Here is a 57,671-nt window from a genome sequence, read left to right on the forward strand (position 1 = left end):
TGAAGGAAGCCGCATAGTCATATTCTCTTTCGAAAATATAAAGGGACTCATCAAAGGCAGCTTGAACATGATCATCAAATGAACGATAGCGATTTGAATATTGCAACAACTGCTCCGTTAAAGTAGCATTTTGTACAATTCGATAAGTCGCTTCTTCCAATTCATTCATATCATTGGTCAAAATATCTAACAAACGATTGGTTGATTCGATGTTGATTTTATCCCCTTCCAACTCATCCATCAAAGCCTCTGTATTGTTGCTTGCTGTGAAGAATAATTCCAAGAATTCTTGAGGGATTCCTGGCAAGTTTCGTTTGTCCATATAGCGTTTAATGGCATGCAAACGGTTGGCATAGATATTAACTTTTTGGCGAGCATTGGCATCGTCTTTTTCAATTTTTGAAAGGGAATCACTTAAGCCAATTTGCTCATCTTCGATTTCTTTCAAGCGAGCTTCAATGGCTTCTAATTCTTCTTCTACGATAGAATAGGCCTTTTGTGTTTCAGATGAATCTTTCAAGGCATCTTCTACCACATTTTCTTGTGAAGATAGCTCAGCTTCCAACTCTTTTAACTGTTGGCTGAAAGCTTCATTCAAGACGAATGTTTTACCAAGGCGTTCCACTTCTGCTGCAAGGTTGCTATTGTTATCTTTTGCGTGTTTCAAATAGCCCGGCAGTTGTTTCACTAACTTCTTCACAACTTTTTGTGATTCAATTTCACGAGTAAAGATGTGATACAATGCATCGATTTCTTCTTGAATTTGTTCATTTTCGTAAATGGCATTGTCCAATTCAAGGGCGGATACATTTGCCATATTGTTCTTCAAGGAAGCATGCAACTGTTGGAAACGAGATTCAATATCTGTTTCAGTGAAGTGGTAGCCAGATTCCAAAAGCTTGCGGTAGCCACTTTCCAAATCCTCTAATTGGTCTGGAAGTTTTGACTGAAGAGCAGTGACAATTTCTGGCACTCGCTCAACAATTTGTTTTAAGGCCACAATATGGTTCTCAGCTGTATCAAGGATTTCAGCTGCTTCAACAGGGTCACCTGAAGAATTCAAGGTGACAAATTGTGAAAACTCAGATTGAATATTTCCAATTTGCTTTTCAATTTCAGGAAGTGCACTGCCATAACGATCTGGATCTGAAGTGACTTCTTTTTGAAGCTCTTCAAACATATCTAAGGCATGAACCACGCGTCCGCTATTTTTTTGTTCTTGCTCTTCAAGATCTGAAAGGGCTTGGCGAATCGCCTTGATATCTTCGTCGATCAATTGGATCTGACTTTCGATATTGTCAATGGCTTGTTTAGCCTTCATGAAACGGAAAGAATTATTGTAGCCTTCCGCCTCAAACAGATTGTTTTCAATATCAGCAAATGAATTTAAGGATAAATCTACCCATTTTTGATTCCATTCACGAAATGCAACTTGACTTTGACCAATCAAATGCATGTTTTTTACGGCCTCAACTTCATCGTTGACCGGAAGGTTATATAACTTTTCTTTTCGTTCTTCCAGTGCTGCCAGTAAGGCCTCGTTTCGTTTTCTCAAAATGACTGCAACCACATATCCTACAATCAAGATAAGGGCGACAATAAAGATGAGAACAATTAGTCCACTAGACATATAAAAACTCCTTCATCGTATTACTTGAACGTAATCCTAGTAATTATACCATAAAATATCCATTAATGGGAAGCGTTCGTTGAATTTTATACATCGAGTGTACTATATTCAGCGTTTTCTTCGATAAATTCCCGACGTGGTTCCACGCGGTCCCCCATCAACATATCAAATATCTTATCTGCTTCCGCAGCATCGTCTACTGATACCCGTGCCATCAAGCGGTGTTCGGGGTTCATAGTTGTTTCCCATAATTGGTGATCATCCATTTCCCCAAGACCTTTGTAGCGTTGGATGGTTGGTTTTGAGCGACCTTCTGAATAGCGTTCCAAAGCTGCAGCTAATTCTGCTTCTTGGTTCGCACCAGGTTGGATATATTCTTTGATCTCACTACCGACTTTGACCCCATAGATTGGTGGTTGCGCAATATAAACATATCCCGCTTCCAAGACTGGTTTCATATAGCGATAGATCAAGGTCAACAGAAGAGTTCGAATATGTGCGCCATCGACATCGGCATCGGTCATGATGACTAATTTTTGATAACGCGCTTTTGTGACATCAAATTCAGCACCAAATCCAGTTCCCATAGCAGTAAATAAACTACGGATCTCTTCATTGGCAAGAATCTTGTCCATACTTGCTTTTTCAACGTTCAAAATTTTACCACGGATTGGAAGAATTGCCTGAAATTCACGATTCCGACCTGATTTAGCAGATCCTCCAGCCGAATCCCCTTCGACGATGAAGAGTTCTGTTTCTTGTGGGTTGTTTGAAGAACAGTCTGCCAATTTACCAGGCAGGTTAGAAATCTCAAGTCCCGATTTCTTACGGGTCACTTCCCGTGCCCGCTTAGCTGCTACCCTAGCTTTCGCTGCTAAAATCCCTTTTTCAACGATTTTCTTAGCGATTTGTGGATTTTCCAAAAGGAAATCAGAAAAGGCATCACTAAAGAGTCGATTGGTAATTTTTACAACTTCTGAATTTCCAAGCTTTGTCTTGGTTTGTCCTTCAAACTGTGGGTTTGGATGTTTAACTGAGATAACTGCTGTTAAACCTTCCCGAACATCCTCTCCTGTTAAATTGTCTTCGTTTTCTTTTAAAAGTTTATTTTTCTTAGCGTAATCATTGATGACACGAGTGAGAGCTGTACGGAAACCTTGCTCGTGAGTACCACCTTCATGGGTATGGATGTTATTAGCAAAACTCATGACGGTTTCATGGTAGCCCGTAGTATATTGCATCGCCACTTCAACGGTAATATCATCCATTTCCCCATCTGTATAGATGGGTGTTTCAAAGATGACATCTTTATTTTCATTGATATATTCGACGTAACTAGAGATCCCACCTTCGTAGTGGTAATGCTTTTCCTGCTCTAAGCCTTCGCGCTTATCCGTCAAAGAAATACGCAAACCACGATTCAAAAAGGCTAATTCTTGAATCCGTTTGTTTAATTTTTCAAAATCATACTCAGTCGTTTCCGTGAAGATTTCTGGATCTGGAATAAAGTGAACAGTTGTCCCTGTCCGATCTGTCTCTCCGATGACTTTCAAATCATCCACAACTTGTCCACGACGATACTCTTGGTAATGGATACTGCCGTTTTTATAGACGCGAACATCGAGGGATGTGGAAAGGGCATTGACAACAGATGACCCTACCCCGTGAAGACCACCAGAAACCTTGTAGCCACCTCCGCCGAATTTTCCTCCCGCGTGGAGCACGGTAAAGACAGTTTCAACGGCAGGTCGACCCGTCTTTTCTTGGATATCCACTGGAATTCCCCTACCATCATCGACAACCGTGATCGAATTGTCTTTTTCAATGAAAACTTCAATATGGCTAGCAAAACCGGCTAAGGCTTCGTCAATCGAGTTATCTACAATTTCCCAGACCAGATGATGAAGACCTTCTTTTGAGGTAGATCCAATATACATCCCCGGACGCATGCGAACGGCTTCTAGTCCTTCCAAGACCTGAATCTGACTGGCATCATATTCTTGCGCTTGAATTTCTTGCTGTTTATCCTCTGTCATAATTTCCCTTTTCTATTCAAATATAAACTGGTGTAAGTGGGGCATGGTATCAAATAAATAAGTTGTCAGCCCTGCCGCCTTCCCAGCTTCTATATCGATCGGACGATCTCCGATGACCAGACCATCTTGAATGCCATATTTTTCTTTCAAATAGAGCATCGAGGTTGGATCTGGCTTGCGAGGAAAGCCCTCGTCTGCTGTTACAATCTCAGTAAAGAAGGGTGCAATGCCTGTCTGTTCAATAAGGGTCAAAACTTGGCGATCCCGATGAGATACCAAAAAATGGCGTCCTCCATGTGCTTGGATCTCTTCTAGTAACTCTTTTGCTCCCTCAAATAAGACCGGCTCTTGCAAGCCCAAGGCTTCTTTTTTCTTGTATTCCGTACGAAAATTGGAAATATGAGGGGCAAAGGTTTGAATTGCATCCTGTGTTGAGATTTTTAATGCTGCATAAACAGAATCATGATCGGCTTGAATGTGAAAGTCCTTCAATGTCGCTACAAAGGCATTTGTGGACGTTTCGTAATTATCCAATAGCGTCCCACCAAGATCCCATATAAAATCATGATAATTCATAGTCAATATTATACCACAAATGGACAAAAAAAATAAGCTAAAACCCTCATTTAGGGGGGATTTTAGCCATTTTTTACGGTCATTTCATTTTAAATCATAGAGAAGTCATTTTCCGTCATAGAATGTAAACTTTCACCAGAAAATATGGTGTCCAAAAGAGCCCTTTTAAGCATCTCCAAAGACATCTTGATAGAGCATTCCTTGACGAAGGCTTTGGGCATCTCCTCCAAACTGTTCTACCAAGGCATAGGCTAAGGCAAGCGCAGTTGAAGGACCACGACTGGTGAGAAGATTACCGTCTTTCACCACTGTTTCTTTCTGATAGTGTCCATCTTGAATCTCTTCTTCAAAACCATCGTAACACGTATAGTGTTTATCTTTTAAGAGGCCGGCACGCGCCAAGACAATTGGTGCTGCACAAATCGCAGAAATGATTTTTCCTTTTCTACTTTCTTCTTGAAGAGCTGCAATCAATTCCGAATTATCCCGCAAATTCGCAGCTCCCGGCATCCCACCTGGTAAGAAGATTCCATCATAATCTGACAGGTCCCCATTCCAGAGGCGATCGACTTCCACTGTGATCTGGTGAGAACCTGTGACCGTTTCTTCCATGCCAATAAGGTCACAGTCGATCCCAGCCCGTCTCAAAACATCGACAATGGTCAAGGCTTCAATTTCTTCAAAACCGTTTGCTAAAATCGTTGCTACTTTTTTCATTTTCATTCCTTCTTTCTATCTATTGCGCCTTTTTAAGGACTACTTTTTTACGGATTGGAGGCCCTTCTTCTGGCTCTTTCTTTTTGCTGCTATGATTATATATTGAGAGGACCAGACCAATACCAATCAGATTACTAATAATAGACGATCCACCTTGTGAGATAAAGGGGAGGGGAATCCCCGTCAAAGGGAGAAGACCCGTTACTGCTCCGACATTTTCAAAAATATGAAAGACCAGCATCATGATAAATCCGATGGAAATATAGGTATAAAATTGGTTATTGGACTGGAGGGTAATTTTTAAAATGCGGTAAATCAGGGTCACATATAAAATCAACAGCACCAGAGCTCCAACAAAGCCAAAGTCTTCTGCGACGACCGTAAAAATCATATCGCTTTCCCGTACGGGAACCAATAAATTGGAGACATTAAAGCCTTGCCCAAAGAGACCACCACTAGCAATAGCTAGCTGTCCTTGTGCCTGCTGGTAGGTGGTGGTTTGTGCATAGTCAAAAGGATTTAACCAGGCTAAAATACGGTTCATCTGATAGGTTGGCATCCCTACTTGCTGGTGCAGAAAAGCTCGCCCCCCTTCTGAAAGAAAGAGGAAGAGAAAGCCTGCTAATCCACCTGCCAGAAGCAAGATGACCGGCAAGATAATTTTCCAGGAAACTCCTGAAACGAGCACTAAGCCCGCAAAAATGGCCAAGAATACTAAGGCCGTTCCCAAGTCCTGTTGGAGAGCCAATAAGGCAAAGACCGGAATCGTATAGATGGTCAACTCTAGAATCAAAAACCAATCTTGTCGTAATAATCGCTCACGCCCCTTATTTCTTTGCAAAAATCGGACAATAGAGCGTGACAGCATCAGGATGAAGGGGATCTTCATAAATTCTGAGGGCTGAAATAAGGTGATGTTCCCATAAGCCACCCAGTTTTTAGCTCCTGTTGAAGCCACCAAGTTGGGATTATAAAAAACAAGAGGAAGAACCATCAAGGCCAAGCCTAGTAGGTAAAGAAAGGGAGTGATTTTCCAAAGAAATTTCGTACTAAAAATCGTCACAATCAGGCAAATGATACATCCCACACCAATCCAGGCCAATTGCTGCCCCAAAAAAGGCCACACCATTTGGGGATAATCATGAGAAACTGCCACATAAACGGATAAGATCCCAATCATAAGTAGGGTGAAGACAATTCCAATGATCGAATAATCCAGGTGGATCGTCCAAAAATGATTTTTCTTCATTCACGTTCCTTTCTGTGAGAATCATCAAATTAATTAATAGAACAACATCTGTAGAATCAAGCTAGATCCTGCCACACAGAACCAAGCAATCAAACCTACCAGAAGGGGGGCTGCTCCAGCCGAACGGAACTGTTTCCAAGAAACCTTGCTTCCGATTCCAACCAAGGCCATGGCCATAAAGAGGTGAGAAAGGTCATTTAGGTATGGTAGGACCACTTTAGGTACCAGGCCAATAGAAGAAAGAATGGAAGCCACAATAAACCAGATAATAAACCAAGGAATAATTTTCTTTAACATTCCTTTGTTTCTTCCTTGTTGTTTACTCCGATACCATTTTAAACCGATCAAGCCCAAACAAACTGGTACAATCATCAGGGCGCGTGTTAACTTAACAATTGTAGCCATTTGCCCCGCTGCTTTACTGTAAGAAAATGCTGCTGCTACAACAGATGACGTATCGTTAATGGCTGTTCCTGACCAGAGGCCAAATTGAAAATTAGACATATGCCATAAATGGCCTAATACTGGAAAGATAAAGACAGCCAAAATGTTGAAGAAGAAGATAGTTGACATAGATAGGGCTATTTCCTCTTCGTCTGCTTCAATGATCGGCGCTGCTGCTGCAATAGCAGATCCACCACAAATAGCTGTACCAAACCCAATTAAGGTCCGTAGATGAGATTTCAGGTGGAAGACTCTCCCAAAAATAATAGCTGCAAGAAAGGCAACGGTTATCGTTGGCAGACTAATCTTTAAAGAAGACAAACCTGTAGAGGCAACCGTCGCAATGGGCAAGCTAAATCCCATGAAGATAATCGAATACTGTAACAATTTCTTACCGGACCAGTTCAAGCCTGGTCGTGAATTCTCCGGCAAATCCACAAATTCATTAAGGACAATTCCTAAAATTAAGGCAAAAACACTGGAGCCAATAATGGGAAAGAAAGTTCCCAACAACATAGCACAAAGTGCCAGTACAAATGCAATTGCAAGTCCAAATCCTTTATTTTTCATTTTCTCAATTCCTTTCAAAAAAGTCAGCTGCTTGCTCAACAAGCCGCTCTCTCACTGTCGTGTGAAGGGGCAACACTTGTTGCAACCCGTCCAAAATTTGTTTTCCATATCGCTTGGTTACCACCCGCTGATCTAATAAAAGCACCAAAGATTCCTGATCTTGAAAACGGCTGGTTCTCCCAATAGCCTGTTTAAGTCTTAAAATCGCGACTGGAAGACTATAGTCATAAAAGGGATTTTTCCCCTGTTCTCTGAGTTGGGTATTCAGCTTTTGAACCATATAATCTTTAGGATTGTCAAAAGGAAGGCGCGTGATGATTTGAATCACTTCTTTTTGTTGGGAGAAATCGACTCCCTCCCAGAAGCTTCCTGTTCCCAATAAAATAGAGCTTTCTCCTCGGTCAAATCGTCGCTTAATATTAGCTGCATCGCCATTTCGATACTGGGCCAAGTGAGGAAACTTCAATGCGTTTGACGTCTCCAGTAACAATTCTTTTGAAGTAAACAAAAGAAAAATTGGCTTTCGTAAAGGAAGGAGTTCACCGACGAGCTGACAAATCTCTCCTGCATACTCCACGGAAGATAGAGAAACGACATCTGGAAAATCAATCGGCACCAGCAATTCCTGGTGTTGTTTGACTGTTATCGGTACCCGATAGATTTGCTGCTTTTGATATCCTAAAAGAGCAGGTAAATGCACTTTTTTACTGATAGCGATCGTCGCTGATACAAAGAGCACGGTCACTTCTTCAGGTACAAATTCCTTAAAGGATAGTAAGTCCTCCACTCCTCCATGGAGACGAAGAATCTGGTGGCTTTCAACCACTTCTTTGTCTATCCAAAAGGTTTGGTAGCGCTCATCAAACAATTCCTTTAGATTCTCTAGAGATTCGGTTTTCAATTCCGATACATCCTGCCGAATTTTTGCCACCGTTTGATCTGATAAGACTGCCGTTTTTCCTTGCACGACTTCTTTGGAGCAGGCATTTAACTCAAATTGAATACTCTCCAGCAAACGTCGTTGTAGAAGATCTTTTTCCTCTTCAATAGCGTGTTGCAAGTTTAAAAGAAGAGATTGCAAGGTTTCTTCTCTCTGTGAAAATTGCTCTAAAGCAAAGAAGAGTTTTTGCGCTTCATCCACGACCAGAACAGACTCTTGAAGTAGACTCTTATCATCTTCTAGACGGGTTAGCAGATAAGCATGATTGGTCAGAATTACCCGGCTGGTTTTCACTTTTTCCTGGCCGAGGCGCCAAAAATCTTCCTGATAAAACAGTGAACGTTTCGACAATTGACCATCGTGGCAAATGTCAGCTACAAAATGAAGATGACGATAGAGTTGGCCAATTTCACTGAACTCTCCTGATTCAGTCATGGTCAGCCAAACCAACAGTTGCATTTTAAAGCGTCGAATCATCCCATTATCTGACTCAATCTGTAAGGTCTCATAAAATTTATCGAGTTGGATATAATCCTTGGGACTTTTAAGGCTATGAAAGGGAATTTGGAAAAGATCCTGGATGGTTTTTCCTTCTTTCTTCATAATTTGATCCTGAAGAATTTTAGTTGGAACACTCACAAGAATGCGCTTGGAGGTTTTAGCCAAAAGCGTTAACAGATAAGCGTAGGTCTTCCCAATTCCCGTTGGCGCCTCGATAAAACTTGGAAGCGGCTGGTGCAAACTGTCCTCGATATAGGCAACAAATTCTCTCTGCTCCGGATAAGCTTCCATTCCCAACAACTGCATATTGAGTTCAAACTGTTCAGACAAATAGTGACTTTCTAAGAACTGCTGTGGCTTTCGCAGGTAGAGTCCATGAACTTCTACTAAATGAGCTGGTAAAAAAAGACTACTGTCTTCAAGCGCATCTTCTATTAAGAGTCGCGATTCATAAATCAAACAATCTGCCATCGAAAGAAGTTTTTCGATCAATCCTCTTGGTAAGCTCGCAATTTTCTCTCTCAATTTCAACAGCAGCTGGGCTGTTGCCATAGCATCCGCTAGAGCGGAGTGAGCATGGTGCAACTCAATTTCCAGTTCAGTCGCAAGCGCTCCTAAATTGTAGCGTTCCAAAGTCGGATAGAAAATTTGAGACAATTCAACCGTATCAATCCGAGGAGTCGTTAGCTCAAATCCTTCCCAAAAGAGGGCTTCTGCCAATAAATTCGCATCAAATTTGACATTATGGGCCACAAAGACGGCATCTTCTATTAATTCAAAAATTTCTTTTGCCACTTGTGCAAACTCTGGAGCTTTTTTCAAGCGAGCATCTGTCAGGCCAGTCAGTTGTTTGATATGCTCATCCAATCGTTCATGGGGATTCACATCCGTCTCATAGGATTGCCTAATCCTCCCATCTTCGACGATGACAATCCCAACCTGAATGATCTTAGCATTGCTTCCAGCACTGGTCGCTTCCAGGTCCACAATGGCATATTTCCGTTTCTGTCTTGTCATAATACTTAAAATTATATCACGTTTGAGCAAGCTCTGCAGATTTTTTTCTCCTTTCATGCTGACTTCAATCCTGTTATTTTCCTTACAATTTGATACACTATTCTAGAAAGGAGTCCTTATGAAAATCTATCGTACTGTTAATCCTGTAGCTTATGAAAACACCTACTACCTTGAAAATGAACACTCCCTCATTCTTGTTGATCCAGGTAGCGACTGGGCGACTATTCAAAAACAAATTGATCACGTAGGAAAACCAATTGTAGCGATTCTTTTAACCCATACTCACTACGATCACATTATGAGTCTTGAAAAGGCCCGTCAGAAGTATCATTTCCCACCAGTCTATGTCCATTCGGCAGAAGCCAGTTGGTTGTCTTCTCCTGTCGATAATTTATCTGGTTTGGATCGTCATGCGGATTTAGAAGATGTTGTATGTCAGGAGGCCGACTTCCTTTATGACATTCGCTCCGATTACGAAATAGCCGATTTCCACTTTTATGTTCTAGAGACACCGGGCCACTCTGCCGGAGGAGTCTCCATCGTCTTTCCCGAGGATCACTTGGTACTATCCGGTGATGCCCTTTTTCGCGAAACCATTGGACGGACCGATCTTCCAACAGGGAACGCGGCACAGTTGCTTAGCAGTATCAGGGAAGAGCTCTTTACCCTTCCATCTTCCTATACCGTCTATCCTGGCCATGGCCCTGAAACTTCTATCGGTCACGAGAAGATGTTCAATCCCTTCTTTAGACAATCTTAAAGAATCATGTATCCTCCTTCCTGTCCTAATAAAAGGATACAAAAAAAAGCAAGTGTGAACTTGCTTTTTTATTATATCTTAAGAAAACGTCTCATGGAGATTGAAGAACCGATCGCTCCGATCAAAATTCCTAATCCAAAGAGACCACCCACCATAATCGGTACCAAAAGATGTGGACTATAGAGATACAAGTTTTGATCTGACAAGTTATTGTTCATTGATGTATAGACAACATTATAAACATAGAAGACCAAAGCCGAAGGAACCAAGGCTCCCAAGAGACCGATCCAAGCCCCTTCTAAAAGGAATGGTGCACGAATATAGCCATTTTTTGCTCCTACCAGTCGCATAATCTTAATCTCACGACTACGTGAAATGATGGTAATCCGGATGGTATTAGAAATCAAGAAGACTGCGATGAAGATCAATAAAGCTACACCGATCAAGCCCCAGTTTCGGATGAAGGTTCCAAGTGCAAACAAGCGTTGGGTATCGACCCCACCATCTTTCACTTCAGAGACCCCTTCAATTTTTTTGGCATCTGCTGAGACTTGCTTCACATATTTTGGAGCTGTCGTCTCTACATAATAAGCATCATAGAGAGGATTGGCATCTCCATCAAAAATCTTCCAGTTGTTCCCAGCCGTTTTGATCAGTTTATCATACTGTTCTTCCTTACTAGAAAAATCAACCTTGTCAACATGTTTCATGGCTGTCAGAGCATCGTAGACCTTATGGTAGTTTTCATTGGTCACGGTTTGACCGTCTTTTTCAATTTGTTCACTCTGGTCTTGAATATCTTTGCGCATGTATACTACAACCCGCACACTATTTTGAATATCATCTGAAAGCTTGATGGTATTGGCAATCACAGAGGCGAAAATAGCAACCAAGCTAAGAGTAATCATAACCGAGCTGACCGCTGCAATCGTCATCCAACCATTTCGTTTCAAGCTTTTAAGCGATTCGATTAAGTGTCGGAAAAATCTTCTAATCATCGTATCCGTACTCTCCTTCCGCTTCATCACGCACTACACGACCATTTTCAATCGCGATGACACGGTGACGTAAAGTATTTACAATCTGGCTATTGTGGGTCGCCATCAATACCGTTGTCCCTTGCAGATTAATCCGCTCCAAAAGATTCATGATTTCCCATGAATTATCTGGGTCCAAGTTCCCCGTTGGCTCATCTGCAATCAAGACTTTCGGATTGTTGACGATCGCACGAGCAATCGCAATCCGTTGTTGCTCCCCACCGGACAATTCATTCGGGAATGAGCGGACCTTGTGTTTCAATCCGACAAGATCCAAAACTTCCATCACACGCTTTTTAATATTGCGACGGCGCTCACCGATAACTTGCATAGCGTAGGCAATATTTTCATAAACGGTTTTCTTTGGAAGCAATTTATAATCTTGGAAGACCACTCCCACATTGCGTCGCAACATAGGAATATCGCGTTTTTTGATTTTATCCAAATCAAAATCAGCTACTTTCAAACTTCCTTTATCGTGTTTGACTTCACGGTATAAAAGTCGAATAAAGGTCGACTTCCCTGCACCAGAAGGTCCTACGATGTAGGCAAATTCTCCTGGTTCAATTTGGACAGAGACCCCGCGAAGGGCCGTCGTCCCGTTGTCATACTTTTTGACAACATCTTTCATTTCAATCATTGACATGTAATGAAATTCCTTTCATTCTTTTCTGGTTGATTCCCTCTAGGTTATTGGAGACGCCATTTAAGGTAGGCATCGATAAAGCCATCGATATCTCCATCCATCACCTTGTCCACCTGCGCTACTTCGTAGTTGGTCCGGTGATCCTTAACCATGGTGTAAGGGGTAAAAACATAGGAGCGGATTTGACTTCCCCAGGTGATTTCTTTTTTATCCCCTTTTAGAGAATCCACTTCTGCTGCTTTTTTCTCTTGCTCTAATTGGTAGAGTTTAGCTTGCAACATCTTCATCGCACGATCACGGTTCCCGTATTGGGTCCGATCCACGGTGGATGCCACTACAATCCCTGTCGGAATGTGGGTCAAGCGCACCCCTGTAGAAACCTTGTTGACGTTTTGTCCACCAGCTCCACCAGAGCGGAAGGTGTCCATCTTGATATCATCATCACGAACTTCGACTTCGATGGTATCGTCTAATTCGGGCATGACCTCAACAGATGTAAAGGAGGTATGACGACGTTTAGCTGAGTCAAATGGAGAGATCCGAACCAAACGGTGTACCCCCATTTCAGATTTCAGAAGACCGTATGCATGTGGCCCTTCAAAGGATAGAGTCACAGACTTGATCCCAGCCTCATCTCCAGCCTGATGGTCCAAGACTTCAACTTTAAAGCCGTGGGCATTTCCAAAACGAGTATACATCCGAAGAAGCATGTCGCCCCAGTCCTGAGCTTCTGTTCCTCCTGAACCTGGGTGGATTTCTAAGATGGCATTATTATTGTCATAGGGTTCAGACAATAGCAAGGTCATCTCATAGCTGGTCATACGTTTATCCAGCTCCTCCAACTTCTCGATCAATTCTTCTTTGACCGAATCATCTTCTACCAAAAAGTCCAGTAAGATTTCTGACTCATCAAAGAGATCCACCATTTGATGGAAATTTTCATAGGTCTGCTTGAGTTCATTTAATTCTTGAGATGTCTTTTGCGCAGCAATGTTATCATCCCAAAAATCAGGTTCTGTCATTTTATTTTCTAAAATGGCAATTTCTTCTTCCAATGCCTCTAAGTCAAAGAGACCCCCTGAAAGAAGCTAATTTTTCACGATTTGCGTCAATTTTTTGACGAATTTCTGAAATGTCCATAAGTACCTCTTTCTATGTATCTAGTCTATTATATCATAACCTTCACTATTTGCCCACCTTCCAATATTGGATCTGCTGGTTGACAACTGCCAAGCCAGCTGATTTTCAGCATTTTTTCTATTCATTTGTAACCTAATTGTTAGAAAAAAAGATCCTCTTATGCTAGACTGGTAGCATGACAACAGTAGCTTTTATGTCCGATTTACATATTGATTCAAACAACTTCGGCAAAGAAGAATTAGAGACTCTGATCACTCTTTTCAAGGACAAAAAAATTCAACATCTCCATATTGCAGGAGATATTGCCAACGGCTTTGAAAAGACGTCACAGGAATTTTTAGACCAACTTCAATGTCACCTTCCAGTGACCTTTAGCCTAGGAAATCATGATATGCTGGGCCTATCAGAAGAAGCCATGAGACCTTTTGAATTTCAAAAAATCTCATTCTCCAATCATACGCTTCTTGCCTTTTCGGGCTGGTATGACTACAGCTTTGTTCCTACTATTTCTCCCCAAAAACATCTCCAAACCAAGAATCTGTTTTGGTTTGACAGACGCCTCCAACGAATGGGATCTGATCCAGCCATTACCCAACGTCTGTTGCAAGAACTGGAACAAGAGCTCATGCGTGTAGACCAACCCCTGATCATCGCCATGCACTTTGTTCCTCATAGTCAGTTTCTCCTGCGCCACCCTTATTTTGAACGCTTTAATGCTTTTCTAGGGAGCCAAGCCTTTCATGAGCTTTTTCGGCAATTCCCTGTCAAAGATGTCATATTTGGACACAGCCACCACAGAATTTCAGATAGGAAAATCGACAATATCACCTATCATGCCAGACCTTTAGGCTATGTCCGAGAATGGGAGCTTTGCAAACAATTTTTCGATGCTTTTCCTGAATATGATTTTCCAAAACGATACGATCCCTACAAACGCTATCGCAGAATCAAAGACCTCCCCGAATTTAAAGCATACAAGAAAAAACAGCTCGCTCATGAATTTTCTCAAACCATGACGATCCTTGAACTGTAAAAAAAAATTGGTTCCTTCGGAACCAATTTTTTTTACTCTTCTGTATCCAAGAGATTTTTTGCAACGATTGCAGCTAGAACACCACCGACAATTGGAGCCAAGATAAAGATCCAAATTTGTTGAAGGGCTGCACCACCAACAAAGAGGGCAGGTGCCAAGCTACGAGCTGGGTTAACAGAAAGTCCTGTAATGTTCAAACCAACAAGAATAATCAAAGTCAAGCTCAAACCGATCACAAGACCAGCGATTTTCCCATTACCTTTGGTAGCTGATGTCACTGTCATGATGACTAAGATAAAGATAAAGGACGCAATCACTTCAAACAAGAAACCGCCAAATGGAGTCACTCCTTTAGCCAAGGCATTTTCACCAAGACTAGCTGTTGACATACCTGAATTTGACAAGAGGAAAAGTACTGTTGCAGATGCGAGAACCGCCCCCACTACTTGCGCTGCAATATAATTAATCAAGTCCTTTGAAGACAAGCGTTTGTTCACAAACATGGCAATCGAAACAGCTGGGTTCAAGTGGGCACCAGAAACAGTCCCAATTGAGTAAGCTGCTGCAACAATGGATAAACCGAATGCCAAAGCAATTCCTAAATGTCCCAGACCTTCTGTTCCATTTCCAAAAACAACTGCGCCAGTCCCGATAAAGACAAGCATAAATGTGCCGATTACTTCAGCAAAAAACTTTTTCATAACTAAGTTTCCTTTCTTCAAACTGTTGACTAGTTTATCAAAAATCCACACGTACCTCAAGAAATATGCCCAGTCTATTTTGCCCGCAAAAAAAGCCATCCGAAGATGACTTTTTTTATCCTTAAATGGCGTTTTTATCTTTTCCAAGTGCACGTTGAACGGCTTTTACAATCTCAACGAGAACAACAATCAAGAGCGAACCAATCATAACAGCTAACCATTGTGTCAAACTCAAATGAGAGACATGGAAGAGTTTGTTAAATCCAGGGACAATGATGGTCGCCATCAAGAGAACAAAGGCAACTGGAATCGACCAGTTAAAGGTCTTGTTCTTGAAGAGTCCCACTTTAAAGATGGATTGGTAAACCGATTTAACGTTAAAGGCATGGAGCAATTGGATCAAACCAAGAGTTGCAAAGGCCATAGTCAAAGCGTCTGCATGGATTTCGGCACGAGTCGCATGTTCTGGATAGAGTAAGGCCCAGCCATAAACACCAAGAACCAGCATGGTTTGGAAGACACCTTGATAAAGAATAGCTCCGAAGACCCCACCGTCAAAGAAGTTAGATTTACGTCCTCGAGGTTTGTGGGTCATGACACCTGGCTCAGCTGGTTCCACACCAAGGGCGATGGCTGGTAGGGTATCTGTTACCAAGTTGATCCAAAGAAGATGTACTGGTTGTAACACATCCCAACCAAAGAGGGTTGCAAAGAAGATGGTGAAGACTTCAGCCATATTGGCAGACAAGAGGTATTGGATTGATTTTTGGATATTTGAGAAGACCTTACGTCCTTCTTCTACCGCTACGATAATGGTTGCAAAGTTATCATCTGCAAGGACCATGTCTGAAGCTCCCTTAGAAACTTCTGTACCTGTAATCCCCATACCGATACCGATATCAGCTGTCTTAAGTGATGGTGCATCGTTGACCCCGTCACCAGTCATAGCAACAACTTTGCCTTCATTTTGCCAAGCTTTCACGATCCGAACTTTGTGTTCAGGTGATACACGCGCATAGACAGAGTATTGCTTGAAGACTTTTTGGAATTCTTCGTCAGAGAGTTCATTCAACTCAGCCCCTGTGAAGACATGGTCTTCTGTATCATTTGGATCGATGATTCCCAGACGTTTGGCAATGGCTTCTGCTGTATCTTGGTGGTCACCCGTGATCATGATAGGACGGATACCCGCTTCCTTAGCGACACGGACAGCTTCTGCTGCTTCTGGACGCTCAGGGTCAATCATGCCGACCAAACCAGAGAAGATCAGGTCAGACTCAACAATTTCAGATTCCAAGGTTGGGATTTCGTTGCTTGTCTTATAAGCCATCATCAAGACACGAAGGGCTTGTTTGGCCAAGTCTTTGTTGGTAGCAAGGATAGCTTTCTTGTCTTCATACGTGATAGGACGAACTTCCCCATTAACTTCAATACGCGTCACACGTTTGAGCAATTGGTCAGGAGCTCCTTTGACAGCGATAAAGTAAGAACCGTCCGATTCCTTATGGATAGTTGACATAAGCTTACGGTCAGAGTCAAATGGCAATTCTGCCACACGTGGTTCATCCTTCAAAATTTCGCGAACATCAAAATTGTGATCCAAACCAAACTGTACCAAAGCAGTCTCTGTTGGGTCCCCAATCAACTTGCCAGATGGGTCCACCTTAGTATCATTGGCAAAGTTCATGATACGAAGGGTATTGTTGCTAGCAGCAATTTCAGCTGCAGAGCTTTGCAATTGACCGTTGGTGTAGACCTTCTCAACAGTCATTTGGTTCATAGTCAAAGTACCTGTTTTATCAGATGCGATGATTTCTGTTGAACCAAGAGTTTCAACCGCTGGTAATTTACGAACAATCGAATTGCGTTTGGCAAGGGTTGTAGTTCCCAAAGATAGAACGATAGTTACAATGGCAGGAAGTCCTTCTGGAATGGCCGCAACCGCAAGGGCTACCGCAACCATCAAGCCTTCTAATGGATGCTCTCCACGAACGAAGACACCAACTAAGAAAGTAATGACCGCAATCACAACAATTAAGTAAGTCAAGGCTTTAGATAATTGTTCCAAGCTTTGCTTCAATGGTGTTTCAGTCTCATCGGCATTAGCCAACATATCTGCAATCTTACCAACTTCTGTATACATACCAGTGTTTGTTACGACACCAATACCACGACCATAAGTTACATTTGAGTTTTGGTAACCCATATTAACGCGGTCCCCAATACCAGCATCTGCTTCAACAAGTCCTGTCACATCTTTTTCAACTGGCACAGACTCCCCTGTAAGAGCTGCTTCTTCAATTTTAAGAGAAGCTGCTTCAAACAAACGCATATCTGCAGGCACGACATCTCCCGCTTCAAGCAAGACGATATCTCCGGGTACCAATTCTTTTGAGTCAATCTCAATAACATGGCCATCACGACGAACACGAGCCATGGGGCTAGACATATTTTTCAGAGCTTCAATGGCTGCTTCTGCTTGCCCTTCTTGGTAAACCCCAAAGGCAGCATTCAAGACAACAACGGCCAAGATGATCATGGCATCCGTTAGACCGTCCATTCCTTCTGTAATCACAGAAAGTGCCGCTGCCACAAGCAAGATGATAATCATCAAATCCTTAAATTGATCAAGGAATTTAGCTAGTAGGCTACGTTTTTCACCCTCTTCCAACTCATTACGACCATAATTCGCTAAGCGTTCTTGAGCCTGGGCGGTTGACAAACCTTCGACAGATGAGTCCAAGTTCTTTAGGACTTCCTCAGAAGATTGCGTGTAAAACAAATCTTTATTTTGTTCTTTTGACAAAACAGTCTCCTCCTTTTTGGCCTCTTTTTACAAAAAAAGAGACCTGTTTTTTAAAAAAACAAGTCTCGCTGTTTAATATAGTGCCGGAAATAATTCGTAATGACGACACTATCGCGGAAAACCGCCAGCTACTCCCTTGAGTGGTTTTATTATACCATTTTTATAGAATAAAGCAAGCGGGATCTCTAATAATTTAATGAGGTCTATTCTTCCCATTCCACTAGTAATTGATAATTGGCAAATTCCTGTTCTCCATCGAGAGTTAACAAGCGATAAGAGACTTGCAAATGACCTGCTTCTAATTGAAAGAGGTCTGTTGTAATCAAAAACTGCTGAATGCCCATTGGAGTTGGGATGATTGCCCCACCATCTTCATTTTTGTAGAAACGCATGATGGATTTAGGACTTGAGAAACGTGTCATGACCAATTCGTCATTGGAAAATTTCAAAGCAACCTTTTCATCTTCTTCATTGGTATACAAGAGATATTGAAAACCTGCTTTTTCCTTCCATTCACCTTGATAGTACTGATCAACGATTTCCATTTCTTCTCCAAATCGAATGGTATTTTGAATGCGAATCTGCATCTTTGTCTCCTTCTCTTCTTTTCTTGCCTTACTATTCTATCAAATTTTACGCATTTTGACTGCCCCTATTAGCCTCTAGATCGCAAAATAGGCTTTTTTTTGCTATAATAGACCCATGAATGAAAAAGTCTTTCGCGATCCCGTGCATGATTACGTTCATGTGGATCATCCCATCATTTATCAATTAATTAATAGTAAAGAATTTCAACGACTACGCCGCATCAAACAACTGGGGACATCTGGTTTTACCTTCCACGGTGGGGAGCATAGTCGTTTTTCTCACTGTCTTGGCGCCTATGAAATTTCAAGACGCATTCTATCCATTTTTGATGAAAAGTATGCAGAGCAATGGCATTCTGATGAAAACTTACTGACCATGACAGCCGCTCTTCTTCATGACATTGGACATGGTGCCTATTCCCATACCTTTGAAGGACTGTTTGGGACCGATCATGAAAAAATGACCCAGCTGATCATCACCAGTCCAGAGACGGAGGTCAATCAGATCCTCTTGCAAGTGGCTCCTGATTTCCCAAATCGTGTAGCCAGCGTCATTGATCATACCTATCCCAATAAACAAGTGGTGCAATTGATTTCTAGTCAAATTGATGTGGACCGGATGGATTATTTACTGCGGGATGCCTATTTTACAGGTGCTTCCTATGGAAAATTTGACTTGACCCGTATTTTGCGCGTCATTCGACCGATTGAAAATGGCATTGCCTTCCAACAAAATGGCATGCATGCTGTCGAGGATTACGTGGTCAGCCGTTACCAAATGTATATGCAGGTCTACTTCCACCCGGCTACTCGTGCCATGGAAGTCCTCCTTCAAAATCTTCTCAAACGAGCTAGAACCATTTATCCAGATCAGAAAGAGTATTTTCAACTGACTTCACCTCGCTTGATTCCATTTTTTGAAGAAGAAGTCACTATCCAAGACTACCTAAATCTAGATGACGGTGTGATGAATACCTATTTCCAAGTCTGGATGGATAGTCCGGATACCATCTTATCTGATCTTGCTCAGCGCTATATTAATCGGAAAGTCTTTAAATCGATTCTATTTACAGAAGATAAGCGAAAAGACTTAGCAATCCTTGAAAAACTGATTAAAGAGGTTGGGTTTAATCCAACCTACTACACAGCTATTCATCAAAATTTTGACCTGCCCTACGATATTTATCGACCAGAGCTTGAAAAACCGCGGACCCAGATCGAGATGATCCGAAAAGATGGGAGTCTCGCTGAATTGTCTCAGTTGTCTCCACTCGTCGCTGCTTTAGCAGGAACTCGCTATGGGGACAACCGCTTCTATTTCCCCAAAGAAATGCTGGAGGTTAATGGACTTTTCAGTAAGCAAGTAGAGGAATTCACTTCCTATATCACCAATGATTATTTTACAGGAGAGACGGATGTCCATTAAATTAGTGGCGATCGATATCGACGGTACACTTCTCAATTCAAAAAAAGAGATCACACCTTCCGTATTTGAAGCCATTCAAGACGCTAAAACCGCAGGCGTTAAAATCGTTATCACAACTGGTCGTCCTATCGCAGGGGTCTCAAAACTTTTAAAAAAACTCCATTTGATGGATCCTGGAGACTATGTCATTACCTTTAATGGCGGTCTGGTGCAAGAAACCGCTACTGGAAAAGAACTCATCAAGGACCTTTTAGATTATGAGGACTATCTCGATATCGAGTCTCTTGCTAACAAACTCCAAATCCACTCTCATGCTATTACTAAAGACGGCATCTATACCAGCAATCGAGATATCGGACGCTACACCATTCATGAATCTCAACTGGTCAATATGCCCCTTTATTACCGGACGCCTGAAGAAGTTCGTGAGAAAGAATTTGTCAAGGCCATGTATATCGATGAACCAGACATTCTGGATGATGCGATTGCAAAAATCCCTAAAGAATTTAAGGATCGCTTCACGATGGTCAAATCAGCCCCTTTTTATTTAGAAATTCTAGGGAAAACAACCAATAAGGGAGCAGCTGTTCTTCATTTAGCTGAACGACTTGGAATCCAGCAAGAAGAAACCATGGCCATCGGAGATGAGGAAAATGACCGTTCCATGCTAGAAGTCGTGGGACATGCCGTCGTTATGGAGAATGGCAATCCAGCTCTTAAAAAAATTGCTACACATATTACCAAATCAAATGATGAATCTGGCGTTGCATACGCCATTAGAAAGTGGGTATTATAAGAAATGTACCATTACCAGCTAGGAATTTCTGCTAGTGAGCATGATGACTTTGTTATTCAGAGTGACCAAACCAATCTCTTACAAAGCAGCTCATGGGCAAAAATCAAAGATAATTGGGGAAATGAACGGGTTGGTTTTTATCAAGAAGACCAATTAGTCGCTGTTGCAAGCATCTTGATTCAACCCCTGCCACTTGGCTTTTCCATGCTCTACATTCCTCGAGGCCCAATCATGGATTACCAAAACAAGGAGCTGGTTTCATATGTGATCCAGTCCCTTAAAAAGATAGCCAAACAATACAAGGCCTTGTTTGTGAAATTTGATCCAAGTCTTTTCTTGAGTAAACACTTGATTGGACAAGAAAATACGGAAACCACTGATGTACAAGCGGTCATCGACACCTTAACTAAAGAAGGGGTTGAATGGACTGGCCGAACCAGTGATATGGCAGAAAATATCCAACCACGCTTTCAAGCGAATATCCACAAAGAGTTTTTCACTGAGCAAGATCTTTCAAAATCTACTCGACAAGCCATCCGAACCGCTCGAAACAAAGGGATCCAAGTGCAATTTGGCGGGACTGAATTGTTAGAGGACTTTGCTTCTCTCATGAAAAAGACTGAAGCTCGTAAAAGCATTCATTTACGTGGAAAAGACTACTACGAAAAACTACTCACAACCTACCAAGGACAATCCTACATTACTTTATCTACTCTTGATCTCGAGAAACGGAAAAGCTCCCTTACAAAAGATCTTGAAAAAAACAAGGCAGAGGCTGAAAAATTCACAGAAAAAACAAAGCCTGGCAAGGTTGAAAATAACCAAAAAGAAAAAGAGCGGATAGAGGAAGAACTGCAATTTCTTGAACAGCATCTCCAAGCAGGTAGACAAGTCGTTCCTTTATCTGGGACCTTAACCCTTGAATTCGGTGGGACGTCTGAAAATGTTTATGCAGGGATGGATGAAGAATTCCGCCGTTACCAACCTGCTATCCTCACCTGGTATGAAACTGCCCAACACGCTTTTGATCGTGGCGCTTCTTGGCAAAATATGGGGGGCATTGAAAATTCACTCGATGGTGGTCTCTATCATTTCAAATCTAAATTTAATCCTGTCATTGAAGAATTTGTTGGGGAATTCAACCTCCCAACCAGTCCACTTTATCCACTTGTAAACAAAGTCTACAAGATCCGGAAAAAATTAAGGAGTAAATAAGTTACATGACTCTTACGACAATTTCAAAAGAAGAATTTACCTCATTTGCAAATACTGTCTCCCATCGATCTTTTATCCAATCTGCTGAAATGGCAGATCTGCTTGAAAAGCGAGGAAATACGGTCCAATTTATCGCTTGGAAACAAGAAAATCAAGTCCAAGTAGCAGCGATCTTGTACAGTCTTCCTATGACAGGTGGTCTCCATATGGAAATCAATTCCGGACCCCTTTACCAAGAGGAAGACATGCTAGAACCCTTCTATGCAGCCTTAAAAGACTATGCGAAAGAAAATGGGGCTATTGAACTCGTTATCAAGCCCTATGATACCTATCAAACCTTTGACAGCGATGGCAATCCAACCAGTGAAGAGCAAACCCATTTTATGGATACCCTTAAAAAATTGGGCTATCAGCATGATGGTTTAACAACAGGTTATCCAGGTGGAGAAGGTGATTGGCATTATGTGAAAGATATGGAGGGCATCACCGAAAAAAATCTTCTCAAGAGCTTCAGTAAAAAAGGAAAGCCACTTGTCAAAAAAGCCAAATCTTTCGGTATTGAACTGAAACGATTAAACAGAGATGAACTGCAACTCTTTAAGGATATTACTTCCTCTACCAGTGACCGTCGCGACTATCAGGATAAGACCTTGGATTATTACCAAACTTTCTATGACAGTTTTGGCGACAATGCAGATTTCATGATCGCAACACTGAACTTCCACCATTACTACACGAATCTTGAAAAAGACCAAGGAAAACTAGCACAGAAGATTGAGAAATTACAGAAGGATCTTGAAGTCAACCCCAATTCAGAGAAAAAACAAAATCAACTTCGTGAATTCTCTAGCCAGTTTGATACCTTTGAGGTGAGAAAGAGGGACGCAAAAGAATATATTGAAAAATATGGAGATCAAGACGTCATTCTTGCAGGTAGCCTCTTCGTCTATATGCCACAAGAATCCACCTATTTATTCAGTGGCTCTTATACAGAATTTAATAAGTTCTATGCTCCTGCTGTTCTCCAGGAATATATGATGCTTGAAACCATCAAACGTGGTATCCCAAGATATAACTTCCTTGGTATTCAAGGAATCTTTGACGGGTCAGACGGTGTTCTTCGTTTCAAACAAAACTTCAACGGCTACATCGTCCGTAAGATGGGGACCTTCCGTTATTACCCAAGTCCTCTGAAATACAAACTGATTTCTCTCGTTAAGAAACTATTAGGACGTTCCTAACTTAAAAGACCAGCTTTGTAGCTGGTCTTTTCTACTATAAAAAAGACGAGAAACCTCTCGCCTTTTTATATGTCATTATTTAACGAAGTCAAGCAATGCCAAGAAGCTTTCTGGATCAAGTGATGCACCACCTACAAGAGCTCCGTCAACGTCTGGACAAGCCATGTATTCAGCAACGTTTTCAGGTTTCACTGAACCACCGTATTGAACACGTACTTTGTCAGCCACTTCTTGACCAAAGTCAGCAGCTACAACGTCACGAACAACTTTACACATTTTTTGTGCGTCGTCTTGTGAAGCTGATTTACCAGTACCGATCGCCCAGATTGGTTCGTATGCGATAACTGTTGAAGCCACTTGTTCTGCAGTCAATCCAGCAAGAGCAGCTGAAACTTGAGCCCCTACAAATTCTGCTGCTTTACCAGCTTCGTAAGTTTCAAGGCTTTCACCACAACAGATGATTGGAAGCATACCGTTCGCAAAGATTGCTTTTGCTTTTTTGTTGATATCTTCATCAGTTTCATGGAAGTAGTCACGACGTTCTGAGTGACCGATCACAACGTAGTCAGTACCGATTTCTTTCAAAACTTGTGGGCTAGTTTCACCAGTGAAGGCACCAGCATTTTCAAAGTAAGTGTTTTGGGCAGCAACTTTAAGGTTTGAACCTTTAGCAGCAGCAAGAACAGTTGTCAAGTCAACTGCAGGAGCTGCGATACCAGCTTCAACAAGGTCAGCTGAAGGAAGTTTTGATGCTACAGCTTCAACGAATGCTTTTGCTTCTTCTGGATTTTTGTTCATTTTCCAGTTACCAGCGATAAATGGTTTACGTGACATTTCACATACCTCTTTTTTCTAATTTTATACTATCTATTTTACCATAATTTTCGTCATAATGAAAGGTTGCACAAGCTCATTTTACTTTTTACCAAAATAAAAACCCCGTCTTCACGGGGTTTTCTGTCTGTCTATATAATTGTTAATCTGGGAACTAGATCGAATTAAGCTTCGATTTCAGTAACCATACCTGAACCAACAGTACGTCCACCTTCACGGATTGAGAATGTAGTACCTTGTTCAACGGCGATTGGGTGGATCAACTCAACGTCGATAGTCACGTTATCACCAGGCATTACCATTTCAGTTCCAGCTGGAAGTTCGATAGATCCAGTTACGTCAGTTGTACGGAAGTAGAACTGTGGACGGTAGTTGTTGAAGAATGGAGTATGACGTCCACCTTCTTCTTTAGTAAGGATGTAAACTTCACCTTTGAATTTAGTGTGTGGGTTGATTGAACCTGGTTTAGCGATAACTTGTCCACGTTCGATTTCATCACGTTGGATACCACGAAGAAGCACACCAACGTTATCCCCTGCAAGACCTTCGTCAAGTTGTTTACGGAACATTTCAACACCAGTAACAACTGCTTTTTGGATTTCGTCTTTGATACCAACGATTTCGATTTCATCGTTGACACGAACAACACCACGGTCGATACGTCCTGAAGCAACTGTACCACGTCCAGTGATTGAGAATACGTCTTCGACTGGAAGAAGCAATGGTTTGTCAGTATCGCGTTCTGGTTCTGGGATGTACTCATCAACAGTATCCATCAATTCCATGATGATATCTTCATATTTAGAGTCACCTTCAAGAGCTTTAAGAGCTGAACCTTGGATAACTGGAAGGTCATCACCTGGGAAATCGTATTCTGAAAGAAGGTCACGGATTTCCATTTCAACCAATTCAAGCAATTCTTCATCGTCAACCAAGTCAACTTTGTTCATGAAGACGATCAAGTGTTTAACACCAACCTGACGTGAAAGAAGGATGTGTTCACGTGTTTGTGGCATTGGTCCGTCAGTTGAAGCTACTACAAGGATAGCTCCGTCCATTTGAGCGGCACCAGTGATCATGTTTTTAACGTAGTCCGCGTGTCCTGGAGCGTCGATGTGAGCGTAGTGACGTTTAGCAGTTTCGTACTCAACGTGTGCAGTGTTGATGGTGATACCGCGTTCGCGTTCTTCTGGAGCAGCATCGATAGACGCATAGTCTTTAGGTTGGTTAACTGATGAAGGCAAGCGACGTGCCAAAACAGTTGTGATTGCTGCAGTTAGGGTAGTTTTACCGTGGTCAACGTGTCCGATTGTACCGATGTTAACGTGCGGTTTACTACGATCGTATTTTTCTTTTGCCATTTGAGTAAAAGCCTCCAATAAAATATATTTTATAGATAGACAGTAGGCAATACAGTCTAACTTTCCTTACTATTCTATCGAATTTTAGATAAAATTGCAAGCCTTTTACCTATATTTTCTTAATTATTCCTCTTCTTTCCTTTTGTTTTGTCAGCTTGCTGAAAGATCCTGATCTAGCTTTGAAAATTCTCATTTAAAATCTGCTATTTAAGCCTTTCTGTACCTTTTGCTTCTTTGGGTTCAGGGAATAAAAAAATCGGAACAGTCGTTCCGATTTTTTTAACCTGAATTACGTAATCCTGTCGCCACACCGTTGATGGTGATATGGATTAGCTTGTCTTGATCGGCTGATAATTCTCCGGTCCGTTGACGTCGAATCAATTCTAACTGAATATAGTTCAAAACGTTAAAGTACGGCATCCGATAATCTAAACTTTCTTTCAGATAAGGGTTTTCAGCGAGCAACTCGTCTTGCTCTTCAATCATCAAGATGATGTCCTTGGTCAATTGCCATTCATGTAAGATGATCTGATAGATATTACGAACTTCTTCTTCTTCACACAATTGGGCGTACTCAAAGGCAATGTCCATGTTGGCTTTGGATAAGACCATGTCCACATTTGACAAGAGAGATTGGAAGAAAGGCCAGTTTTTATACATGTATCGAAGGGTTTCGATATTCTCAGGATCCTCATCGATAAATTCCTTAAAGCTAGAACCTACTCCGTACCAACCAGGGAACATCACCCGACTTTGTGACCATGAGAAGACCCATGGGATAGCACGCAAACCACCGATTTCTGTAATGGTCTTACGAGCAGCAGGACGTGAACCAATATTAAAGCTTGAAATTGCTTTGATCGGACTTGATTCAAAGAAGTAGTCATAGAAGTGCTCATTTCCAAAGACCAAATCACGATAGATATCGTAACTGCGATTCACGACTTTATCCATGACTTCCCCGAAACGATCAAACATAGAGAATGGACTCTTTTGTTCGGCAATCATTCGGTTAATGGTTGCAGAGACGAGCATCTCAAGGTTGTAGTAAGCAGCATCTTTATTTCCATATTTATTGCCGATTACTTCCCCTTGCTCAGTTAAGCGGATACGGTCATTAATGGATTTCAATGGTTGAGACGTGATGGCTTCATAAGTAGGACCTCCACCACGACCAACAGTACCACCACGACCATGGAAGAAGGTAATCTTCACTCCAAACTCATCTCCGATAGCGGTCAATTGTTGTTGGGCTTTAAAGAGGGTCCAGCAAGAAGACAAGTATCCACCATCTTTGTTGGAATCAGAATAACCTAACATAATCTCTTGGTAGTTGTTCTTAGAAGCAATCCAACGTTTGGCAATCGGAAGAGACAAGTAACTTCTCATGGTTTCTTCTGAGTGATCCAAATCTTCGATGGTTTCAAACAAAGGCACGATTTGCACACGAGCTTTTTCCGTATCGACTAAGCCCACTTCTTTCAACATCACAGCCAATTCCAACATATCTGACACACTGGTTGCATGAGAAATGATGTTTTGACGAATGACTTCTTCTCCTAAACGATCCTTCAATTCACGGGCCGTTTGGAAAATCGCTAATTCTTTTTCAAGCAGTTCAGATTTTTCAGCATGAGTTGCTGATAAAATACGTGGATCTTCTAAAAGTTCTTTCAAGAGAACTTGACACTTTTCATCCTCTGATAAATCAGAATAATGGTCATTAATTCCAGCTGATTTCAGCAATTCTGCCACACAGGCTTCATGCACACTCGAATCCTGGCGCATATCAATAGAGGCCAGATAGAATCCAAAAACATCGATGGCTTCTAGAAGTTCTGCAAATTCACCAGAAATCAAATACTCTGATTTGTTTTCTAACAAGGAATCTTTTATCTTTTCAAGGTCTTCTTTAAATTCTTGAGCTGATGCATAAGCTGGAGCTTCTTTCTCAGAAATTTTCTTTAGAGCCCCAGAGATACGATTGCCGATATAATCAGAAACTGGCCCTTGTTGATGAGCATTTGCTCCTAATAACCTCTCGACAGCATAACGATCTTCTCTAGTTTCCCCAACCATCGTCCATTCTTTTAAATTGACCAAGGTTTGGATCAATTTTGACTGGATATAGTGGAAAGCCCGACGGTAAGGTTCTTTTTCACGAAAGACGGATGTATCACTGGATAGGGCGGCCATTTCAGCTACTGCTTCACTTGTTTTAGAAAGACTCGTTGAAAGGGAGAAATGACGGTATAATTTTGAAATCTTTTCGATGTAATAGTTCAAAATGACTTCACTTTGAATAGTTGCTGAACGCTTCAAGGTCTCAGCTGTTACAAATGGATTCCCGTCCCGGTCTCCCCCGATCCACATACCCATTGTGATCGGACGTGGTTGTTCAAGCTCTAATCCATGCTCTTTTGCCAAGCGTTTGTATTCCAACATCAGGTTTGGAACAGCTTGCAAGAAGGAGCTATTGTAATATTCCATGACGTTGGTGATTTCATTAGTAACCTTCAATTTTTTGTCACGAATCATATCCGTTTGCATCATGATTTCGATATTACAACGAAGGTTGTTATACCACTTATTCTCATTCATTAAACCAGCTTTAACATCCCGGTGCTGACGAAGAAGAGCATGAATATGATTGGTTAGATCCAGCATGGTTTTTCGTTGCACTTGAGTTGGATGGGCTGTTAAAACAGGTACAATATTGAGATTTTCAAGAATTTCTTGTGCATCTTCATTTTTTGCAACTTCTTTAATGGTTGAAGAAAGTTTTCCGAGGTATTCACCATCCACGTTATTCAAATGATTGATTTCATAGGCCAAATCGACATCTTCTGAGATGTTAATCAAGAGTGGTAAAATGGCAAAATAACGTGAAATCACTGTCATTTCTTCATTTGTCAATTGTTCCACTATTTGATTCAACTCACGATAGTTCTGTGTTTTTGATAGATCCTTCAACTGCGTAATTTTATCAAAGGTTTCCGGACGAACCAAATTTTTCGTAATATCATCTAATAAATTGGTTAAGATTTCGGCTTCTTCTTTGATAATATCTTTATTTGTGAAGTTCTCTAATTTTTGTAAGACCATTTTTTCTCCTTTTTGAATAGCCATTCAACAATTCCCTTTTAATAATAAGGTTTGATTTTACCTTTTTCTTCAAAAACCATGCCTTCTTGTTCCATCTTAGCCCGTTTTTCACTAGCATCGATATTCAAAACGAAAGCAATCGCTACGGATAAGACCCATAAGCTATTTCCCCCTTGGGATAAGAAGGGGAAGGTCACTCCTGTAGACGGAATCAAACCAGAAATTCCTCCGATGTTAATGAAGGTTTGCACTAAGATCATCCCACCGATCCCAATGGCCATCATCGAATTAAAAGGATTCTTTGCTCGAATACCGACTAAAATGATCCGAAGAATTAAGAAAAATAGGAGAGCAAGGATCAAGCTAGCTCCAACAAAACCTAATTCTTCAATCACGATGGCAAACACAAAGTCTGTGTGCGCTTCTGGTAAGTAACCTTGTTTTTCAATGGAATTTCCTAGCCCCAAGCCAAACCAACCACCGTTACTCATTGCATAGTAAGAATTAGCTAATTGGTGACCTGCGCCAGACAAGTCATTAAAGGGGTTAAAGAAGGCACTAAAACGTTTGGCTACATAACCAAAGACAGGAATTTTAGCGACACGGTCCACACCGATAATCCAAATTGAACCAAGGACAATGGTGGATGCTCCTACAACTAAACCAAGTAAAGAGGTAAACCAACGATAGCCCACTCCACTAGCCGTAATCATGATCAAGACCGTTAAGGCCAAGATCGTCGCATTTCCCAAGTCCGGCATAATCACAACGATTCCAATCAGAATCAAGGTCAGCCAACGCCAATCGTTTAAATTCCTTGGAATCCATTCATTATGGGTCAAGGCTTGATAATCATAATCACGGATTTCATCTTGTCGTTTCGAAAAGATCAAGGCCAGATACCAGACTAAGATCACCTTAAGGTATTCAGCTGGCTGGATACTAAACCCTCCAGGAATGGTCAACCAACCGTGAGCTCCATTGACCGTATCTGTGATAAACCTAGACAGAATCAACAAAATCACTTCAATAAAAATGACAAAAGCCAGCACCTTTTTATTTCGAAGGAAGTTTAGGCTAAATTTATAAATCAAGGCGATGGTTAGAAGACTTAGGATGAAAAAGAGCCCCTGTGTCCGTACCATCCGAATCGAACTCACTCCACTTTGAATTGCCAAGGCACTTGTTGTCGAATAGACAACAATCAAGCCAATGATGGATAAAATCAAATAGGGAATGAGGATGGAATAATTTAAAAGATGTCTTTTTTCAATTTTCATAATTCACCATATTCCTAATGTTCAACCTTCATTATATCATTTTTAAGAAGCAAAACCAAGAAAAGTCCAGAAAAGATTCGGCTTCTTCCCAATTTTCAAGAAATATTCTAATCATTCTTCTTATTTTCATATATTTTTATCCTTTTTCGATGAAAAGATTCCTTTTTTTTGAAAATAATGGCTGAAATCAGCATCTTTTAAGCATTAAGTTTTGCCTTTTCGTTTTTTTTACGGTAAAATGTTTCTGTATGAGAAAAAGGATAAAACCCGTTGTTCTCTTGGTCTTTTTTATCGGTATCATTTCTTTTCTCGTTCTTTCACGAACGATTGCCGATCTACAAGCCAGAGAGCGACAAGAAACAACCAAAACCATTCCGAACTCCAATACACCTCGAAAAACAACTACTGCAAGCTCTTCTTCTAAAAAAGAAGAAGACATCAATCCAGAACTGGTTGGCCGCCCGATCATTGATATTTCAGGCTGGCAATTGCCTAGTGAAATTGATTACGATGTCCTCTCCCAAAATGTGGGAGGTGTAATCGTTCGTGTCCATAGTGGGGCTCAAGCGAAAAAGGAAAATGCAGCAACCTACTTAAATGGTCTGGATAAATCTTTTAAAACCCATATCCAAGAATTCCAAAAACGAAATATCCCTGTCGCAGTCTATGCTTATGTCGCTGCTAAGGATAAAAAAGAAATGGAAAAAGAAGCAGAAGAATTTTACAAGGCTGCTTCTCCTTACAAACCGACCTACTATTGGTTAGACGTTGAGGAAAAAACCATGAAGGATATGAATGCAGGCGTTGAAGCTTTCCGAGCAAAACTACAAGCTTTGGGTGCAAAAAATATTGGACTCTATATCGGAACTTACTTCATGGAAGAACACAGTATCTCCACTGATAAATTTACGGCTCTTTGGATTCCTACTTATGGATTTGATGATGGCTACTATAATGCTGCACCAGATACCAACACGGAATACGACTTGCATCAATATACCTCTCAAGGGCAATTAAATGGATTCTCACACTACTTGGATCTCAACCAAATTGCTCCGACGCAAGACCAAGAAGCGATTTATCGGAAACTTTTCAAGGTACAAAAAGATAACTCTTCCTCATAGCCTTAAAACAGCAGATCAAGTGATCTTCACTTTTTCTGCTGTTTTCTATTTTTCAGGAGAAGGCAATATTGCCGCTATTATATGTTATAATGGTCTAATGAAATCTGATTTTGTAGAGAAAAAGAGAAAAGGAGAAAGCCATGGCAAAAAAAAATAAAGTAAAAAAAACCTTGGTCGAGCAGATCTTGACAAAAGCAAAAATTGAGCACGTAGGCCTACAAATCAACGCTTTAGAAGGGATCTTACCAGAAGGGATTGATCGCTCTACTATTTTCAAAACCCTAGCTCTCAAAGGAGATAAAACGGGGCCCGTGATTGGGATCATTCCTATTACGGAGCATCTTTCAGAGAAAAAATTGGCCAAATTATCGGGAAATAAGAAAGTGGCTATGATTCCTCAAAAGGATCTCGAAAAAACAACAGGTTATATTCATGGTGCCAATAATCCCGTGGGCATTCGTCAAAAGCATCCTTTCCCAATCTTTATCGATGAATCAGCCCTTCAGTTAGAGACCATGATCGTATCTGCTGGGGAAATCGGCCATAGTATTCAAATCAAACCACAACTTCTAGCAGATTTCGTAAAAGCAACTTTTGCAGATATTTTGGAATAACGACAAAGAAGGAGACAAGATTGTGAAACTATATTTTATTCGACACGGACGGACAGAATGGAATGAAGAGGGACGTTTTCAGGGATCAAATGGCGATTCTCCGCTGTTACCAGCCTCTATTCATCAGCTTGAAAAATTAGGAAAGCACCTAGCTACTGTTCCTTTTGATGCAGCCTTTGCAAGTGATCTGCCACGAACAGTCCATACCGCACAGATCATCCTCGATCAATTGGAGACACCTCTAGAATTGCAAGCAACGCCTGCTCTTCGTGAGTGGAATTTGGGAAAACTGGAAGGTGCTAAAATTTCTACTATTTCAGCTATCTATCCCCAACAAATGGATGCCTTTCGCCATAACCTAGCCCGCTTTCAAAATGAAATCTTTGATGCAGAATCTGTCTATGAAACGACCAAACGTACCTGTGATTTTGTAAAAAGCCTGAAAGGAAAAGAGCTCGATACTGTTCTCATCGTTGGACATGGGGCTAATTTGACAGCTTCTATTCGAACCTTGCTCGGTTATGAAACAGGAGAACTCCGCAAAAATGGCGGACTAGATAATGCCAGCGTGACGATTCTGACAACAGATGATTTTGAGCACTATCACTTAGACACTTGGAACGACACCTCTTATATGGAAGACTAAAAAACACTGATCTTGCGATCAGTGTTTTCTTTTGGCTTATTTCATAGTTGGGAAGAGAAGGACGTCGCGAATCGTTGTTACATTTGTCAACAACATAACGAGACGGTCAATACCAATTCCAAGTCCACCTGTTGGTGGCATACCATATTCAAGGGCTTCAACATAGTCATAGTCGATGCCTGTAGCTTCGTCATCTCCCAATTCTTTGGCACGCGCTTGCGCTTCGAACCGTTGTAATTGATCGATCGGATCATTCAATTCCGTGAAGGCATTCGCATACTCTTTGGTCATGATGAAGAGTTCGAAACGGTCAGTGAAGCGTGGATCTTCTGGATTTTTCTTAGCCAATGGAGATACTGCTACTGGGTGACCGTAAACAAAAGTTGGTTGCGTCAAGGTTTCTTCAACGAATTCTTCAAAGAAGGCATTGATAATTTGTCCCACTTCTGTGTAGTGTTTTTCAACCGGTACGTGTTTTTCGTTTGCAAGTGCTACAGCTTCTTCAAAGGTCATGTCTTGCCAGAAGTCAACGCCTGTGATTTCTTTGATCGCATCAACCATGTGAACCCGTTTGAATGGTTCGTTGATTTTGATTTCTGTTCCTTGGTAGTCGATTGGACCATCACCATGGACAGCTTTCGCAGCATGTTGGATGATACCTTCTGTTAAGTCCATGATATCGTGGAAATCAGCGTAAGCTTGGTAGACTTCGATTGAGGTGAATTCAGGGTTGTGAGTAGCATCCATTCCTTCGTTACGGAAGATGCGTCCGATTTCGTAAACGCGTTCCATCCCACCAACAATCAAACGTTTCAAGTGAAGCTCAGTCGCGATACGAAGCACCATGTCAATGTTTTGCGCATTGTGGTGAGTGATAAATGGTTTGGCAGCTGCACCCCCAGCTTCATTGTGAAGCACTGGTGTTTCCACTTCAAGGAATCCTTGACCATCTAAATAACGACGGATTTCAGAGATGATTTTTGAACGAGTTACAAAGCGTTCAAAGCTTTCACGGTTTGAAATCAAATCCAAATAACGTTTACGATAGATGGTTTCAACGTCTGAAAGTCCGTGGAATTTTTCAGGCAAAGGACGAAGGGCTTTTGACAAGTGAGTGATATGAGTTGCTTTAATCGAAAGTTCACCCATGTCTGTGCGCATGATTTCCCCTTCAACTCCAAGGAAATCACCAAGGTCTGCTTTTTTGAAGATTTCGTAGTTTTCTTCTCCAACAGCATCCTTACGAACGTAGATCTGAATTTGACCTTCACGGTCTTGAAGATGAGCAAAGCCAACCTTTCCTTTTCCACGTTTGGTTACGAGACGACCAGCAATAATAGCTGTTTCGTTCAAGTCGTGGAGTTGTTCTTTATCTAATTCTGAATATTTTTCTTTTAATTGACCTGAATTTGCAGTGCGTTCGAATCGCTTCCCAAATGGATCGATTCCTTGTTCACGAAGGGCCGCCATTTTCTCACGACGGACAATCTGCTGGTCATTTAATTCTTCCATATGTTCAGTAGTCATTTGGAACCTCCTAAGTTATTCTCCCCTATTCTATCATATTTAGACCAGAAATTCACTAATATTTACCAATTAAACAAAAATAAGATGGAAGAAAAAATGCAGCTTCTTGAATGAATACTCAAAAACAACTGAAGACCGTCGTTGACTACCTAAATAGCTTGACCTGTATAAGATGAGATGATTGAAAAGGGTTCGACAAAAGTACAAAAAAGGAGCGTGGTGAATCCTGAACCATTCATCCTGACCCGCTCCTATTTTTTATTCATAACGCAGTGCTTCGATCGGATTTAACTTAGAAGCCTTATTTGCTGGTAAAATTCCAAAGATAATGCCAACAAAAGCAGAGAAAATAATACTGCCGATAGCGACATTTAAGGAAATAATCGGTGGTCCTTCTAGGGAGGCTGCTGCGAGTGTAGTAATCAAGCTATTCACACCATAAGCAAGGCCAAGTCCAATCAGCCCACCAATGATAGTCAAGACCATCGACTCAATCAAAAATTGAACCAGAATCTTACCTCGGGTTGCTCCCAATGCTTTGCGAAGACCGATCTCTCTCGTCCGCTCTGTTACAGAAACCAACATGATATTCATGACTCCGATCCCACCAACTAAGAGAGAAATCCCAGCAATAGCTCCGATTACTGATGTCATAATTCCTACTACTTTGTTGGTTTCCTCTAGGATGCTATCCAAATTAAAGATTTGGAATTCTCCTTGGCGAACACCTGAAAGTTCTGTTAGCTTTTGAGCAGCCTCGATCCCAACGGTTTTAATCTGCTTCACATCCGGCACATGGACGACAATATTTTGAATTTCATCCGTTCCGAATTCAGAGGCGAGTTGTGTATTAGCCATCAAGGCACTGCCACCTGAGGAAGCTCCGTAAAGAGCTGTTCCTGCATTTGGATCCTTGAAAATACCAACGACACGATAATTGTTGTCCCCAACAGAGACTACCTGATTCAGTGGATTCTCCGTTCCAAATAATTGTTGGGCTAAGCCTTCATCCAGAAGCACTACCCGGGAGAAATTACTATAGTCTGAAGGGGTTAATTTTCGTCCAGATAAGAGCTCAACCTTTTTGACAGAAAAATAGGTCTCATTTACCCCTTGGATGTTCACTCCGTCTGCTTTTTTCTTTTGAAAAGCAATGGTTGCATTGGAGGTATTGCTAACATAGTAACCATCGATGCCTTGAATCTTGGTTAATTCCTTAACCCAAGATTCTTGCACAACTGGTGGTGCTTCTTGGACTTGACCATCAACATCTTCAGCGTTTTCCCCATCGATATCCGACGGAGCAGCCATCCCTCGGTCTTCAGCTGCAGGGCCACTTTCGCCTCCGCCTTCTCCTGTATCTTCAGAAGGGCCAATATTGATCCCAGTCACATAGCCACTCTTGTTGGGAGAATAAGAGATTTGTACATACTCTTGGTCCTTGGTGAAGGTCTTGGTGACACCAGCTTTCATACCATCTCCCAGAGCCATGATGACAACGACAGAAGCAACCCCAATAATGATCCCCACCATGGTCAAGAAAGACCGTAATTTATGGCTCATAATTGAGCTGATCGCAAATTTCCAATTTTGCATTAGGTCCCCCTTTCCAGCTTGCTATCTGAGGAGATCACTCCGTCACGAATAACGATGCGACGATGCGCAAAGGCTGCAATTTCTGGCTCGTGTGTAACCATGATAATGGTTTTTCCTTCTTGGTTTAGCTTGGTTAACAAGTCCATTATTTGCTCCCCTGTCTTGGTATCTAGAGCTCCAGTCGGCTCATCTGCTAAGACGATGGCTGGCTGATTGACAAGGGCTCGAGCAATCGCAACCCGTTGTTTTTGACCCCCTGAGAGCTCTGAAGGCAAATGGTGCATGCGAGAATGGAGCTCTACCTTTTCAAGGTACTGCTCAGCTAATTCCTTCCGTTTAGCAGGATGAACTCCCGCATAAATGAGAGGCAGTTCTACATTTTGAAAGGCATTGAGCTTAGAGAGAAGAAAGAATTGTTGAAAGACAAAACCGATCTGTTCATTTCGAACACGTGCTAATTTTTTCTCACTGAGATTTCCAACCTCCTGACCTTCTAGGAAATACTCTCCGCTGGTCGGGCGGTCCAACAAGCCAATGACGTTCATTAAGGTCGATTTCCCTGAGCCAGATGGACCCATAATGGCCACAAATTCTCCCTCTTCGACTTCTAAATCGATGTCTTTTAAGACACGAAGTTCCTGATCCCCATTTTTATAGGTTTTATTGATTCCTTTTAGTTCAATCAATTTTGTCATATTTTCCGATCTCTTTTCCATCTTCCAGTTTCTCATTAGGATTCACAATAACTTGAGCATCTTTCTTCAAGCCTGACAAGATTTCCTGGTTTTCAGCATCGGCGTTACCAAGCGTCACTTTTACTTTCTTAGCCTTGCCATTTTCGACCGTCCATACATAACTCGTATCCCCATCAGCCATGACACTTGTCACGGGAACAAGGGGATGTTGAGTAGAACTTTTGACTTCAATATTGACAGAAAAGCCTTGTTTGAGTTCCCCAATCTCACTGGTAATATCCACTGTGAATGGGTACTTGGCTCCACCGCTTCCTTGTGTCCCACCTGCCGCATTGGCACCTGCTTGACCCGCGTCGGTCGGATAGTTGGCTACATAAGAAATCTTTCCTGTCCAGGTTTTATCCGGATAAACCTTGGAAGTGAGGACCACTTCCTGACCTTCAGAGATATTGGCCAAATTGTATTCAGACAACTCCCCTTTGACTTGTAAATTCCCGTTGCTCACAATGTGAACCAGAGTTTGGTTGGTCCCTGTAGTCGATTTTGAAACATCTTTATTGACTTCGACCACGGTACCATCTGTATTACTCCTAACTGTTGTCGCATCCAGAAGAGCCTTAGCCTTGTTCATATTATCGACCGCATCCGACTTAGCATCTCGTAAATCGCTAGCTTGAGAATCGACTGTTCGCTGGGTCTGCGAAGCTGATTTGGCATCTGCTTCTTCATCGCCTGTTGTATCAATGGTCACACCATTTGTCAGTAAGTCATTTAACTGACGATCTGCCTTATTGACAGCACGAACGGCTGCATCATAAGCGGTTTGGGCCTCTGTACTGCTATACTGAACAATTGGCTGACCGGCCGTCACTTGATCTCCTACATTGACCAAAATCGACTGCAAATCCCCTTTGGTTCCATCAAAATAGACATACTGTTCCTGGTTGGCAGTGACTTTCCCAGTTAACAAGACTGAAGAAGCGATCGATCCATCCTTGACCGTTTGCACCATTGGAGTTTCTTTCGTGATTGCCTGATCAGGAGTACTTGGGTGCGAAAACATCATCACACTTCCTGTTCCAATCACCACAATTGCTGCACCTGCAGCTGTAAATAGTTGCCATTTTTTCAATTTCTTCATCGTTTTTCTCCATCAAAGAAAGCGTTTTATTCTATACCATAGTATACCATATTTCCTTACTTTTCTATCTAAAATTGACACGGCAAAATGAAATTTAAATGCTTGGTAACATGCTAAACCCTTGACTTTTGTAACAGTTGATATTACAATCAAACTGAAATCCCATTTAGGAGGAAAACATGAAAGAATTTGATATTATTTCAATCGGTGGAGGTAGTGGAGGAATCGCTACGATGAACCGGGCTGGGGAGCACGGAGCTCGCGCTGCCGTCATTGAAGAAATACAATTGGGGGGCACCTGTGTCAACAGAGGATGTGTCCCTAAAAAAATTATGTGGTATGGTGCACAAATTGCAGAAGCTATTCGCGATTATGGACCAGACTATGGATTTACTTCTGAACAGACAAAATTTGATTTTGCAACCTTAAGAAAAAATCGCGAAGCCTATATTGACCGTTCCCGTAATTCCTATGATGGCAGTTTCAAACGCAATGGGGTTGAACGAATTGAAGGACGTGCCCGTTTTGTGGATGCTCATACGGTTGAGGTCAATGGAGAAACCATTAAGGCCAAGCATATCGTAATTGCGACCGGTGCCCATCCTTTCATCCCTTCTGTTCCTGGAGCTGAATTTGGCGAAACTTCTGATGATGTCTTTGCTTGGGAAGAACTCCCTACATCTGTTGCCATTATTGGGGCTGGCTATATCGCGGTGGAACTAGCCGGTATGCTCCATGCCCTTGGTGTTCAGACCGATCTCTTCGTTCGCGGTGATCGTCCCTTAAGAAAGTTTGATTCCTACATTGTCGATGGCTTAATGGAAGAAATGGAAAAACAAAACCTTCCGCTTCACAAACATAAGGTTCCCATGAAGCTTGAAAAATTAGCAGACGGTCGTGTGAAGATTTATTTTGAGGATATGACCAGCCACGTGGCAGATCATGTTATCTGGGCAACAGGACGAAAACCAAATGTCCAGGATCTCAATTTAGAAGCTGCCGGCGTCACCTTAAATGAAAAAGGATTCATCGCAGTGGATGAATACCAGAATACAGTTATTCCAGGAATCTATGCTCTTGGGGATGTCACAGGAGAAAAAGAATTAACCCCTGTCGCTATTAAAGCTGGACGCACTCTTTCTGAACGACTATTCAATGGAAAAGTCAATGCCAAAATGGATTATACAAACATCCCGACTGTTGTCTTTTCTCACCCTGCTATCGGAACCGTTGGCCTAACGGAGGAAGAAGCCCAGCAAACTTATGGAAAAGAGAATATCAAAGTCTATACTTCTCAATTTGCTTCCATGTACACTGCTGTAACCCAACACCGCCAGCAAGCAAAATTCAAACTCATCACTGCTGGTTCCGAAGAAAGGGTCGTTGGCCTTCATGGTCTTGGCTACGGAGTCGATGAAATGATCCAAGGATTTGCAGTTGCTATCAAGATGGGAGCGACAAAAGCCGATTTCGACGCAACCGTCGCCATTCACCCAACCGGATCCGAAGAATTTGTGACAATGAGATAAAAAATAAGCTTGAAGTACTGAAACTTCAAGCTTTTTCTTTGTTTATGGTAAGATGGCAATGGCACGGACAGGTGAACCAGTTGCCTTGTCCCAGTGAGGGAAAGCAATCGAAATCAAGGCACCTACAGCTGGAACTTGGTCCAATTGGTTCAAGACTTCAACTTGGTAGATATTTTGTTCCAAGAGGTAGTATTCATTGACCAAGCCATGCTCTGCTGCTGGAATACCTGCATCGGTATCAAAGGTTTCATGACCCACAGCCTTGACATGGCGTTCATGAATCAAGAATTCCAAGGCTTCACGGCTCCATCCTGGACTTTGTTGAACACCATTTTCATCTAGGTTACGCATAGCATCTTGATCTGGCCAACGTTTTGACCAATCACTGCGGAAGGCAACAAAAGCACCCTCAGCAATTTGTCCATGCTCTGCCTCAAAGTCTAAGATATCTTGTTTGCTCAAGATAAAGTTTGGATTGGCTGCAACTTCTTTAGACTTGTCGATAACAAAAAGTGGCAAGAGGAGATCTTTGAGGTCAATCTCATCCAACCAACGACCACCTTCTACAAAGTGAATCGGTGCATCAATATGCGTTCCATATTGACCAACCACTGTAAATTTTTGAACATGGAAGCCATCTTTTAATGTGAAAAGGTCTTCTTGTTGCAAAGCAGGAAGGGCTGGGAAGTGTGGACTTTCCGCATTGATTTGGTGACTCAAGTCCACCCATTTTTTAGCTTGCAATTCTTTATAAATACTTAGTAAATCTGACATGTTTCTTCCTCCTTATTCGCCCCAAACTTCAGCGACAATTTCCTTAATCAAACCGATTTTTTTCCATTGGTCTTCTTCTGTCAAAATGTTTCCTTCTTCTGTCGAAGCAAAGCCACACTGAGTAGACAGGTAAAGATTTTCCAACGGTACATACTGACTCGCTTCTTTAATACGAGCAATCACTTCGTCCTTGTTCTCCAATTGACCACTCTTAGATGTCAAGAGGCCTAACACCACTCCTTTACCAGGGGTTACTTCTGCAAGTGGTTCAAAACCACCAGCCCGATCAGTATCAAACTCTAGGAAGTAAGCATTAACGGCTTCTTCTCCAAGGAGTTCTTTGGCAATCGGCGCATAGCCACCTGATGAAGCCCAGGTGGAATGGAAGTTCCCACGACAAACGTGTGTATTGACGGTCAAACCAGCTGGAACATTTTGGTAGACATCGTTGTTAAAGGTCAAGAAGAGATCAGCGAGTTCCCGGCGAACCTCATCTTTTGACTTGCCTTGAGCTACACCCCAAGCCGTCAAGAAATTATCGTCTACCAAGACACCCCACGTGCAATCATCTACCTGAAGTGTCCGAAGTCCTGCATCATACAAATCTTGAATCACTTGAAGATAGGCTTGCTTGATGTCTTCACGAACAGCCGCAAAATCAGGATAGATGGTATTCAATTGTTCTACATGTTCAGCATCACGGATCAATTCAAAATAGAATTGCGCAGGTGCTGGAATGGTATATTTAGCCTCTACACCATCTACATCTGCCACAAGATCCCGCAAGAACTTATAATGCTCTACAAATGGATGATTGGCTCCTGTGATTTTTCCAACGACAAGTGCTGAGTCCGCCTTGGTTATTTCATCATGGAATTGATAGCCTTGAGCAGCTTGGACGTGATCAATGCCACCAAAGCCCCAGAAGAAATCCAAATGCCAATAAGCTCGGCGGAATTCTCCATCAGTTACTGACTTCAGACCAGCAGCAATTTCTTTTTCAACGAGGTCACGAATCGCCTGATCTTCTACTTTTGTTAAGTCAGCCTGACTGATTTTTCCAGCTGCGAAATCTTTACGAGCTTGAACCAAAACGGCTGGACGAAGAAATGAACCAACATGGTCTACGCGATAAGGTGCATGTGTATGTGTCAATATGATTCCCTCTTTCTTATAAGTTTTACATTAATTCATCAATGCAACCATTATAGCAGTCTAATACTTGATAAACAAGGGTTTGGGATAATCCAATATCTTTGACATCTATATAGCCTTAGACTATAACAAAAAAGAAGTCCTTGAAGGATCTCTTTTCTTAATTTTTAAATGCATCGAGCATGACTTGAAATTCTTCGTTCGTGAGTGTAATGCCTTTTCCCATCTTTGTATGGTCGGGACTCCAGGTCCGGATATCATACTTAGCAGGAGCACCATTAAAACTCACACGGTTCAATTCTTTGGTCCAACCCTTGTCATTTTCTGACAAGACCAGTAAATGTTCTTCGATTTGGAATGAAAATTCTGCCATTTCACGACTCCTTTCTTGCCTTCTCATCTCTAATATTCGTAAATCATTTACAAAATCGTTGAAATTATCTATAATATATTGTATCAAGTTATGGAGAATTTAGCTATGAAAAAATTTCTCGAGATCGTTAAAGACCGAGCAAATGAATTTTTCAATGGAAAAGTCAGTACCCCTGCCCCATTAGAAGATGAGAGAATTATTGACATCATTCAACAAGCATTGCGAAAAAAACAAGGGGTACATGTTATTTTTTCAAACAAAAGTTTTACAGGCGATATTGTCAAGTATGACCAAGAACGCCGACAACTAATCGTGAAAAATTTTAAAAAGAGTATGTCCACGATTATTCGGATTTCTGAGATCCAGAAAATCAGTTTGGTCCCCAATAATATTCGCATCGCCCAACAAAAAGGAGAGGTTTAACCCTCTCTTTTTTTGTTATACTCGAACAGTTTTACTTGCCCCATCTTTTGAGTAGAGATTGATTAAACCTTCCTGGCAAGAACGAATCATATCTCCTGGCTTGACTTCTTGTGGGACAGTGATCGTGAGAAGCTCCATCGGATTTGGTGCGCGATCAATCTTCACTCCATCCTTATCATGCAAGTCTTGGATCTGGCATTCAAAATGACGGAAGCCTGGTCCGTAGAATTCCACTTGGTCGCCTTCATTGATGACATTCCGTTGGCGAATCGTCGCAGTCATGGTAGATGGATCAAAGTCCACCACTTCTCCTACAAATTTGTATTGAGGAATCTTACGACGTGCCCCAAACAATTGTTCATTTTCAGTCGGTGTTTGGTAGTAGAATCCAGTCGCCAATTCACGTTGAGCAACCTTCCACAATTCATTGATCAAATCATCCTTGATGGCATAAAAGGCTTCTGGACTTTCCATATAGGCATCACAAGCTGCCTTGTAACAGTTGGCAACAGTTGATACATAATGGACAGATTTCATCCGTCCTTCAATCTTCAAGCTATCAACCCCATTATCAATCATGTCTGGAATATTTTCGATCATACACATGTCCACGGCTGACATAGAGTATTCTTCTGGGACTTGCCCTTTGATACTCTTGCGTTCTTGGCCAAATGGCATATCGTAGAGATCGTATTTCCAACGACAAGATTGAGAACAACCACCACGGTTGGCATCCCGGTCAGACATGTGGTTAGAAAGGGTACAACGTCCGGAATAGGAAATACACATGGCTCCATGAACGAAGGCTTCGATCTCAAGATCAGTACGCTTACGGATCTCTGCCAACTCTTCCATGGATACCTCGCGGGCCAAGACGACACGGGTCAAGCCATATTCTTTCCAGAAATGGAAGGTCTCCACATTGGTTGCAGAAGCTTGTGTAGACAAGTGGATATTGAGGCCAGGTGCATAGGTCGCACAGATTTCAATCAAGGCCGGGTCTGAGACGATCACGGCGTCAAGTCCCATATCTCGTAATTCACGGAACCACTCACCAGCCCCTTGTTCATTTCCCTCATGGGTTACCATGTTCGAAGCCACGTGTACATCTACGCCACGTGCATGAGCATATTCGATACCTTCACGAAGCTCATCCATGGTGAAGTTTCCGGCACGGCTACGCAAACCATAGGCCTGTCCACCAACGAACACAGCGTCTGCCCCATAATTAACGGCAACTTTTAATTTTTCTAATGTTCCAGCAGGTACCAAAACCTCTGGACGTTTTTTTGTATTTGTCATGTTTTCTCCAATTTACAAGATTGTCGATATGATGAATAGCCTCTTCGTTCCCTGAAAAAGGAAAACTCACAAACGAAGAAGCCCTAGTATTATTTGTTATTTTACACGATCTGGTTCATAATCATAGAAACCAGTATCCAAACCACGATTAGCTGGATGTAATTTGCGGATTTCTTCATCAAACAGATAGGCCTGATCCTGTGTAAATGTTCCTTTTTGAATCAAATCACGTGCCTTGACAAAGTACTCTGTAATCTTGACAAAGTTTTCACCCGGACAGTAGACACCATCGAGTTTCCAATGATCAAAGCCATGTTCTACCAACTCAGACAATTTGGTCATCATATTCAAGTCATTATTTGAGAAGATATGGGTTCCATGCTTGTCCTCGTAGACCGAATAGTGAGAATTGGGATCTCCTGGTTCTGCTAAGAACAGATCGCGATCTTTGGTCACAGACTCCTCTGTCTTGATAAAGTTGTAATAATTCTGAAGAAGAGGTCGTTTCGAATGGTGGATAATGCTAGCACCATAGACCAAGACTTCCGCTGGAATCTGAAGATTCTCAGCCATTACGAATAATTCGGCTGATGGAATTTCACGAGCCAAAACAGCTTCAGAAGCTCCTGCTTGTTTTCCCCAGAAATTGATCTGGCGACTCGAAGTGACCATGGTAGAAGCATCGTAAATCGTTTTGAATGGATAGCCATCTCGTTTCAAGACATAAAAAACGCCCGCATCTCCGACAGTAATATAATCAGCCTGAATTTCCTTTAGAAAATCTAGGAAAGGCTTGATTGAATCCATCATCGATTGGTGCATGAGTGCATTTACAGCTACTGTCAATTCTTTGCCAGCAGCATGGACCAGTTGGGCAATTCGATTTATTTCGTCATAGCTTAAAGTTTGAGGCAATCGTAATCCGTAGTCTTTTTCACCGACATAGATTCGGTCAACCCCTGCATCAATCAGGGCTTGCGCTTGCTCAACACTCTCTGCTGTTGCTGTAATAATAATATTTTTCATAGAACCATTATAACAAAAATTCCGATATTCTAGAAAAATTTATTCATTTTGTAAAATTTGTAACATTTTTGTAACATTTATATACCTGAATTCATGATAGAATAATAGAGTACTGTTAGGAGAGAGAAAATGCCCGTAAGAAATTTAAGACACTATGATGAAGAATTCGATTATATCGAATTAACCAAACAAACCCAAGAAACCCCTATTCAGGACTATGCTCCTGAAGTTGAACCCGCACCTCAATTAAGTGAATTGCTATATTTTTTAAATATCGCTGTTTTCTGTGTGTTGACGGTTGTATTTAGTTTTATCTTTTTAGCAACAAAAATGAATACCTTCTTTGCGTTTGCTTTAGCGATTGGTTCTAGCTTTGCTAGTATTCAAGGATTCCGAATTTACTACAATAAACGAAAAAAATAAAAATCAGGTTCGCCTGATTTTTTTATTTTTCTCGAATTTTTTTACAAAAATAACTTCTAACTACCAACTGATCGTTTCACTTCCACAAAAAATGAGGCTCCGAGAGCCTCATTTTGAGAGCGTAGACAAACTGTTCTTCTTTACAAATCTGAAAAATTCTACAAAAATAAAAAAATTTATTCGTTTGAATTATTCAATCATCTACTAAAATTTTCCGCCGTGAGAAAAGTGCCTGAAACATAATTGTTTCAGGCACTCGGGAGTTTTGAAACTTTAGGTTCAAAACTAAGTCATGGAACTTCTTTGAAGTTCGCTGACGTCCGCACTCACCTAAGGAAAGTTTTTTAGATGACTTTGTCCTCAATCTAAAATGAGGCTCCGAGAACCTCATTTTTTTATGCTTCTTTTGTTTCTTCTTCAGCTGCTTCTTCAGGATCTTTTTCATCCAAGTCTAGCACGATGTCTTCTGATTCTGTTTGTTTGCGAATGGATTGAACCAAGTCATTGCCACTTAGATTTTCTTTTTGAAGTTTATCCTTAAATGAGTGATAGACTTCTTGAGATTTTTCAACCACATCTTGCGTCTTTTCTTTGACAGATTCCAAAACAGTTCCTGTCGTAATTTCTCCAGAACCAACTTTTTCTTTGGTTTGTTGGATCACTTCTGCTGCTTGTTTTGAAACATCCTTAGCAGTTTGTTTCACCGATTCATGTACTTCTTGAGGATCTTCTTGATAGTCTTTTACGAAGCGCACCACTTTTTTAGTGACTTTCTTTCCTTGCTCTGTTGATAAATAGTAGGCTGCTGAAGCACCTGAAATCACACCAATTAATAAACTAGATAAACGTCCCATATTCTTCCTCGATTCTATTTAAATAATTTTGAAGCCATCTTAATCGCTTTTAATCCGATAGAGGCTTTCACTGTTTTTCCACCAGCTGACACTGCTTTGACACTCAATTGACGGGCTTGATCATTCAAATCTGAAACAGACTCTGAAAGATCCGCCACGGCTGTAAAGAGTGGGTCAATCGTTGCAACTTTTTGATTCAAATCGTCCGTTAAAACATTGACTTTTGCCAATAAATCATTGGTCTGATGCAAGGTGACATTGACATCTGACGTCAAAACTTGGATGGTTTTTTGAGTTTCATCTACAACTTTTCCAATCTTTGAGAGGAAAAAAATCATATAAATGACAAGCGCTACTAAGGCAAGGCCTAAGAGGCCGTAGGCAATTTCAATAAACATATATTACTCCTTTGTTTCTACATAATAAGGGGCTTTTTTGCGACGTTGGTAGATGATAATGGCGAGTCCAACTAGAATCAGGATCATCGACAACCACTGGGAAACACGTAAGCCAGCAAACATCAAGCTATCCGTCCTCATTCCTTCGATGATCATCCGACCAAAACCATACCAGATAAGGTAAAAGGCTGTGATCTCACCTTGCCGCAAAAATTGGGGCTTCCTCCGAAGAATCAAGATCAAGAGAAAACCTAGCAGATTCCAACTGGATTCATATAAGAAGGTTGGCTGACGATAACTACCATCTATATACATTTGGTCTCGAATAAAAGAGGGCAGGTAGTTAAGACTTTTAACAGCAGCTCCATAAGCTTCCTGGTTAAAGAAGTTCCCCCAACGTCCAATACTCTGTGCAATCATGACGCTTGGGGCCGCAATATCTAAGAAATCAATTGGCTCAATCAAGCGTCTACGAGAGAATAGATAGAGGACAAGGGCACCTGTCAAGAGGCCACCATAAATCGCGATTCCTCCGTTCCAGATGGCGAAAATCTCACCAGGGTGCTGGCTATAGTAACCCCATTCGAAAATAACGTAATAGAGTCTAGCCCCCACAATCGCAAGCGGAAAGGCGACCAAAATGAAATCAATGATGGCATCTGGATCAATTTTTTTACGGGGCGCTTCTTTCATAGAAAGATAAACGGCTAGAATCAAACCAGAGACAATACAAATCGCGTACCAACGAATACTGATCGGACCTAATTGAAGGGCTACTGGATTCATTCCTTCACCTCATTTTGACTAATCAACTGGGACAAACGTTCTTCAAAAGTTTTGGTAGCATCATAGCCCATTTCTTTGGCCCGAACATTCATCGCTGCAGCTTCGATCACGACCGAAATGTTCCGACCAGTCTTCACAGGGATGCGAATCCGAGGAATGGTCACGCCACCGATTTCCAACTCTTCTGCATTATTACCAAGACGATCATAAACCTGATCCTTAGCATAATTTTCCAAGTAAACGGCGATTTGGACTTGTGAAGAATCCTTCACAGCACTCGCACCGTAGAGACTCATGACATCGATAATCCCGACACCACGGATCTCTAGTAAGTGACGTAGGATTTCAGCTGGCTCTCCCCAAAGGGTCATCTCATCTCTCGCATAGATATCGACCCGGTCATCTGCTACAAGGCGGTGACCCCGCTTGACAAGTTCCAAACCTGTCTCGCTTTTTCCGATTCCGCTATCTCCTTGGATCAAGACACCCATCCCATAAATATCCATCAAGACACCGTGTACACTCGTACGTTCTGCTAGCCGACTATCCAAATAGCTAGAAAGCTCTCCAGATAAACGACTCGTTGCAACATTGCTCTTCAAAATGGCTAGTTGCTTCTCTTCCGCAGCACGCAACATTTCTTCTGGAATTTCTAAATTCCGCGCGACAATGATGACAGGTGTCTCTGGCTGGAACATCTTGCGCAAGACCTGATGACGGTTGTGAGAGCTCATCTTCACCAGGTAGGACCATTCTTTCATTCCTACAAGCTGAATCCGCTCAGGTGTGTAATAGTCGAAATAGCCCGTCATTTCAAGACCTGGACGTGAAATGTCCGCAGTCGTAATTTCCTTGCTTAAGAGGCTATCATCCCCATAAACAACCGATAGACGAAGCTTTTCCTGTATATCGCGAACAGTAACTGCCATATCATTCTCCCTTTTCAAATTCTCTCTCTATTATAGCAGATTTTCTCTTCAGACGAGAGACTGAAGTGTCATTTGAAAGATCCATTTTCAACTCCTTTTTAAGGCAAGCAAAAAGAGGCCGAGACAAAGGTCTCCAACCTCTAGGAAATGATGGGAACATATGAAGAATGCTCTAGCCTTGGCCTTGCAAGAAATCTTTGATCATAGATTTGATTCCGATAGAGACCGCATAGACCACCGCATTTGAAGGAAATGCGATCAAGCCGTGCATAAAGGCGAAAGGACCTCCCCCCAACAAGGAGAAAACCAGATACAAAACCGGCAGAAATAAAATCGAAAACCGATAAATTTGTGGCTTTCTAGCCATTTCTGTTGGCAGAAACAAGAGGTAGAAGAGACTATTCCAAATGCCCAGTGGAAAAAGGAGCATTCCCATCAAAACTGTTCCAACTCCTTCCCCAAAAAAACGATTTAAAATGAAAAACTGTCCTATAAAACTGAAGAAGAGATATAGAATAAAAGCAAGGGAATAGAACTTCTGCTTCACTCGGATCTCCTTTTAGAAAAATGGACTATCATTCTGATCATGGATGGGTTCAGCCTCTTTTCTTCGACGAGGTCGAGGGCCATCGTCAAACATTTCCTGCTCCTCCTCGTCCTTATAAGGTAAGGTCGTATCTAACAGTAAATAGATAATCACACCGATAAAGGCATGAGAAACCGTAAAAAGAATAAACAAGAAGCGTAGGAGAGTTACACTAAGACCAAATTTATCGGCTAAGCCAGCTAGCACACCTGAAACCAGGCGATGTCGTTTTAATTTGTAAAATGATGATGTCATTTGATTTTCCTCTTTCTAGTTAGACCTATTTTAGCAGAGTCGAATTGGAAAGAGATCCGCCTAAAGACCGATTCTTACCCTTGTCTCATTTCAAGGAATTGCAGGCGGCTGTGACAGCGACCGCAGGCATATTTCTTCAGATCGATTTTTCGCTTTCGTCTATACTCTTGGCCACAATGGGGACATTGATAGAGATAGATCCGCTTGACTCGCCCAGCTCTATCTGGAAGAGGAGGTGTGAAACGAAGACCGTCCACTTGCTGGAGGAGTTGCTTAAAGTCTAGATCTTTGTGGCGATACCCTTTACCTTGATCGTAAAGATGGTAATGGCAGAGCTCGTGGCGGACGATTTTGCGAAAGACCTCTAACCCGAAAACTTGGTATATTTTAGGGTTGAAATCAAGGTGTCGATCCTTGGGAAAGAAACGACCTCCAGTAGTTTGAAGACGTGAATTCCACTCTGCTCGATGACGGAATTCTCTCCCAAAATCTTCTAGGGATACTTGGCGTACATACTCAGTCAGATTCATTCGGAGCTACCAAACTGAGATTGACTTTTTCGCGTTCCACATCAATCTTCTTCACCCAGACGGTAACCAAATCACCTACTGAGACGACCTGGCTTGGATGCTTAATAAACTGCTTGCTCATATGGGAGATATGAATCAAGCCATCTTCGTGAATGCCAATATCGACAAAGGCTCCAAAGTCAACCACATTGCGCACAACCCCTTCTAATTTTTGGCCAATATGCAGGTCTTTAATATCCAAGACATCCTGGCGGAGCACAGGTGCATCAAAGGAATCCCGCAAATCGCGACCTGGTTTTAGGAGATCGGCAATGATATCTTTCAGGGTTTCTGGTCCCAGATCCAGCTGAGTAGACATCTCCTCAATGTTCACAGCTTTTAATTTTTCCTGAGCTGATGCATCGAGTTCGGTAATTTCAAGAAGCTGAAAAAGTTTTTCAACTTCCTTGTAACTTTCAGGGTGAACGCCGGTATTGTCCAAGATGTTTTTACTTTCAGGGATGCGTAAGAATCCAGCAGCTTGCTCGAAAGCCTTGGCTCCGAGACGAGGGACTTTTTTAATTTGCGCTCGTGAAAGAATCATTCCTTCTTCTTCCCGGTATTTCACAATATTTTCAGAGATGGTTTTATTGAGTCCCGCTACATGCGCTAAGAGAGAGGGACTAGCCGTATTGATATTGACCCCAACTTGGTTTACGACAGTATCTACCACGAAATCCAAGCTTTCTGTCAGTTTTTTCTGATTGACATCGTGCTGGTATTGACCGACACCGATGGATTTGGCATCGATTTTCACCAATTCTGCTAGCGGATCTTGCAGGCGGCGGGCAATGGAGATAGCCGAGCGTTTTTCAACGGTTAGCTCTGGGAACTCATGACGGGCCAACTCACTAGCTGAGTAGACAGAAGCTCCGCTTTCATTAACAATAACATAGCGAACTCCTGGATGGTCATGGAGAACCTCTGCGACAAAGGCCTCACTTTCACGGCTGGCGGTTCCATTTCCAATCGCAATAATTTCTACTCCGAACTCCTTGATCAAGGAGGACAGTTCCTTTTTAGCCTGCTCGATCTGAGCTGGTTTTGCAGGAGCAACTGGATAGATGACCTGGGTAGCGAGCATCTTTCCTGTCTCATCGACAACGGCTAGTTTAGCACCGGTCCGAAAGGCTGGGTCAAATCCAAGGACCACGCGCCCTTTTAATGGAGGAATGAGCAATAGATTCCGTAGATTCTCAGAGAACAATTGAATGGCTCCGTCTTCTGCCACCTCCGTCAACTCTGTCCGAATCCGACGTTCAATCGCAGGAACGATTTTTTTCTTAACCGCTTGTTGAATAACCTCATCGACATAGGCATTTTTCGTTTTAAAACGAGCCTCAAAAATACGAATGATCCGATCCAGTTGGTGCTCGAATCCGACTTTGAGAACGCCCAATTTTTCCCCACGATTGAGAGCTAGAGTCCGGTAGCCTTGCATATTCTTGATCTTCTCAGAAAAATCATAATAGATTTCAAAGGTTCTCTTAGGATCTAAGCTTTCATCCTCCAAGGTTGACGTCATGAGGGAATGCCCATGAATTTCTTGATAGGTGAAGGCCCGTAATTGGGTATCCTCTGAAATAGCCTCTACCAGAATATCCACTGCACCAGCTAATGCTGCGGTTTCAGTTGGGAAGGCCTCGCAGGTAAATTTCCGAGCCTCTGCTTCCAAGTCTGGACTATTTTGCAAAATGAGACGTGCCAAGGGGAAAAGTCCTGCTTCTCGGGCAATCGTCGCCTTGGTCCGCCGTTTTTCCTTATAAGGGAGATAAAGCTCTTCGACATCCGCTAATTTTTCAGCAGCCTCAATAGCCTGCTTGAGCGCCTCTGTCAGTTTGCCTTGTTCCTCAATCTTAGCAAGGACGGTTTCCTTTCGTTCAGCTAGAGCCGTTAAGGATTTGTCCCGGTCAATAATGGCCTTGATCGCTACTTCATCTAAATTTCCCGTCATATCTTTTCGATAGCGGGCAATGAAGGGAATGGTTGAGCCTTCTGCGGTCAGACTCAATACGGTATCGATTTGTTTTAAGCTAACACCCAATTCTTGGGCTATTTTTTCATATTTATCCATAGCTTCTATTATAGCATATTTTGCTGACATCAAGGGGGGAGATCGCCTGTCCTGGTCTCTGTTTCAGGGATTTTTCATAGAATAATTTTGACCCTCTTGATCTTTCCTTTTATGCTCCATTTCCCCCTTGCTCTTTCCTTTTTGTTATAATGAAAGAAAATAAAAAGGAGGCCCAACAATGGCTATTAAATTCTCAAAAACAGATGATCTTGATAAAATGTTTGAAAACTTTGCAAGTTTTCCGGATGTAGAAAAGAAAGTAGAATTTCCTGAAGAAAAAAAGAAGGCAGAAACTGCTACAGCTAAAGAAGCAAAGAAGGTTAAGTAATGACATTCTTTCAACACCTTCCCTCTAGCGTCTTGCAGGCTGGGGCTATTTTTCTCTCGATTATTATCGAGGCCCTACCTTTTGTCCTAATCGGAAGTATCATTTCAGGGATTATTGAGGTCTATATCACCCCCGAAAGGGTCTATCGCTTTCTTCCCAAGAATAAATTTGGGCGGATCTTCTTTGGGACCTTTATCGGCTTTATCTTTCCTTCCTGTGAATGTGGAATTGTTCCCATTATCAATCGCTTTCTAGAAAAGAAAGTCCCAAGTTATACTGCTGTTCCCTTTCTGGTGACAGCACCGGTCATCAATCCTATCGTTCTCTTTGCGACCTACTCAGCTTTTGGGAATTCTGTCAAGATGGCCTTCTACCGAGCCCTTGGTTCCCTTTTGGTCGCAACGGTGCTAGGGATCTTTCTTGGTTTTATTCAGACAGATTCGATCCAAAAAGAACATCGTAAGGCTGTACATGAACATGATTTTAGGAACTTGAGCAAAGGTCAAAAGCTCTTCCAAGTCTTGGTGCAAGCCATTGATGAATTCTTTGACACGGGACGTTACCTGGTATTTGGTTGTCTCTTTGCCAGCCTCGTCCAAGTCTATGTCCCAACACGGATCCTCACTTCGATCAGTGCGACACCGGTTATTGCTATTCTCCTTCTCATGGTCTTGTCCTTCCTCCTCTCACTTTGTAGCGAGGCGGACGCCTTTGTTGGATCCTCTCTTCTAACAAGTTTTGGAGTAGCGCCTGTTCTAGCCTTTTTGGTGATTGGGCCTATGCTTGATGTCAAAAATCTCCTCATGATGAAAAATTATCTCAAGACCCGTTTTATCTGGCAATTTATCGGAATTGTGAGTGGAGTTGTGCTCCTTTATGCTTGGTTTGTGGGGGTAGTGCTATGATTCGTTTCTTGATATTAGCTGGCTATTTTGAGCTCACCATGTACCTGCAATTATCTGGTAAGCTCAATCAATACATCAACTTACACTATTCTTACTTGGCTTATATTTCCATGTTCTTGTCCTTTGTTTTAGCTCTTGTGCAGCTGATCATCTGGGTCAAGCAGATGAAGATCCACAGTCATCTCTCTGGCTTCTGGGCAAAAGTGGCGAGTATTTTCTTGCTCTGTATTCCTTTGTTTGTCGGGCTATTTTTCCCTACAGTGACACTGGATTCCCAAACAGTCTCTGCCAAAGGCTACCACTTCCCGGTTGCGGCTGGATCTTCCAAGGAAATCCAGCAGGACGAAGGGACAACAACCCAGTATCTCAAACCAGATACTAGTAGCTATTTTACCAAATCTGCCTATGAGTCAGAAATGAAGCAGGCGGCAAAGAAATATGTTGATAAAAAAGTGATTCAGGTGACCACTGAGAATTACATGGAAGTCATGGAAGTGATTTATGATTATCCTGACCAATTTGCAGGAAAGACGATCGAGCTGACCGGTTTTGTATACAATGATCCCAATAACAAGGACAGCCAATTTCTCTTTCGCTTTGGGATCATCCACTGTATCGCAGATTCCGGCGTCTACGGTCTCTTAACGACGGGTGCTCCGCAGCATTTCGAAAACAATACTTGGATCCATGCGAAAGGAACCTTGTCCATTGAATACCACAAGCAGCTCAAGCAAAGCTTGCCTGTTCTCCACATTAGCGATTGCCAGACCATTACGAAACCAGCCAATCCTTATGTCTACCGCGTATTCTGATGGAGTCACCAAGTTTCTTCGGTGGTCGATCCAAACAGCTTATAACAGCTCAAGCTAGAATCCACATTGATTCTAGCTTTTTTATGCTTTCCTCTCAAATCCTCTAATCCCAGCGGAAAATATTCGGAACAACGATTCCATCAAAGAAATCTTGTAGATTTTATGGTAAAATATGGTTAATAAAATAGGAAATAGGTACTTAAATGTCTTCAAAAGTTATTGTAACCATTTTCGGGGCCAGTGGAGATTTAGCCAAGCGCAAACTCTACCCATCCCTTTTTAGACTCTATAAATCAGGAAATCTATCTGAACACTTTGCAGTTATCGGAACAGCCCGCAGACCATGGAGCAAGGAATACTTTGAATCAGTCGTGGTAGAATCCATCACAGATCTGGCCGATAGCCCTCAACAAGCTCAAGAATTCGCTAGCCATTTCTACTACCAAAGCCACGATGTCAATGATACCGAACATTACATCGCTCTGCGCGAATTACAAAACAGCTTGGATGAGAAATACCAAACGGAACACAACAAGGTCTTCTTCTTGTCCATGGCTCCTCAATTTTTTGGAACCATTGCCAAACACCTCAAATCAGAAGGCATTGTGGATGGGCAAGGCTTTGAGCGCTTGATCGTTGAAAAACCTTTCGGTACAGACCTAGAAACGGCTAGTCAGCTCAACAAGGAATTGGAAGAAACCTTTGATGAAGAACAAATCTTCCGGATCGACCACTACCTTGGAAAAGAAATGATCCAAAATATCTTTGCCATTCGTTTCGGTAATCTCATTTTTGACAACCTCTGGAATCGAGACTTTATTGACAATATCCAAATTACCTTTGCTGAACGCTTGGGGGTTGAAGAACGCGGTGGCTACTATGATCACTCGGGGGCCCTTCGAGATATGGTGCAAAACCATACCCTTCAGCTGTTGTCTTTGCTTGCTATGGATAAACCAGCCACCTTTACTAAGGATGCGATTCGGGCAGAAAAAGTTAAAGTTTTTGAGCAATTGCACAATCCAATAGATGACGAATTAAAGAAATTCTTTATCCGTGGTCAATACCATTCAGGTACGATCGAAGGGAAAAAAGATATCTCTTATCGCAGTGAACCCAATGTCGACCCTGAATCTACTACGGAAACCTATGCTTCTGGTGCATTCTTTGTTGATAGCGATCGCTTCCGCGGTGTGCCTTTCTTCTTCCGTACCGGAAAACGCTTGACGCAAAAAGGAACTATGGTCAATGTGGTCTTCAAGCAAACCGACTCCATCTTTGGACATAGTTTGCAACCAAATGTCTTGACCATTTATATCCAACCAAGCGAAGGTTTCTCATTGAGCATCAACGGAAAAGAGGTCGGAGAAACATTCAGTATCGCACCGATTTCCTTTGATTACGAAACAGATGCGACCGCAACTGGGGCTTCACCAGAGCCTTATGAAAAATTAATTTTCGATGTTTTGAACAATGACTCAACCAATTACAGCCACTGGCACGAAGTCCGTGCTTCATGGCAATTGATTGACCGGATTGAAAAACTATGGGCCGAAAATGGAGCACCACTCTATGAATACAAGTCTGGATCCATGGGACCAACTGCATCCGATGATCTCCTTGCAGAATACGGAGCCGAATGGGTTTGGAAACCTGAACCTAAGAATTAAGGAAAGCCACCTTCAGGTGGTTTTTTTTGATAGCGCAAGGAAACAAAAAGACAAATTGTCCTTCCAACAATTTGTCTTTTTCTATTCGACTCTTAAATCAAGCCTTCCAAGAGGCCTCTCATGAAGTTTTCTGAGTGGAATGGTCCGATGTCATCAATCTTTTCTCCGAAACCAATCAACTTCACTGGAATGTCCAACTCTTCACGGATCGCAAGGACGACCCCACCTCGAGCCGTTCCATCGATCTTGGTCAATACAATTCCTGTCACAGGCGTAATTTTTGAAAATTCTTTAGCTTGCACCAAGGCATTTTGACCGGTTGATGCATCGAGGGCTAGCAAGGTTTCATGCGGAGCATCAGGTACCACACGCTTGATAATGCGACCGATTTTTTCCAGCTCGGCCATGAGGTTGTCCTTGTTTTGCAGACGACCAGCTGTATCAATCATCAGAACATCAATGTTTTCAGCGATCGCGCGTTCCATTCCATCAAAGACGACACTAGCAGGATCTGATTTTTCAGGACCTGTCACAACTGGAACATCTACGCGGCGTCCCCATTCTGCCAGTTGAGCTACTGCTCCTGCACGGAAAGTATCTGCTGCAACCAACATGACTTTCTTGCCTTCTTGTTTGTAGCGGTGGGCTAACTTCCCGATAGAGGTTGTTTTACCAACTCCATTGACCCCAACAAAGAGCATGACCGTAAGACCGTCTTGAAAACGAATAGCTTCATTAAATTGGCCATCCTTTTCATACAAGTCCACCAATTTTTCGATGATCACGCGCTTGAGAGCATCTGGTTTTTTGGCATTTTCCAAACGGGCTTCATAGCGCAACTCTTCGGTTAAATTAGAGGCCACTTGAACCCCAACGTCACTCATGATCAAGAGTTCTTCCAATTCTTCAAAGAATTCTTCATCGACTGAACGGAAATTGGCAAAGAAGGCATTGAGACGTGCTCCAAATCCAGTTCGTGTCTTTTTCAAGCTACGATCGTATTTTTCCTGAATGGTTTCTTGCTGAGGCTCAACCTCGTCTGGAATTGGCTCTTCTGCCTCTTCAACAGTTCTTTCCTCAACGGTTGATGCAGGTTCTCCTTGAGGAAGTCTAGACTCGGCTTCTGCTACTTCTGAAGTTTCCTCCACTTGAGCAATCGCTTCTGATACTTCAGGTTCTGAAACTTCATCCTGAGCTTCTACTAGTTCTGGAGCCTCCTCTTCTGTCGTGCTCCCTTCTACTAGCTCAGCTTCAGATGATGGAAAGGCAATTGGTGGCTCTTCTTTCATTTCTGAAGTATTAGCCCCATCTGCTTCCTCACCATTTTCAGTAACTTCCGCTTCAATTTTCACTTCTTCAAGAGGCTCAGTCTCCGTTTCATCAGCTAGTGGTGAAACTTCTTGAGGACTTGCTTCTGTTTGAACAGGTTCAAAAACAACTGGAGACTCCTCTCCCGCTGCTTGGTCTTCATGAGTCTCTGAAGTCACATTTTCTTCAACAAGAGGTTCCTCTGCCAGCTCTTCTTGAGCAACGGTTGAAACAGGTTGATGAGTGGCTGCAATTCGCGCTTTGAGCTCTTGGTAGTAAGCCTCCATATCAGAGATTTTTTGCTCTTCCTTGTCATTTAAGGTAGCCGCCGGCTCCTCTTTGACAGTTTCTTCAACCTCAGTACTTTCCGTCACTTCTTCAGAAGACGGAAGCACTTTTTCAGTTTCTTCTTTTTTTCCAAATAAACGATCAAATAATCCCATTTATTCACTCTCCTTTAGCACATAATTTTCAATCGCCCATGCGACGGCATCTTGGTCATTGGTCACAGGGGCCACAAGCGTTGCAACTTCCTTCACTGCTGGAATCGCATTGCCCATGGCAACCCCCAGTCCAGCCCATTGTATCATAGACAGGTCATTGGCTTCATCTCCACAGGCCATGACTTGATCTGCCTCAAGACCCAAAATAGTTGCCAGTGCCTCTAAACCTGTCGCCTTGTGAACATTTTTAGGACACCATTCCAGCAACATCTCCCGAGATTTAAAAATTTCATAGTCTTGAAATAACTCCGGCTTGATCTGTTTTATCGCTGCATCTAAAAAGTCTTGATCGACGGCTGTCACACACTTGTTGTAGGAAATCGTGGATGGCAGGTCTTTAAAATCTGTCTCAATAAAGTTTAGGTAGGGATTGTAAAGGGAATAGAGAGACTTTCGCTCTGCATGAATCTCATAAACCGTTCCCTCACTGATAGCATCCAGCGGAAGGCCTAGACGGGCTGTTTCATCATGAATGGTTTCGACATCTTCAGGTGCCAAGACAACTTTTGAGAGGATTTCTCCATTATTTCGCTGCACTAGACCACCGTTGAAGGTAATCGTATACTCTTCTTTGAGGCCTGCTGTTCCCAATTCTTCCAAAAGAAAATCCATGGCTTTCAAGGGGCGACCAGTGGTTAGAACCACCTTGACACCTTGGGCCTGTGCAGCAGCGAGGGCTGCTCTATTGCGAGGGGAGATCTTTTTTTCAGAATTGAGAAGGGTCCCATCTAAATCCAGCGCAATCAAGGAAATCTTACTCATACAATTTCCTCCATGTAGCGTAGGACAGAACCAGTCGCATGGTGGCCGATGACTGTTTCAGCAATGGCCAAGATTTCAGGACGTGCATTTTCTGGCGCTACTGGATGGCCCACGACTTGCATCATATGGAGGTCGTTTAGGTTATCCCCGAAAGCCATCACCTGATCCATCGAGATCCCTAGTTTATCCGCTAAGGCAGTAATAGCCACTCCCTTATCGACATAATCGAGGACAATATCAATTGACTCAAAACCTGTCGTCATCGCTTTGACACCGGGGATATTGTCAGTGACCCATTGTTCACCTTCAAGTACAAGAGCTGCATCAAAGTTGGTGGTCAATTTGAAAATTTCATCTTGAATATCTGCTAGGGTTTTCACTTTTTGAATGTTTTCATTGTAGTGCTGACTCAAGGCCAGATAGTCGGGATCTACTGTTTCTAAGACATAGCTTCCTTTTTTCCCAGTCAAAAGAAGCTTATTCGGGTCTGCATAAGGGGAAGCTTTCAAAGCCTCAAAAACACCCAAATAAAAGTCTTTGGACATGGTTGCTTCGTAAAGATCTTCTCCATGAAATTCTACCACACTACCATTTTCAGCAATGAAAATCATCTGGTCCTCAAATCCTTTAAAGAGGGATTTGAGAGAAAGGAGGGCACGGCCACTCGCAGCAGCAAAATAGATGCCTTTTTCTTTGCAGCTTGCTAACACCTTGCGTAAAAGGTCTTGATCGTACTGATGTTGGTCATTTAGAAAGGTTCCATCCATATCCGTAGCGATCAATTTAATATCATTATTCTTCATTTTCTAAGTCTTTCAATTTTACTGAGACGATTTTAGAAACCCCAGATTCCTGCATGGTTACACCATAGATGGAATCGGCAGCTGACATGGTTCCCTTCCGGTGCGTCACGACAATAAATTGGCTTTCCTTATC

Annotated in this window: 54 protein-coding genes (2 of these 54 cut by a window edge); 16 read left to right on the forward strand and 38 right to left on the reverse strand. The window is 42.1% G+C overall.

What is annotated here, in order from left to right; genetic code table 11:
• From ezrA to H7T97_RS02400, 7 genes are all read right to left on the reverse strand, one after another.
• Positions 1-1,630: the 5' portion of a septation ring formation regulator EzrA gene (gene ezrA, locus H7T97_RS02370; protein WP_201089227.1), read on the reverse strand. Its footprint begins 95 nt before the window's first position; 1,630 of the gene's 1,725 nt are visible here — the first part of the coding sequence; it begins with the start codon at positions 1,628-1,630; the stop codon falls past the left edge of the window.
• Positions 1,631-1,716: 86 nt separating this feature from the next.
• Positions 1,717-3,666 carry a DNA topoisomerase (ATP-hydrolyzing) subunit B gene (gyrB, locus tag H7T97_RS02375; RefSeq protein ID WP_049483373.1) on the reverse strand — a complete coding sequence of 650 codons (1,950 nt, stop codon included), beginning with the start codon at positions 3,664-3,666 and terminating at the stop codon, positions 1,717-1,719.
• A 12-nt stretch (positions 3,667-3,678) separates the two neighbouring features.
• Positions 3,679-4,242, reverse strand: coding sequence for an HAD-IA family hydrolase (locus H7T97_RS02380; protein WP_049483372.1), 564 nt, complete (start codon positions 4,240-4,242; stop codon positions 3,679-3,681).
• Positions 4,243-4,407: 165 nt separating this feature from the next.
• Entirely contained in the window at positions 4,408-4,959 is a 552-nt protein-coding gene (locus H7T97_RS02385; RefSeq protein WP_023918632.1) for a DJ-1 family glyoxalase III, read from the reverse strand.
• Between the two features lie 19 nt (positions 4,960-4,978).
• Positions 4,979-6,208 carry an FtsW/RodA/SpoVE family cell cycle protein gene (locus tag H7T97_RS02390; protein WP_023918634.1) on the reverse strand — a complete coding sequence of 410 codons (1,230 nt, stop codon included), beginning with the start codon at positions 6,206-6,208 and terminating at the stop codon, positions 4,979-4,981.
• 33 nt (positions 6,209-6,241) lie between these two features.
• Positions 6,242-7,222, reverse strand: coding sequence for a YeiH family protein (locus H7T97_RS02395; protein WP_201089229.1), 981 nt, complete (start codon positions 7,220-7,222; stop codon positions 6,242-6,244).
• 4 nt (positions 7,223-7,226) lie between these two features.
• Complete coding sequence (locus tag H7T97_RS02400; protein ID WP_201089288.1) at positions 7,227-9,680, reverse strand: bifunctional DnaQ family exonuclease/ATP-dependent helicase; 2,454 nt, start codon at positions 9,678-9,680, stop codon at positions 7,227-7,229.
• A 118-nt stretch (positions 9,681-9,798) separates the two neighbouring features.
• Between H7T97_RS02400 and H7T97_RS02405 the strand changes: the two genes are divergently transcribed.
• Positions 9,799-10,440, forward strand: coding sequence for an MBL fold metallo-hydrolase (locus H7T97_RS02405; protein ID WP_201089231.1), 642 nt, complete (start codon positions 9,799-9,801; stop codon positions 10,438-10,440).
• A gap of 71 nt (positions 10,441-10,511) precedes the next feature.
• On the opposite strand, the gene ftsX is transcribed toward H7T97_RS02405, so the two are convergent.
• The 3 genes from ftsX to prfB all read right to left on the reverse strand — a co-directional run bounded on the left by ftsX (position 10,512) and on the right by prfB (position 13,263).
• Positions 10,512-11,438 (reverse strand): permease-like cell division protein FtsX, encoded by a 927-nt coding sequence (gene ftsX / locus H7T97_RS02410; protein WP_049497441.1) that lies wholly within the window; start codon positions 11,436-11,438, stop codon positions 10,512-10,514.
• Positions 11,431-12,123: a cell division ATP-binding protein FtsE gene (gene ftsE / locus H7T97_RS02415; RefSeq protein ID WP_003008021.1), complete on the reverse strand. Its 693-nt coding sequence runs from the start codon at positions 12,121-12,123 to the stop codon at positions 11,431-11,433. The genes ftsX and ftsE overlap by 8 nt, the downstream gene beginning before the upstream one ends.
• A gap of 44 nt (positions 12,124-12,167) precedes the next feature.
• A protein-coding gene (gene prfB, locus H7T97_RS02420; RefSeq protein WP_201089233.1) for a peptide chain release factor 2 occupies positions 12,168-13,263 on the reverse strand; the annotation gives its coding sequence in 2 pieces (ribosomal slippage) (positions 12,168-13,190 and positions 13,192-13,263; 1,095 coding nt in all).
• Between the two features lie 175 nt (positions 13,264-13,438).
• On the opposite strand from prfB, the gene H7T97_RS02425 reads away from it, so the two are divergent.
• A complete protein-coding gene (locus H7T97_RS02425) occupies positions 13,439-14,296 on the forward strand; it encodes a metallophosphoesterase (protein WP_201089235.1) in 858 nt (285 codons plus the stop codon).
• Positions 14,297-14,328: 32 nt separating this feature from the next.
• Here H7T97_RS02425 and H7T97_RS02430 read toward each other — a convergent pair whose 3' ends face one another.
• The 3 genes from H7T97_RS02430 to H7T97_RS02440 all read right to left on the reverse strand — a co-directional run bounded on the left by H7T97_RS02430 (position 14,329) and on the right by H7T97_RS02440 (position 18,390).
• Positions 14,329-14,997 (reverse strand): MIP/aquaporin family protein, encoded by a 669-nt coding sequence (locus H7T97_RS02430; RefSeq protein ID WP_049472434.1) that lies wholly within the window; start codon positions 14,995-14,997, stop codon positions 14,329-14,331.
• A 121-nt stretch (positions 14,998-15,118) separates the two neighbouring features.
• Positions 15,119-17,803, reverse strand: a complete 2,685-nt coding sequence (locus H7T97_RS02435; RefSeq protein WP_201089237.1) for a cation-translocating P-type ATPase — start codon at positions 17,801-17,803, stop codon at positions 15,119-15,121.
• Positions 17,804-18,006: 203 nt separating this feature from the next.
• A complete protein-coding gene (locus H7T97_RS02440) occupies positions 18,007-18,390 on the reverse strand; it encodes a YwiB family protein (RefSeq protein ID WP_003008038.1) in 384 nt (127 codons plus the stop codon).
• A gap of 115 nt (positions 18,391-18,505) precedes the next feature.
• Between H7T97_RS02440 and H7T97_RS02445 the strand changes: the two genes are divergently transcribed.
• The 4 genes from H7T97_RS02445 to H7T97_RS02460 are packed head-to-tail and all read left to right on the forward strand — an operon-like array spanning position 18,506 to position 23,068.
• Positions 18,506-19,816, forward strand: a complete 1,311-nt coding sequence (locus H7T97_RS02445) for an HD domain-containing protein (protein WP_201089239.1) — start codon at positions 18,506-18,508, stop codon at positions 19,814-19,816.
• On the forward strand, positions 19,806-20,612 hold the full coding sequence (gene yidA, locus H7T97_RS02450; RefSeq protein WP_201089241.1) for a sugar-phosphatase: 807 nt from the start codon (positions 19,806-19,808) through the stop codon (positions 20,610-20,612). The genes H7T97_RS02445 and yidA overlap by 11 nt, the downstream gene beginning before the upstream one ends.
• A gap of 3 nt (positions 20,613-20,615) precedes the next feature.
• Positions 20,616-21,827: an aminoacyltransferase gene (locus H7T97_RS02455; protein ID WP_201089243.1), complete on the forward strand. Its 1,212-nt coding sequence runs from the start codon at positions 20,616-20,618 to the stop codon at positions 21,825-21,827.
• A 5-nt stretch (positions 21,828-21,832) separates the two neighbouring features.
• The gene (locus H7T97_RS02460; protein ID WP_201089244.1) at positions 21,833-23,068 is read left to right on the forward strand and encodes an aminoacyltransferase; all 1,236 of its coding nucleotides are present in this window, start codon (positions 21,833-21,835) and stop codon (positions 23,066-23,068) included.
• Positions 23,069-23,143: 75 nt separating this feature from the next.
• On the opposite strand, the gene tpiA is transcribed toward H7T97_RS02460, so the two are convergent.
• The 4 genes from tpiA to ftsW form a co-directional block, all read right to left on the reverse strand.
• Complete coding sequence (tpiA, locus tag H7T97_RS02465; protein ID WP_003002560.1) at positions 23,144-23,902, reverse strand: triose-phosphate isomerase; 759 nt, start codon at positions 23,900-23,902, stop codon at positions 23,144-23,146.
• A gap of 164 nt (positions 23,903-24,066) precedes the next feature.
• Positions 24,067-25,263 (reverse strand): elongation factor Tu, encoded by a 1,197-nt coding sequence (gene tuf / locus H7T97_RS02470; protein ID WP_003008055.1) that lies wholly within the window; start codon positions 25,261-25,263, stop codon positions 24,067-24,069.
• Between the two features lie 279 nt (positions 25,264-25,542).
• Positions 25,543-28,368, reverse strand: a complete 2,826-nt coding sequence (gene ppc / locus H7T97_RS02475) for a phosphoenolpyruvate carboxylase (protein WP_195487671.1) — start codon at positions 28,366-28,368, stop codon at positions 25,543-25,545.
• Positions 28,369-28,406: 38 nt separating this feature from the next.
• Positions 28,407-29,648: a cell division peptidoglycan polymerase FtsW gene (gene ftsW, locus H7T97_RS02480; protein ID WP_021153577.1), complete on the reverse strand. Its 1,242-nt coding sequence runs from the start codon at positions 29,646-29,648 to the stop codon at positions 28,407-28,409.
• Positions 29,649-29,896: 248 nt separating this feature from the next.
• On the opposite strand from ftsW, the gene H7T97_RS02485 reads away from it, so the two are divergent.
• The 3 genes from H7T97_RS02485 to H7T97_RS02495 all read left to right on the forward strand — a co-directional run bounded on the left by H7T97_RS02485 (position 29,897) and on the right by H7T97_RS02495 (position 32,032).
• The gene (locus tag H7T97_RS02485; protein WP_049497418.1) at positions 29,897-30,772 is read left to right on the forward strand and encodes a GH25 family lysozyme; all 876 of its coding nucleotides are present in this window, start codon (positions 29,897-29,899) and stop codon (positions 30,770-30,772) included.
• A gap of 140 nt (positions 30,773-30,912) precedes the next feature.
• Positions 30,913-31,386 (forward strand): aminoacyl-tRNA deacylase, encoded by a 474-nt coding sequence (locus H7T97_RS02490; protein ID WP_070588813.1) that lies wholly within the window; start codon positions 30,913-30,915, stop codon positions 31,384-31,386.
• Between the two features lie 22 nt (positions 31,387-31,408).
• Positions 31,409-32,032 carry a histidine phosphatase family protein gene (locus H7T97_RS02495; RefSeq protein WP_201089246.1) on the forward strand — a complete coding sequence of 208 codons (624 nt, stop codon included), beginning with the start codon at positions 31,409-31,411 and terminating at the stop codon, positions 32,030-32,032.
• A 36-nt stretch (positions 32,033-32,068) separates the two neighbouring features.
• Here H7T97_RS02495 and lysS read toward each other — a convergent pair whose 3' ends face one another.
• The 4 genes from lysS to H7T97_RS02515 all read right to left on the reverse strand — a co-directional run bounded on the left by lysS (position 32,069) and on the right by H7T97_RS02515 (position 36,991).
• Entirely contained in the window at positions 32,069-33,559 is a 1,491-nt protein-coding gene (gene lysS / locus H7T97_RS02500; RefSeq protein ID WP_003016025.1) for a lysine--tRNA ligase, read from the reverse strand.
• A gap of 258 nt (positions 33,560-33,817) precedes the next feature.
• Entirely contained in the window at positions 33,818-35,155 is a 1,338-nt protein-coding gene (locus tag H7T97_RS02505; RefSeq protein ID WP_201089248.1) for an ABC transporter permease, read from the reverse strand.
• On the reverse strand, positions 35,155-35,850 hold the full coding sequence (locus H7T97_RS02510) for an ABC transporter ATP-binding protein (protein WP_003002759.1): 696 nt from the start codon (positions 35,848-35,850) through the stop codon (positions 35,155-35,157). Before H7T97_RS02510 ends, H7T97_RS02505 begins: the two co-directional genes overlap by 1 nt.
• Entirely contained in the window at positions 35,834-36,991 is a 1,158-nt protein-coding gene (locus tag H7T97_RS02515; protein ID WP_155198819.1) for an efflux RND transporter periplasmic adaptor subunit, read from the reverse strand. The genes H7T97_RS02510 and H7T97_RS02515 overlap by 17 nt, the downstream gene beginning before the upstream one ends.
• Before the next feature lie 179 nt (positions 36,992-37,170).
• Here H7T97_RS02515 and gorA point away from each other — a divergent pair, with 179 nt between their 5' ends.
• A complete protein-coding gene (gorA, locus tag H7T97_RS02520) occupies positions 37,171-38,520 on the forward strand; it encodes a glutathione-disulfide reductase (protein WP_201089250.1) in 1,350 nt (449 codons plus the stop codon).
• A gap of 42 nt (positions 38,521-38,562) precedes the next feature.
• Here the strand turns inward: gorA and H7T97_RS02525 are convergent, their stop codons facing one another.
• From H7T97_RS02525 to H7T97_RS02535, 3 genes are all read right to left on the reverse strand, one after another.
• Positions 38,563-39,294, reverse strand: coding sequence for a cyclase family protein (locus H7T97_RS02525; protein ID WP_201089252.1), 732 nt, complete (start codon positions 39,292-39,294; stop codon positions 38,563-38,565).
• Positions 39,295-39,306: 12 nt separating this feature from the next.
• Positions 39,307-40,449 (reverse strand): 5-methyltetrahydropteroyltriglutamate--homocysteine S-methyltransferase, encoded by a 1,143-nt coding sequence (locus H7T97_RS02530; RefSeq protein ID WP_201089254.1) that lies wholly within the window; start codon positions 40,447-40,449, stop codon positions 39,307-39,309.
• 160 nt (positions 40,450-40,609) lie between these two features.
• The gene (locus H7T97_RS02535) at positions 40,610-40,822 is read right to left on the reverse strand and encodes a YdbC family protein (RefSeq protein WP_003002541.1); all 213 of its coding nucleotides are present in this window, start codon (positions 40,820-40,822) and stop codon (positions 40,610-40,612) included.
• A 90-nt stretch (positions 40,823-40,912) separates the two neighbouring features.
• Here H7T97_RS02535 and H7T97_RS02540 point away from each other — a divergent pair, with 90 nt between their 5' ends.
• A complete protein-coding gene (locus H7T97_RS02540; protein ID WP_003008097.1) occupies positions 40,913-41,245 on the forward strand; it encodes a hypothetical protein in 333 nt (110 codons plus the stop codon).
• A 15-nt stretch (positions 41,246-41,260) separates the two neighbouring features.
• Here the strand turns inward: H7T97_RS02540 and H7T97_RS02545 are convergent, their stop codons facing one another.
• Positions 41,261-42,547, reverse strand: coding sequence for a peptidase U32 family protein (locus H7T97_RS02545; protein WP_003002878.1), 1,287 nt, complete (start codon positions 42,545-42,547; stop codon positions 41,261-41,263).
• Between the two features lie 96 nt (positions 42,548-42,643).
• Positions 42,644-43,573 (reverse strand): peptidase U32 family protein, encoded by a 930-nt coding sequence (locus H7T97_RS02550; RefSeq protein ID WP_045759685.1) that lies wholly within the window; start codon positions 43,571-43,573, stop codon positions 42,644-42,646.
• 129 nt (positions 43,574-43,702) lie between these two features.
• Here H7T97_RS02550 and H7T97_RS02555 point away from each other — a divergent pair, with 129 nt between their 5' ends.
• Entirely contained in the window at positions 43,703-43,996 is a 294-nt protein-coding gene (locus H7T97_RS02555; RefSeq protein WP_118095407.1) for a DUF3270 family protein, read from the forward strand.
• Positions 43,997-44,391: 395 nt separating this feature from the next.
• Here H7T97_RS02555 and H7T97_RS02560 read toward each other — a convergent pair whose 3' ends face one another.
• The 8 genes from H7T97_RS02560 to H7T97_RS02595 form a co-directional block, all read right to left on the reverse strand.
• Entirely contained in the window at positions 44,392-44,850 is a 459-nt protein-coding gene (locus H7T97_RS02560; protein ID WP_155199971.1) for a YtxH domain-containing protein, read from the reverse strand.
• Between the two features lie 14 nt (positions 44,851-44,864).
• Positions 44,865-45,248, reverse strand: coding sequence for a DUF948 domain-containing protein (locus H7T97_RS02565; protein ID WP_013903891.1), 384 nt, complete (start codon positions 45,246-45,248; stop codon positions 44,865-44,867).
• A 3-nt stretch (positions 45,249-45,251) separates the two neighbouring features.
• Complete coding sequence (gene lgt / locus H7T97_RS02570; protein WP_201089256.1) at positions 45,252-46,034, reverse strand: prolipoprotein diacylglyceryl transferase; 783 nt, start codon at positions 46,032-46,034, stop codon at positions 45,252-45,254.
• Positions 46,031-46,963, reverse strand: a complete 933-nt coding sequence (hprK, locus tag H7T97_RS02575) for an HPr(Ser) kinase/phosphatase (RefSeq protein ID WP_003008114.1) — start codon at positions 46,961-46,963, stop codon at positions 46,031-46,033. The genes lgt and hprK overlap by 4 nt, the downstream gene beginning before the upstream one ends.
• Positions 46,964-47,135: 172 nt before the next feature.
• Complete coding sequence (locus H7T97_RS02580) at positions 47,136-47,399, reverse strand: hypothetical protein (RefSeq protein WP_260314051.1); 264 nt, start codon at positions 47,397-47,399, stop codon at positions 47,136-47,138.
• A 123-nt stretch (positions 47,400-47,522) separates the two neighbouring features.
• Positions 47,523-47,804 (reverse strand): PspC domain-containing protein, encoded by a 282-nt coding sequence (locus H7T97_RS02585; RefSeq protein WP_195412408.1) that lies wholly within the window; start codon positions 47,802-47,804, stop codon positions 47,523-47,525.
• A gap of 74 nt (positions 47,805-47,878) precedes the next feature.
• The gene (locus H7T97_RS02590) at positions 47,879-48,334 is read right to left on the reverse strand and encodes a SprT family protein (RefSeq protein ID WP_201089260.1); all 456 of its coding nucleotides are present in this window, start codon (positions 48,332-48,334) and stop codon (positions 47,879-47,881) included.
• Positions 48,321-50,477 carry a Tex family protein gene (locus tag H7T97_RS02595; protein ID WP_375786433.1) on the reverse strand — a complete coding sequence of 719 codons (2,157 nt, stop codon included), beginning with the start codon at positions 50,475-50,477 and terminating at the stop codon, positions 48,321-48,323. Before H7T97_RS02595 ends, H7T97_RS02590 begins: the two co-directional genes overlap by 14 nt.
• Positions 50,478-50,625: 148 nt before the next feature.
• Between H7T97_RS02595 and H7T97_RS02600 the strand changes: the two genes are divergently transcribed.
• The 4 genes from H7T97_RS02600 (at position 50,626) to zwf (ending at position 54,162) form a co-directional block, all read left to right on the forward strand.
• On the forward strand, positions 50,626-50,775 hold the full coding sequence (locus H7T97_RS02600; protein WP_173018773.1) for an SPJ_0845 family protein: 150 nt from the start codon (positions 50,626-50,628) through the stop codon (positions 50,773-50,775).
• Entirely contained in the window at positions 50,775-51,680 is a 906-nt protein-coding gene (locus H7T97_RS02605; protein WP_201089264.1) for a permease, read from the forward strand. Before H7T97_RS02600 ends, H7T97_RS02605 begins: the two co-directional genes overlap by 1 nt.
• Positions 51,677-52,492: a TIGR03943 family putative permease subunit gene (locus H7T97_RS02610; protein WP_003015619.1), complete on the forward strand. Its 816-nt coding sequence runs from the start codon at positions 51,677-51,679 to the stop codon at positions 52,490-52,492. The genes H7T97_RS02605 and H7T97_RS02610 overlap by 4 nt, the downstream gene beginning before the upstream one ends.
• A gap of 203 nt (positions 52,493-52,695) precedes the next feature.
• The gene (gene zwf / locus H7T97_RS02615) at positions 52,696-54,162 is read left to right on the forward strand and encodes a glucose-6-phosphate dehydrogenase (protein WP_201089265.1); all 1,467 of its coding nucleotides are present in this window, start codon (positions 52,696-52,698) and stop codon (positions 54,160-54,162) included.
• 92 nt (positions 54,163-54,254) lie between these two features.
• Here zwf and ftsY read toward each other — a convergent pair whose 3' ends face one another.
• The 4 genes in view from ftsY to smc are tightly spaced (each overlapping or abutting the next) and all read right to left on the reverse strand, a layout consistent with a single transcriptional unit that may run on beyond the window.
• Positions 54,255-55,913: a signal recognition particle-docking protein FtsY gene (ftsY, locus tag H7T97_RS02620; protein ID WP_201089267.1), complete on the reverse strand. Its 1,659-nt coding sequence runs from the start codon at positions 55,911-55,913 to the stop codon at positions 54,255-54,257.
• Positions 55,914-56,735, reverse strand: coding sequence for a Cof-type HAD-IIB family hydrolase (locus tag H7T97_RS02625; RefSeq protein ID WP_201089269.1), 822 nt, complete (start codon positions 56,733-56,735; stop codon positions 55,914-55,916).
• Positions 56,732-57,538 carry a Cof-type HAD-IIB family hydrolase gene (locus H7T97_RS02630; RefSeq protein ID WP_070665430.1) on the reverse strand — a complete coding sequence of 269 codons (807 nt, stop codon included), beginning with the start codon at positions 57,536-57,538 and terminating at the stop codon, positions 56,732-56,734. Before H7T97_RS02630 ends, H7T97_RS02625 begins: the two co-directional genes overlap by 4 nt.
• On the reverse strand, positions 57,528-57,671 hold the 3' portion of the coding sequence (gene smc, locus H7T97_RS02635) for a chromosome segregation protein SMC (protein WP_201089271.1). The gene runs 3,393 nt beyond the window's last position; only the last 144 of its 3,537 coding nucleotides appear in the window; its start codon lies off the right edge, out of view; the stop codon is at positions 57,528-57,530. The genes H7T97_RS02630 and smc overlap by 11 nt, the downstream gene beginning before the upstream one ends.

Origin of the sequence: Streptococcus parasanguinis, assembly GCF_016648925.1 — a bacterium.
GTDB lineage: Bacteria > Bacillota > Bacilli > Lactobacillales > Streptococcaceae > Streptococcus.

Coding starts and splice junctions, on each gene's coding strand:
- H7T97_RS02425 (WP_201089235.1), top strand. CDS start 13,439: ATGACAACAGTAGCTTTTATGTCCGATTTACATATTGATTCAAACAAC.
- H7T97_RS02590 (WP_201089260.1), bottom strand. CDS start 48,334: ATGAATCTGACTGAGTATGTACGCCAAGTATCCCTAGAAGATTTTGGG.
- H7T97_RS02580 (WP_260314051.1), bottom strand. CDS start 47,399: ATGGGAATGCTCCTTTTTCCACTGGGCATTTGGAATAGTCTCTTCTAC.
- ftsY (WP_201089267.1), bottom strand. CDS start 55,913: ATGGGATTATTTGATCGTTTATTTGGAAAAAAAGAAGAAACTGAAAAA.
- H7T97_RS02610 (WP_003015619.1), top strand. CDS start 51,677: ATGATTCGTTTCTTGATATTAGCTGGCTATTTTGAGCTCACCATGTAC.
- H7T97_RS02545 (WP_003002878.1), bottom strand. CDS start 42,547: ATGACAAATACAAAAAAACGTCCAGAGGTTTTGGTACCTGCTGGAACA.
- H7T97_RS02605 (WP_201089264.1), top strand. CDS start 50,775: ATGACATTCTTTCAACACCTTCCCTCTAGCGTCTTGCAGGCTGGGGCT.
- H7T97_RS02525 (WP_201089252.1), bottom strand. CDS start 39,294: ATGTCAGATTTACTAAGTATTTATAAAGAATTGCAAGCTAAAAAATGG.
- gyrB (WP_049483373.1), bottom strand. CDS start 3,666: ATGACAGAGGATAAACAGCAAGAAATTCAAGCGCAAGAATATGATGCC.
- H7T97_RS02390 (WP_023918634.1), bottom strand. CDS start 6,208: ATGAAGAAAAATCATTTTTGGACGATCCACCTGGATTATTCGATCATT.
- H7T97_RS02550 (WP_045759685.1), bottom strand. CDS start 43,573: ATGAAAAATATTATTATTACAGCAACAGCAGAGAGTGTTGAGCAAGCG.
- gorA (WP_201089250.1), top strand. CDS start 37,171: ATGAAAGAATTTGATATTATTTCAATCGGTGGAGGTAGTGGAGGAATC.
- ftsE (WP_003008021.1), bottom strand. CDS start 12,123: ATGTCAATGATTGAAATGAAAGATGTTGTCAAAAAGTATGACAACGGG.
- H7T97_RS02395 (WP_201089229.1), bottom strand. CDS start 7,222: ATGAAAAATAAAGGATTTGGACTTGCAATTGCATTTGTACTGGCACTT.
- H7T97_RS02430 (WP_049472434.1), bottom strand. CDS start 14,997: ATGAAAAAGTTTTTTGCTGAAGTAATCGGCACATTTATGCTTGTCTTT.
- tpiA (WP_003002560.1), bottom strand. CDS start 23,902: ATGTCACGTAAACCATTTATCGCTGGTAACTGGAAAATGAACAAAAAT.
- tuf (WP_003008055.1), bottom strand. CDS start 25,263: ATGGCAAAAGAAAAATACGATCGTAGTAAACCGCACGTTAACATCGGT.
- zwf (WP_201089265.1), top strand. CDS start 52,696: ATGTCTTCAAAAGTTATTGTAACCATTTTCGGGGCCAGTGGAGATTTA.
- H7T97_RS02600 (WP_173018773.1), top strand. CDS start 50,626: ATGGCTATTAAATTCTCAAAAACAGATGATCTTGATAAAATGTTTGAA.
- H7T97_RS02380 (WP_049483372.1), bottom strand. CDS start 4,242: ATGAATTATCATGATTTTATATGGGATCTTGGTGGGACGCTATTGGAT.
- H7T97_RS02585 (WP_195412408.1), bottom strand. CDS start 47,804: ATGACATCATCATTTTACAAATTAAAACGACATCGCCTGGTTTCAGGT.
- ppc (WP_195487671.1), bottom strand. CDS start 28,368: ATGGTCTTACAAAAATTAGAGAACTTCACAAATAAAGATATTATCAAA.
- H7T97_RS02595 (WP_375786433.1), bottom strand. CDS start 50,477: ATGTCAGCAAAATATGCTATAATAGAAGCTATGGATAAATATGAAAAA.
- H7T97_RS02385 (WP_023918632.1), bottom strand. CDS start 4,959: ATGAAAAAAGTAGCAACGATTTTAGCAAACGGTTTTGAAGAAATTGAA.
- H7T97_RS02540 (WP_003008097.1), top strand. CDS start 40,913: ATGGAGAATTTAGCTATGAAAAAATTTCTCGAGATCGTTAAAGACCGA.
- ftsX (WP_049497441.1), bottom strand. CDS start 11,438: ATGATTAGAAGATTTTTCCGACACTTAATCGAATCGCTTAAAAGCTTG.
- H7T97_RS02485 (WP_049497418.1), top strand. CDS start 29,897: ATGAGAAAAAGGATAAAACCCGTTGTTCTCTTGGTCTTTTTTATCGGT.
- yidA (WP_201089241.1), top strand. CDS start 19,806: ATGTCCATTAAATTAGTGGCGATCGATATCGACGGTACACTTCTCAAT.
- H7T97_RS02440 (WP_003008038.1), bottom strand. CDS start 18,390: ATGCAGATTCGCATTCAAAATACCATTCGATTTGGAGAAGAAATGGAA.
- H7T97_RS02505 (WP_201089248.1), bottom strand. CDS start 35,155: ATGCAAAATTGGAAATTTGCGATCAGCTCAATTATGAGCCATAAATTA.
- lysS (WP_003016025.1), bottom strand. CDS start 33,559: ATGACTACTGAACATATGGAAGAATTAAATGACCAGCAGATTGTCCGT.
- H7T97_RS02445 (WP_201089239.1), top strand. CDS start 18,506: ATGAATGAAAAAGTCTTTCGCGATCCCGTGCATGATTACGTTCATGTG.
- H7T97_RS02555 (WP_118095407.1), top strand. CDS start 43,703: ATGCCCGTAAGAAATTTAAGACACTATGATGAAGAATTCGATTATATC.
- hprK (WP_003008114.1), bottom strand. CDS start 46,963: ATGGCAGTTACTGTTCGCGATATACAGGAAAAGCTTCGTCTATCGGTT.
- H7T97_RS02460 (WP_201089244.1), top strand. CDS start 21,833: ATGACTCTTACGACAATTTCAAAAGAAGAATTTACCTCATTTGCAAAT.
- H7T97_RS02560 (WP_155199971.1), bottom strand. CDS start 44,850: ATGGGACGTTTATCTAGTTTATTAATTGGTGTGATTTCAGGTGCTTCA.
- H7T97_RS02565 (WP_013903891.1), bottom strand. CDS start 45,248: ATGTTTATTGAAATTGCCTACGGCCTCTTAGGCCTTGCCTTAGTAGCG.
- H7T97_RS02405 (WP_201089231.1), top strand. CDS start 9,799: ATGAAAATCTATCGTACTGTTAATCCTGTAGCTTATGAAAACACCTAC.
- H7T97_RS02490 (WP_070588813.1), top strand. CDS start 30,913: ATGGCAAAAAAAAATAAAGTAAAAAAAACCTTGGTCGAGCAGATCTTG.
- H7T97_RS02625 (WP_201089269.1), bottom strand. CDS start 56,735: ATGAGTAAGATTTCCTTGATTGCGCTGGATTTAGATGGGACCCTTCTC.
- ftsW (WP_021153577.1), bottom strand. CDS start 29,648: ATGAAAATTGAAAAAAGACATCTTTTAAATTATTCCATCCTCATTCCC.
- lgt (WP_201089256.1), bottom strand. CDS start 46,034: ATGAATCCAGTAGCCCTTCAATTAGGTCCGATCAGTATTCGTTGGTAC.
- H7T97_RS02515 (WP_155198819.1), bottom strand. CDS start 36,991: ATGAAGAAATTGAAAAAATGGCAACTATTTACAGCTGCAGGTGCAGCA.
- H7T97_RS02400 (WP_201089288.1), bottom strand. CDS start 9,680: ATGACAAGACAGAAACGGAAATATGCCATTGTGGACCTGGAAGCGACC.
- H7T97_RS02455 (WP_201089243.1), top strand. CDS start 20,616: ATGTACCATTACCAGCTAGGAATTTCTGCTAGTGAGCATGATGACTTT.
- H7T97_RS02535 (WP_003002541.1), bottom strand. CDS start 40,822: ATGGCAGAATTTTCATTCCAAATCGAAGAACATTTACTGGTCTTGTCA.
- H7T97_RS02630 (WP_070665430.1), bottom strand. CDS start 57,538: ATGAAGAATAATGATATTAAATTGATCGCTACGGATATGGATGGAACC.
- H7T97_RS02510 (WP_003002759.1), bottom strand. CDS start 35,850: ATGACAAAATTGATTGAACTAAAAGGAATCAATAAAACCTATAAAAAT.